The organism is Psychromonas hadalis ATCC BAA-638 (genome assembly GCF_000420245.1).
GTDB lineage: Bacteria > Pseudomonadota > Gammaproteobacteria > Enterobacterales > Psychromonadaceae > Psychromonas > Psychromonas hadalis.
Genome location: NZ_ATUO01000012.1, coordinates 1 through 40,387, shown reverse-complemented (window position 1 = coordinate 40,387; position 40,387 = coordinate 1). Strand labels below are relative to the sequence as shown.

General features: G+C 38.9%; 30 protein-coding genes. 16 read left to right on the top strand and 14 right to left on the bottom strand.

The window, feature by feature from the left end; genetic code table 11:
- Window positions 1-322: 322 nt before the first annotated feature.
- Window positions 323-526 carry a hypothetical protein gene (locus G322_RS19815; RefSeq protein ID WP_022940320.1) on the top strand — a complete coding sequence of 68 codons (204 nt, stop codon included), beginning with the start codon at window positions 323-325 and terminating at the stop codon, window positions 524-526.
- A gap of 266 nt (window positions 527-792) precedes the next feature.
- On the opposite strand, the gene G322_RS0102925 is transcribed toward G322_RS19815, so the two are convergent.
- Complete coding sequence (locus G322_RS0102925; protein ID WP_022940319.1) at window positions 793-2,397, bottom strand: methyl-accepting chemotaxis protein; 1,605 nt, start codon at window positions 2,395-2,397, stop codon at window positions 793-795.
- Window positions 2,398-3,236: 839 nt separating this feature from the next.
- On the opposite strand from G322_RS0102925, the gene G322_RS22135 reads away from it, so the two are divergent.
- On the top strand, window positions 3,237-5,270 hold the full coding sequence (locus G322_RS22135) for a cache domain-containing protein (RefSeq protein ID WP_022940318.1): 2,034 nt from the start codon (window positions 3,237-3,239) through the stop codon (window positions 5,268-5,270).
- A gap of 221 nt (window positions 5,271-5,491) precedes the next feature.
- Here the strand turns inward: G322_RS22135 and G322_RS0102915 are convergent, their stop codons facing one another.
- The 8 genes from G322_RS0102915 to rsmC form a co-directional block, all read right to left on the bottom strand.
- A complete protein-coding gene (locus G322_RS0102915; protein WP_022940317.1) occupies window positions 5,492-5,728 on the bottom strand; it encodes a hypothetical protein in 237 nt (78 codons plus the stop codon).
- A gap of 158 nt (window positions 5,729-5,886) precedes the next feature.
- A complete protein-coding gene (locus G322_RS22130) occupies window positions 5,887-8,373 on the bottom strand; it encodes a diguanylate cyclase (RefSeq protein ID WP_022940316.1) in 2,487 nt (828 codons plus the stop codon).
- Window positions 8,374-8,589, bottom strand: coding sequence for a CZB domain-containing protein (locus G322_RS0102905; RefSeq protein ID WP_022940315.1), 216 nt, complete (start codon window positions 8,587-8,589; stop codon window positions 8,374-8,376). It lies immediately after the preceding gene.
- Between the two features lie 176 nt (window positions 8,590-8,765).
- The gene (locus G322_RS0102900) at window positions 8,766-8,963 is read right to left on the bottom strand and encodes a hypothetical protein (protein WP_022940314.1); all 198 of its coding nucleotides are present in this window, start codon (window positions 8,961-8,963) and stop codon (window positions 8,766-8,768) included.
- A gap of 143 nt (window positions 8,964-9,106) precedes the next feature.
- Window positions 9,107-10,579 (bottom strand): glycogen synthase GlgA, encoded by a 1,473-nt coding sequence (gene glgA, locus G322_RS0102895; protein WP_022940313.1) that lies wholly within the window; start codon window positions 10,577-10,579, stop codon window positions 9,107-9,109.
- Between the two features lie 173 nt (window positions 10,580-10,752).
- Window positions 10,753-11,979 (bottom strand): glucose-1-phosphate adenylyltransferase, encoded by a 1,227-nt coding sequence (gene glgC, locus G322_RS0102890; protein ID WP_022940312.1) that lies wholly within the window; start codon window positions 11,977-11,979, stop codon window positions 10,753-10,755.
- Window positions 11,980-12,108: 129 nt separating this feature from the next.
- Window positions 12,109-13,338 carry a glucose-1-phosphate adenylyltransferase gene (gene glgC, locus G322_RS0102885; protein ID WP_022940311.1) on the bottom strand — a complete coding sequence of 410 codons (1,230 nt, stop codon included), beginning with the start codon at window positions 13,336-13,338 and terminating at the stop codon, window positions 12,109-12,111.
- Between the two features lie 134 nt (window positions 13,339-13,472).
- Window positions 13,473-14,519, bottom strand: coding sequence for a 16S rRNA (guanine(1207)-N(2))-methyltransferase RsmC (gene rsmC / locus G322_RS0102880; RefSeq protein ID WP_022940310.1), 1,047 nt, complete (start codon window positions 14,517-14,519; stop codon window positions 13,473-13,475).
- 83 nt (window positions 14,520-14,602) lie between these two features.
- Between rsmC and G322_RS0102875 the strand changes: the two genes are divergently transcribed.
- Window positions 14,603-16,516: an EAL domain-containing protein gene (locus tag G322_RS0102875; RefSeq protein ID WP_022940309.1), complete on the top strand. Its 1,914-nt coding sequence runs from the start codon at window positions 14,603-14,605 to the stop codon at window positions 16,514-16,516.
- 305 nt (window positions 16,517-16,821) lie between these two features.
- Here the strand turns inward: G322_RS0102875 and G322_RS23215 are convergent, their stop codons facing one another.
- A complete protein-coding gene (locus tag G322_RS23215; protein ID WP_022940308.1) occupies window positions 16,822-16,935 on the bottom strand; it encodes a MetS family NSS transporter small subunit in 114 nt (37 codons plus the stop codon).
- Between the two features lies 1 nt (window position 16,936).
- Complete coding sequence (locus G322_RS0102865) at window positions 16,937-18,421, bottom strand: sodium-dependent transporter (RefSeq protein WP_022940307.1); 1,485 nt, start codon at window positions 18,419-18,421, stop codon at window positions 16,937-16,939.
- Between the two features lie 480 nt (window positions 18,422-18,901).
- Between G322_RS0102865 and G322_RS24490 the strand changes: the two genes are divergently transcribed.
- From G322_RS24490 to G322_RS0102835, 6 genes are all read left to right on the top strand, one after another.
- Window positions 18,902-19,354 carry a prepilin-type N-terminal cleavage/methylation domain-containing protein gene (locus tag G322_RS24490; protein ID WP_022940306.1) on the top strand — a complete coding sequence of 151 codons (453 nt, stop codon included), beginning with the start codon at window positions 18,902-18,904 and terminating at the stop codon, window positions 19,352-19,354.
- Window positions 19,355-19,501: 147 nt separating this feature from the next.
- Window positions 19,502-20,005 carry a pilus assembly FimT family protein gene (locus G322_RS24485; RefSeq protein WP_022940305.1) on the top strand — a complete coding sequence of 168 codons (504 nt, stop codon included), beginning with the start codon at window positions 19,502-19,504 and terminating at the stop codon, window positions 20,003-20,005.
- Window positions 19,995-20,531: a prepilin-type N-terminal cleavage/methylation domain-containing protein gene (locus G322_RS19800; protein ID WP_022940304.1), complete on the top strand. Its 537-nt coding sequence runs from the start codon at window positions 19,995-19,997 to the stop codon at window positions 20,529-20,531. The genes G322_RS24485 and G322_RS19800 overlap by 11 nt, the downstream gene beginning before the upstream one ends.
- On the top strand, window positions 20,531-21,259 hold the full coding sequence (locus G322_RS0102845; RefSeq protein WP_022940303.1) for a PulJ/GspJ family protein: 729 nt from the start codon (window positions 20,531-20,533) through the stop codon (window positions 21,257-21,259). The genes G322_RS19800 and G322_RS0102845 overlap by 1 nt, the downstream gene beginning before the upstream one ends.
- On the top strand, window positions 21,249-21,710 hold the full coding sequence (locus tag G322_RS0102840) for a hypothetical protein (protein WP_028866377.1): 462 nt from the start codon (window positions 21,249-21,251) through the stop codon (window positions 21,708-21,710). The genes G322_RS0102845 and G322_RS0102840 overlap by 11 nt, the downstream gene beginning before the upstream one ends.
- The gene (locus tag G322_RS0102835) at window positions 21,707-25,417 is read left to right on the top strand and encodes a DUF6701 domain-containing protein (RefSeq protein WP_022940301.1); all 3,711 of its coding nucleotides are present in this window, start codon (window positions 21,707-21,709) and stop codon (window positions 25,415-25,417) included. The genes G322_RS0102840 and G322_RS0102835 overlap by 4 nt, the downstream gene beginning before the upstream one ends.
- A gap of 424 nt (window positions 25,418-25,841) precedes the next feature.
- On the opposite strand, the gene G322_RS0102830 is transcribed toward G322_RS0102835, so the two are convergent.
- Window positions 25,842-27,035 (bottom strand): NnrS family protein, encoded by a 1,194-nt coding sequence (locus G322_RS0102830; RefSeq protein WP_022940300.1) that lies wholly within the window; start codon window positions 27,033-27,035, stop codon window positions 25,842-25,844.
- A gap of 32 nt (window positions 27,036-27,067) precedes the next feature.
- Here G322_RS0102830 and frsA point away from each other — a divergent pair, with 32 nt between their 5' ends.
- From frsA to G322_RS0102810, 4 genes are all read left to right on the top strand, one after another.
- Window positions 27,068-28,327, top strand: a complete 1,260-nt coding sequence (gene frsA / locus G322_RS0102825) for an esterase FrsA (protein ID WP_022940299.1) — start codon at window positions 27,068-27,070, stop codon at window positions 28,325-28,327.
- Window positions 28,328-28,371: 44 nt separating this feature from the next.
- The gene (gene crl / locus G322_RS0102820; RefSeq protein WP_022940298.1) at window positions 28,372-28,764 is read left to right on the top strand and encodes a sigma factor-binding protein Crl; all 393 of its coding nucleotides are present in this window, start codon (window positions 28,372-28,374) and stop codon (window positions 28,762-28,764) included.
- Between the two features lie 90 nt (window positions 28,765-28,854).
- Complete coding sequence (gene proB / locus G322_RS0102815; protein ID WP_211217124.1) at window positions 28,855-29,976, top strand: glutamate 5-kinase; 1,122 nt, start codon at window positions 28,855-28,857, stop codon at window positions 29,974-29,976.
- Window positions 29,977-30,010: 34 nt separating this feature from the next.
- Entirely contained in the window at window positions 30,011-31,258 is a 1,248-nt protein-coding gene (locus G322_RS0102810; protein WP_022940296.1) for a glutamate-5-semialdehyde dehydrogenase, read from the top strand.
- Between the two features lie 73 nt (window positions 31,259-31,331).
- On the opposite strand, the gene G322_RS0102805 is transcribed toward G322_RS0102810, so the two are convergent.
- Both G322_RS0102805 and G322_RS0102800 read right to left on the bottom strand, forming a co-directional pair.
- Window positions 31,332-34,517, bottom strand: coding sequence for an efflux RND transporter permease subunit (locus tag G322_RS0102805; RefSeq protein ID WP_022940295.1), 3,186 nt, complete (start codon window positions 34,515-34,517; stop codon window positions 31,332-31,334).
- A complete protein-coding gene (locus G322_RS0102800) occupies window positions 34,517-35,545 on the bottom strand; it encodes an efflux RND transporter periplasmic adaptor subunit (RefSeq protein WP_022940294.1) in 1,029 nt (342 codons plus the stop codon). Before G322_RS0102800 ends, G322_RS0102805 begins: the two co-directional genes overlap by 1 nt.
- Window positions 35,546-35,645: 100 nt before the next feature.
- On the opposite strand from G322_RS0102800, the gene mazG reads away from it, so the two are divergent.
- The 3 genes from mazG to eno all read left to right on the top strand — a co-directional run bounded on the left by mazG (window position 35,646) and on the right by eno (window position 39,774).
- The gene (mazG, locus tag G322_RS0102795; RefSeq protein WP_022940293.1) at window positions 35,646-36,461 is read left to right on the top strand and encodes a nucleoside triphosphate pyrophosphohydrolase; all 816 of its coding nucleotides are present in this window, start codon (window positions 35,646-35,648) and stop codon (window positions 36,459-36,461) included.
- Window positions 36,462-36,663: 202 nt separating this feature from the next.
- Entirely contained in the window at window positions 36,664-38,301 is a 1,638-nt protein-coding gene (locus tag G322_RS0102785) for a CTP synthase (RefSeq protein WP_022940291.1), read from the top strand.
- Window positions 38,302-38,463: 162 nt separating this feature from the next.
- Entirely contained in the window at window positions 38,464-39,774 is a 1,311-nt protein-coding gene (gene eno, locus G322_RS0102780; protein ID WP_022940290.1) for a phosphopyruvate hydratase, read from the top strand.
- Window positions 39,775-40,387 lie beyond the last annotated feature (613 nt).

The following is a 40,387-nucleotide window of genomic DNA, read 5'->3' as shown; positions in this document are numbered from 1 at the left end:
TGGTAGAGACAATAAAAGAGAGGGCGTTTTATGGTTTGGCGAGTAATTACATTGTTTTTAGCTTATTGGGTTGTTCGCTGTGCATTTTTTACGTGATGGTCAGATTGTATTTTTCACTGTGATTTTTTGTTTCCTTTGTTACTCTTTAGTAATACTAATTACAGTAAATAGCTAATCTATTTTACTGGTTAAAATAACTCACTTCTGCGTTGTAAGTTTTGTAAAGGGAACAACCATTTACGTCAACTTACACCTTAAATTTAGCTGTTTTTCCTGCGCAAAATTTAGATCACATACTTAATGTAATCGGTATAAACATAAAATGGCCTTATGCGCATTAAAAATTGGTTTGCTGTTAACTGTTTTTACTGTTTGGTTACCCAGCACTTTTAGCATTGTAGAATATCGCATTATGATAGAGCGTCCTTGGTTGCGCATGCCTGCCATTATGGTTGCTGTCATGATGTTTAACCTCTTTGCAGCATGGTGTGTCTCAGATCTTTTTTTGCGTAGGGAAAAGAGTTAAGAGCAAGACTATTACGATTGAATGCAACGTAGGCGTTTATTATTTTAGTAAGCGCAAGAGCAGATACTTATACAGATTGGTACTGCACTGCTAATGCATAGAATCGTGTCATTATAAAATCAGTAAAAGTATTTTCAATGGATGATGCATAAGGTGCTATTAAATAGTTTTATAATCGAATTTGAGGAGCAGATCGCTCCCCATATTTAAGGGTGTTTACACAGTTTGTTTTATACCCTTCACTTCACGGAATAGGGGCTGTAAAATCAAATCATAAAGTGTTTGGTATCATTATGTAGGCTTTTCCCCATCATTGAAAGTTCCTCTGCAAGCTCTCTATTATTTGCTGCGTTATCACGTGTTATCTGTGATGCATCTGCAATCTGTAAGAGTCTTTGGTTCATATCTTCAGCAACATTACTTTGCTCTTTAGAGGCGGTGGCTATATGTGCATTCATCTCATTAATACTAGAAACTATCTGACTTATTTGTTGTAAAGCGAGATCTGCACTTTGCACATGCTCAACGCCAACTGATGCATGTTCTTGGCTGGTTTGGATTGCTTGTACCGCTTGTTGAGTTTGGTTCTGTAATTTTTCGATCATCTGTTGAATTTCATTCGTTGATTGTGCAGTACGATTCGCTAAAGCACGCACTTCATCTGCTACGACAGCAAAACCGCGGCCAGCTTCTCCTGCTCGCGCAGCCTCAATCGCTGCATTTAATGCTAGAAGGTTAGTTTGATCCGCAATTCCATTGATCACATCTAAGACCAAGCTTATCTCTTTACTCCCAATTGCAAGTGAATCAATCACATCACTGACTGATTTGACCTGGTGCTCCAGATCTTCAATGGTATTAGCTGCCTGTCCCATCACCTGACGTCCATTATTGGCTTCTAATGTTGCTCGCTCAGTATAATTTGATGCATTAAGGCTACTATCGGCGACCTCTTGGGTGGTTGCAGATATCTCATTCATTGCTGTTGCTAGCAATTCAATGTCTTCAGACTGTTGTAGCATGCTGTTTGCATTTTCTGATGCTACATTCCGTAATTGTGAACTGGCAACACTGAGCTTTTCGACTGATTGCAGTACATCACTTAAAACACTCGACATATTCTGTTGAGAAAGGTTGTAATCATCATATAAACTTTCTATTTCTTGGCAACTTGTGTTTTTTGGTAAACGCATTCTTAAGTCACCTGTAGATAGTGTTTTTAATGCCTTGCGTAAAGGTAATAGCGGTAACATTAGGTTGTTATTAATATAAAAAAGAATCAGTATCGAGAGAATAAGTAACAGTAAGACTAAAGAAAGTGAAAGATACATCTCATTTTTCACCGCCTTGTTACTATTTTCTTCCATTAATAATACGACTTTATTTGCTGCGTTAAGAATAAAAGATGAGCTTTTCTGCAGATCCAATAAGTATTGGAGGTGTTTTGGGTTCGCTAAATCAAAAGGGCTGAGTTGTAATATTTGTTCAATATTTATTCGGTACTCTTGCCAAGTATCCTTAACCTTAAGTAGTTGCGTTTTTATTGCTACATCGCTAAATGCATGAATACCTGCACTTTCATCCCCATTGATTAATTTATTCATTGAAGACTCAAACTGAGTAATGGTTTGTTGCACCTGTTGTTTTTCCAGTGAAGAGAATTGAACCAATAATACTTCTTTTGCAATACGTTGTGAGAGCATGCGTTGCTTACCGGCAACATTAATTGTTGTCGCATCAGCCTCCATACTTGAATAAATTATGCTCATCGTACTAATCGCAAATATTGATAACATAGCGCCTAAAAAAAGTAACTGTCCTCTAATACTTGTAATGCCTAATTTTTGAAATAACATCATTATTAACTTCATATGTTTCCTTTGTTTGTTGTTCTCTTTTTTTATAAAAAGAACAACAAATATATCCAATGCACGTTGGTAATACTTTTTCAATTACATGACATTACACATGGTTGCTCTACTTATTACCATCTACTTTTAACGCTTATATATTTAATATATATATAATTCCTGAAAATGCGATGTACTTCTAATTGCAGGCTTGCCTTGTTAACGTGGCGGTAACTTTTTTACAACAAAGAGACTACAGTTGACTGCCTTATATTACTTGTAAAGTGAGGATCTGGGGGAGTTTAAAAAACATCTGTAAAAGGGTAATTACACAGAATTATTTACAGGCCCTTCCGTTTACATTTTTTATTTAAAATATCTCGTACCAATCACTTTCCCTCATAACGTTTTAATCATCTAAAGCTTGAAAATGTGTATGTATGAAATACACTTAACCCTTATTTTAAGTAATATGCTTATGTATCTGACTCATTTTTTTGTAAAAAGCTTAAAGACATTACACAGAGGTACTAAACGCTAGATGAAGAAAAGACTCAAATATCCGTCACACGGTTTTTATGTGTTTCTTCTCACACTCCATGGTTCAGTATTTCAATCCTTTTTAATTTTAGCCTGAGTTATAGCCATCGGATTAAATAGCTGATTAATCTTGCTTGTTCAAATTACTGCTAACTGCGTTTTGAAGTGAGAGCAAATATCAAGGCATTAACGTTTTTTAGTTAACCTCGATAAAAGTGCAACTCACGCTTTGTTAGTGCTCATTTTTCTGCGCAATACTTGATCGCTTCCTGAGATAAGTGCATAAGCATGTAAAGTCATTAATAACGTATGAGCGACCAATGTTACATAAAGATGAAATAAAGATTTTACGTACCGTCAAACTTGCCCCTTTCTTGGTCGTTTTTTTTTCACTTATCTCTATTTTTATTTTATATGAAAATAATCAGAATCGTTTTAATAACGAGATGGATAAGTTAAAAAAAGAGTCAATCCTTGAAAAGGAGACGCTGATTAAAAGTGAGGTACTCAGGGTTTATGACTTTATAAAAGCAGAAAAATCACTGACCACAGAAAAAATAAAAGCTAATATAAAGGAAAGAGTACAAGAAGCACACACCATTGCGATGGCTATTTATCGACACAATCAGCATCATTCTCCTGAGGAGATAAAACAGTTAATTGCGGATACATTAAGAGATATTCGCTTTAATAAAGGACGAGGTTATTTTTTTATTTATGAGAGTGGTGGCACTTCGATTATGCACCCCATTTCACCGCAGTTAGAGACCACTAATCTTTGGAATTTTCAAGATATTAAAGGGCGATATGTCATTCAAGAATTAAGTAATATTGCTAAAAAAGAGGGTGAGGGTTTTTTAACATGGTGGTGGAAAAAACCATCCGATACACAAACAGAGTATGAAAAAATTGGTTATGGTAAATATTTTGCTCCCTTTGATTGGTTTATTGGCACTGGGGATTATATTGTTGATTATGAGCAGGAGTTAAAAAAGGAGTTACTGACGGTTATTAATGATATCCGTTATGGTAAAGAGGGGTATATTTTTGTTATAGATAAAAAAGGGGTCTTTTTAAGCCATGTGGAAAAAAGTTATATTGGCCAAAATAGAATAGACTATCGAGACGCTAATGGTGTTGCTACCACTCAGAAAATTTTAGCGCTAGCAAAGACGGGTCAAGGGTTTCTCTCTTATGTGGATAGCATTAAACCCAGTACAGGGGAAGCATCACATAAACGCTCATTTGTGAAAGGGTTTGATGATTGGCAGTGGTCGCTGGGTTCGGGCGCTTATTTAGATGAGATCGATGAGATCGTGTTACGCAAAAAAGCACGGTTGAATGAGAAAAACAATAAAGAGTTATTGCAAAGTGCGATTGTCACCCTGGTTACCTCGACGGTGTTATTTTTTATTGCCCTGATTTTCTCTAAAGCATTAAAAAAACGCTTTCAAAACTATCAGCAGAAAGTAAATCAAAAAACGAAGGCGCTAAGTGAGCTTAATGCTAATTTAGAGGAGCTTGTGTCTACACGTACGGTTGAGTTAGAGAGCGCCAATAAGGATTTAGAGTCAACACTTTCACATTTAAAATCCGCACAGAAGAAGCTACTTGAATCTGAAAAAATGGCATCGATGGTGGGGCTGGTTTCTGGCGTGGCACATGAACTGAATACACCGTTAGGCGTTATGGTTACTTCAATCAGCCAAGTTGAAAAGGAGGTTGATTGTTTATTTGAAAAATTAAAGTCTCAGCAGTTAACCAGAAAAGATTTACAACGTATTGAGCAATCGTGGCAGCTTGGCTTTAAATTGTTAGATACAAATTTGCAGCGTTCCGTACAGTTAGTGCATAGCTTCAAATCTCTTTCAATACACGAAGGCGATGAGCATCTGCAAATATTTTCAATTAAATCACTGTTGGATTCACTCGCGGATACATTTAAGAATCAGTTCAAACGAGTAAGGGTGGTATTGCTCGTTGAGGTTGAGCGTGAGATTACTCTAAAGAGTTATCAATGGGTATTAAGTGAAGTATTAACACAACTAATAAAAAATTCATTAATGCATGGTTTTGATCAACTTACTGCTCCGAGTATTTGTATCTCTGCGCGGCACTTGGATGAGTGGGTTATTATTGAATATTTTGATAATGGCTGTGGTAGTGAAGATGTCGATAAAATTTTTGAGCCGTTTTATACTACTAAAAGAGGCTCCGATTGCACTGGGTTAGGTTTACCCATTGTTTATAATCAAATCGTGCATAAATTATTAGGCTCGATTGTGTGCTCTGTACCTAAGTCACAAGGGCTATTATTTACTATTAAAATTCCAGCCAATATTGATGTAATTTGATTATTAACGGATGGTAACTTGCCAAATCATGCCAATTTCATTAAGTTTGTGATCTAATATTACGCAGGGAAAATAGATTAGTTCAAGATGTAAGTTGATGTAAATGGTTGTTCTTTTTGCGAAACTTGCAACGATGAAATAATTTATTTTAACCAGTAAGATTGATTCGCTATTTAATTAGATTGGTATTTATATCGGATTAATTTGGCGTTATTTATATTTCATAAATGCTTAAGCATTGTTTGTGTTAATTGTCCAAGTGTGCCTAATTCACCCTGTTTTTCCTTGCAGTAATCATCAAATGCATACAGAGACGCACCCAATAGTAAGCCCATGGAAAGAATGCCGCTGACATTACAACCAAGTAGTTGAAATTGGTCTTTTACAACAAATGAAAGTGCCACAGAAGTCGCTGTTACAAGTAGCATAAGAAAAAATAGTGCATAGCTTAATTTCATGATTTTTGCCTATTAGTTGTGGTGTTTTGTCAAAAACTGTTAATAAAAATCAAGTCAAAAACAGATTGCTGAAATATAGTGATAATGTAATAATTATCAACGTATAGGCTATAAATATTTTACTTTAAACTGGCTGTTTGTTAGGAAGATAATGATTTTCAAAGAGAATTTTTTTTGATTTTTTCTAATTTAACACGGTTACGTCCTGCATTTTTAGCATCATAAAGTGCATTATCTGCACGCTGGAACAATGCTTCTTTATTATCATCACTGCGAGATAATGCGACACCAAAGCTACAGGTTAGCTGAGGGATATTGGTAAACTCAAAGTGTTCAATAAGTTCTCTTATCTTTTCTGCAACGACTTTCGCTTGTTGTAGGTCTGTTTCTGGACAGATAATTAAAAACTCTTCGCCACCCCAACGACCGAGTAGATCTAGTTGGCGAATATTTTGCTTTAGGATGATCGCTATATTTATCAAAATATCATCACCTACCTTGTGTCCGTAGTTATCATTTACCTGCTTAAAGTTGTCAATATCCATCAAGATCAATGAAAAATGGCTGTGGTAACGTTTGCTACGTGCAAATTCGTTGTTAAAGCTCTTGTTGATAAATAAGCGATTAGGGATCTGCGTGAGTGCATCGGTAATGGTTAATTTTTCTAATCGTTTTTTATCACTAATATCTTGTAAAATAGCGGTATAACCGCGTAACTTTCCATTTTTATAATAGATCGGGGTTATGTGGGTGTTTGCCCAGTAACTTGAACCATTTTTATTTAAGTTCAGTATCTCACCACGCCAATCTTGGCCTTGAGTAATGGCCGACCATAACGCTTGATATAAGCTACTCTTTGTTGTTGGATGACGAAAAATATTATGATTTTTTCCAATCAACTCCTCTTTTTTATAACCAGTTAATCGACACAATGCACTGCTCACTTCAGTGATATTGCCATCTACATCAGTGGATGAGGTGAGTACGTTTTTATCTATCACCGCTAAGTAGTGTTTAATGCGCCGATTGTAGGCTGTCATGGTGCGGTAGCGGTATAAAAAGAGCAGTGAGATAATGGCGAGAAACAGCATTATTTCCCCGAAGAGTTGATAGTCAAAACCGCGCTCGTAATTGATGGAGACGTAACGGTTGAATATCTGTTGATGTTTCTGCGCGGGGATCTGCTTGATAAGTTTATTAATGATAGGTAACAATAAAGGTTCATCATTACGTGTGGCAATGCTCATTTTCCAACTGTTTTCAAACTTTCCTGATATTTTTAGCTCTCCCATAAATTTTGTTTGGAACATATATCCTATAGTGGGCAGCGCATCAATGTAACCAAACAACTCCCCATTGACCACTTGTTGTAACCCTTGTTGTGCATCTTTAATATTAACCACCTCTATGTTGGGGTATTTATTGCGAATAATCTCATTAAATGCATAGTTTTCAATGATACCAATTTTTTTGTTTTGGATTACTGCGAGGTCATTAACAAAGGTGATATTAGGTTTAGTTGCTAATACCACTGGGGTTTCAAATAAAATATCTGAAAAATCAAGGTAGCTATTACGTTCTTTGGTAGGCATCGCCAGTGAGATAAGGTCACACTCTCTATTTTTGGCAAAGTTGATGGTTTGTTGCCAATGTTGAGTGGGGACTAACTTAATAGGGATAGGCAATTGCTCACGAAAAAGGTCAAAATAATCTGCACTCATACCAATATGTTTGCTCTTTTTCAACTGTTCAAAGGGCATCCAGTTTGGATCGATACAGAGGGTAAGCTGTTTTTTCTTTTTAAGGTAATGCATCTCAGTGTCGTTAAAAAGTATCAGCTTATTAACATCAGGTGAGAACCATTTGTTCTTTAACTGTAAAAGCTTCTTCTGGCCAATAAACTGCAAGGATTTATTGATGATGGTGATTGCTTCAGGAAAGTCGTTGCGTATGACAAAAACGAGGGCGAGTGGTTTATCTCGCAGAAAAATAGCGGGTTTTAAAAAAGGGTTACCACTTTTGTTAAGCAGGTAAAACATGGCCGCATTACCGAGCATAAAATCTGCTTTCCCCGTTGTTACCCCTTCGATTAATGCCTGCGTGCTATCAAACTTAATAATTTGTGCATTTTTAATTGTCTGTGCAAATGTACGTGCAACAATATTTCCTTTATAAATACCAAATTTTTTGCCTTCAAGATCGTTGCTATTATTTGTTGGATAAGGCAGATCTTTACGGGTAAAGATTATTTTTTCAAGAGACAGGTAACTGTTTGAAAAGTTTGAGTGTAAAGCACGTTGTTTACTTGTGACTGCGGTGCTCAAACCATCAATTTGACGTTTTTCTTGCGCGTTGGTTATCTCTTGCCATTTTCCCAACTGTAAAACAAAATTGGCGCCACTGACTTGGTTAATCAGCGCTAAAACCTCTGCATCATAACCGCTAATGTTACCGTTTTTGTCATCAATAACATAAGGAGCCCAACCACTGTCACTGCCTAAAACGACCGTTGGATGGGCATTTAAAAACTGTAACTCTTGTTCTGTTAAGTTTATTAGCGGGCTTGCACTAACGCTACTTGCAAAGATAACCAGCAATAAGAGGAGATGTTTTTTAATGCCTATTTTGTGGTTATCTTTTTTCATCTATTTCATGGCGTGTTTGGTTTTATCAATCAAACTTACAATTTCCCTTGAAAGTGGATCAATCTGTTGATAAAGCGCTTCTGCTTCGGTTTTGTTCGCGCTCTCATTGACATTAATAATCTGTTTAATTATTTTATGTAACTGTTTATGTGGCGATTCTATCTGTTTGAATGAGGCATTAGCACTGTAACGTTTTTCCCTTCGCCATAATACCACAGGTCAAGTTTACAATCGCGATGTGAGTATGCTTGTTTTTTTGGTGAGTACAGAAGTATCCCCATCTAAATAAGTGCGCACACGGGTTTTCCAGGCCAAATGGGCTTGTTTAGCATCATCTCATTAAGTTTCATTGCGTTACTTTGTAATCTTTCTGCTTCGTCATTAGCCACATTTTATTGATCGTTGATAGAGAGAACATTCTGATTCATCTCTACAGAAACTTGTTGTTGCTCCTCTTTGCTAAACCCGCTTATATCAATAAAATTATCATTGACATACTCAATCGCGCCATTTAAATCGGTTACTGAAACAAGGTTAGACCCCTCTTTGAAATGGCGTTGTTTGTTATTAATGGGGTGGTTATTTTTCATAAAAAAGCCCAGCATGAAAAATAAAAATTAATTACATACAAGCGTAGGATAACTGGCTATTTTTTCTCTAATTAATCCATTAAATGTAATACTGATTTCAATAAAAAAGCCACTCAAAATTTGATTGGCTTTTTTGGGCTTATTTACCAGTTATGATGCTGATAAAGTGCGTTGTAATAGAGGTGTTCATAATGTTTGGCTGCATCTGACCAGTAAAAATGAGATCGCATTGCTTGGGTTTTCAAACGTAACATCTCTTCTGGGTGTTCGATGTACAGCAGTAAAACACGGCGTAGTAAATTAAGGAGTTGATTGGGATTGGTATCGTAAAAAACAAATCCGTTAGCATGTTCAGGATCTTGGTCATAATCAAGTACGGTATCTTTTAAACCTCCTACAGCGCGTACAATAGGCAGTGTGCCATAGGCTAAACTGTAGAGCTGATTTAATCCACAAGGTTCAAAAATAGAGGGCATCATAAAGAAGTCAGCGCCCGCTTCGACCATGTGTGAGAGTTTATTGCTATAGATATCGATAAACTTAAATTTATCAGGGTAGTGCGCCATTATCGCATTAAGTTGTCCAGTAATTGCAGGGTCGCCAGAGCCAACAATCACTAATTGTATATTATGTTTTAAGAGCCTATCTAATATTGGAATGATTAAACCAAAGCCTTTTTGATCTGCTAAGCGGCAGACCATGCCAAAAACAGGATGGTCACTTATTGGCAGGCCGACCTCTTGTTGTAGTGCTGCTTTACAGATAACTTTGCCACTTAAGTCATCTGCGCTGAAATTAGCGGCAATATATTTATCGGTTTCTGGGTTCCAGTCGTTGTAATCACAACCATTTAATATCCCTTCAAAATCATGAATTCGCGCTAAAAAGTGCTGTGACATGCCGTGTGAGCCAAGTGATGTTAATAGTTCACTGGCGTAGTTTGGGCTGACGGTATTAATTTTATCGCTGTAGGTCAGTCCCACTTTAAGATAATTAATATAGTTGTAATTTTCCAAAACACGCTCATCCATACAAGAGCTAACTTCTGGAATCAGGTTAAGCTGAGATTTATCAAATATCCCTTGATAACAGGCATTGTGCGTAGTTAATACCGTTTTAGTATGGGTAAAACGATAATGATCGTGATAACGCGTTTTTAACAGGTAGGGAATAAGCCCAGTATGCCAATCGTTACAGTGAATAATATCGGGCGTAAAATCATCCGCTTCACAGGCTTGTAATGCGGCTAAACAGAAGAAAGCAAAACGTTCGCCATTATCTTGGTAGGCGTGATTATCTTCGCCATATAATCCCGCCCGGTCAAAGTAGTGAGCGTTATCAATGGCTAGTACAGGGATACCATCAAGGCTTAATTCATGTACCTGAAATTGGATATCGGGACGTGCGCAGTCGGTATTAAGGGTTAGGCTAAAGCGATGTTGTGCGTGCTCACGATGATTAATAGTACGGTAAAAAGGGGTGATGATTTTAACTTCGTGACCTAAATTGCGTAACTCAATGGGCAGGGCTTTCGCCACATCGGCAAGGCCACCTGTTTTTGAGAAACCTTCAACTTCTGAAGAGACAAAAAGAATTTTTAATTTGCGATGATCCATTCGATCGATCCTTATTTGGAAAATAAATAAGCCACAGCGAACCGTGGCTTATTAATGGCTAGTATTTGATACTAAGGAATCGTTACACAATAACTTGCGCTAAAGTGTTTTCAAAAAGCCTGAAATGACGGGTTATTTTGAAAACAAAAGCGCAAGTAATTTTGAAGCCGATACTAAAAACCAATTCTAGCGCCTTTAGGGATAACAACAATGCCTTCATCGGAAACGGTAAAGCATTTTCTATCTTGCTCTAAGTTAACACCTATCTGTACATTGTCTGCAATATGTACATCTTTATCAATAATAACTTTAGTTAAGATACAGTTACTGCCAATTTTAATATTACCTAATAAAATTGACTCGTAAACATTGGTATTTGTACCTACTGAACAGTTAAAACCAAGCACTGATTTTTTGATGGTGGCGCCTGAAATATGGCAACCGTCAGAGATCAATGATTTACGAATGGTACAGATAAACTGGTCACTATCGCGGAAACTCGCTGGTGGTAGTGCAGGGTAGTGAGTATGCATTGGCCATTTACGGTTATACAGTGAGATAGCGGGTTCAGACTTTACCAAGTCCATGTTTGCTTCCCAGTACGATTCAAGCGTACCTACATCGCGCCAGTAAGTTTCTCTATTCTCTTCCCCGGCAATGGTATTGGTGGTGAAATCATAAACAAACACTTTACCCTGTGGATAAAGGTGAGGGATGATATCTTTACCAAAGTCATGTGTAGAGTTTTCGTCGGCTGCATCACGGATCAGTTCTGCTTGCAGAGCTTTTGAATCAAATACATAGTTACCCATTGAAGCGAGTACATGATCTGGATCGCCAGGAATTGTTTTTGCATCTTCAACCGAAGGTTTCTCTGCAAAACCGACCATACGACCTTCATCATCCACTTCGATAATACCAAAGTGATAGGCTTGTTCTTTTGGCAGGCGAATAGCAGAAACGGTTAATACTGCTTCTTTCTTTTGATGAAAGGTGATTTTTTGGCGGATATCCATTTTGTAGATATGATCGCTACCAAAAACACACACTAAATCGGCTTCATCTGATTCAATAAATTGTAGGTTCTGATAAATTGCATCGGCCGTACCACTATACCAATGTTTACCCGTACGCATTTGTGCTGGAATCGCGTCAATAAAGGTATCGGTAATACTGTTTAATGCCCATGCTTTATTAAGGTGCTCATTCAGTGATTGAGACTTAAACTGAGTTAATACATAAATGCGCAACAGTGATGAATTAACAAAATTGTTTAATACACAATCGACTAAACGATAACTGCCACCAAACGGTACAGAGGGTTTGGTGCGTGATTGTGTTAAAGGATAAAGTCGAGAGCCTTCGCCACCCGCTAATATCATAGAGAGAACTTTTGCCATATTAAAACCTATATTAAGTAAGGATCGGCTTCAGAATTACTTGTGCTTTTGTTTTCAAAATAACCAGTCGTTTCAGGTTTTTTGAAAATAATTTAGCGCAAGTTATTGTGTAACAATTCCTAGTGGGGGTTAAAAACCAACTTTAGTGCCTTTAGCGATAACCACAACACCGTTATCTGATACGGTAAATTGTTTTTTATCTTCTTCTAAATTCTCACCAATCACGGTACCTGGTGCAATCTCTACCCCTTTATCGAGGATCACTTTCGTGAGTCGTGCGCCCGCGCCTACTTTTGCATTACCTAAGAAAATACAATCTTTAATAACTACGCCTTCACAGAGGTGACTACGGAAACCCAGCACGGAGTTTTCGATTTTAGCGCCATTGATGTAAGAGCCTGCACCAATCATTGATTTTGAAACATCGCTGACGGTATCGCCACTGTCGCGGAATGTTGCTGGTGGTAGTGGCGGATGGTAGGTATGCAGTGGCCAATTTTTGTTGTACAACGAAAACGGTGCATCGTCACCTAACAAGTCCATGTGCGCATCCCAGTACGAATCAAGGGTACCAACATCGCGCCAATAAGCCGTTGCTGGTTCGCCCTCAATGTAGTTATCACTGAGTTTGTAGATAAACACATCACCCTTAGGGTAAAGTTTACCGATGATATCTTTACCAAAGTCGTGGCTAGAATTTTCATCTTGCGCATCAATGTAAAGTTCTTTAAGCAAGACATCTGATTTAAAAATGTAGTTACCCATTGAAGCAAGGACATGATCAGGATCGCCAGGGATTGTTTTAGCATCTTCAACGGCTGGTTTTTCAGCAAAGCCTATCATGCGTCCCTCTTCATCCACTTCAATAATACCAAAGTGATACGCTTGGGATTTTTGCACACGGATAGCGGCTACGGTTAATGAGCCCGCTTTTTGTTTGTGATATTCAACCATTTGTTGCACATCCATCTTGTAGATGTGATCACTACCAAAAATACAGACATGGTCAGGATTGTTTTTTTCAATAAAGCGCGCATTTTGGTAAATGGCATCGGCAGTACCGCTGTACCAACTTTTATTAACACGTTGTTGTGCTGGCACCGCTTCAATAAATCGGCTTGATATGCCAATCCCAGAGAGTCGCCATGCTTTACGCAGATGAATATTCAGAGATTGGGATTTAAATTGTGTTAATACATATATTTTCATTAAATCTGCATTGACAAAATTGTTTAATGCAAAATCAACAAGGCGGTAGTTACCACCAAAAGGTACTGCAGGTTTTGTTCTTGTTGAGGTTAATGGGTAAAGACGTGAGCCTTCACCTCCAGCAAGAATCATAGCAAGAATGCCAGACATAAATGTCTCCAGATTAAAGGGAAATAAGTGTAATAAATAGTGTTTGCAACTTAATCTATGTGAAGCAATATAAGGTTGAAGAGACAGTACCAAAAAAGATAAAAAAATAGAAGTGAAGAACAGTAACTATTTGATTATTTATTGAGGCAGGTCAGCACTTTAAACTTGTTGTTTTGTTGAGAAATAGTGAGATTTGTATAACTTTCTGTTAGTAGTGGCTCATATCGGAGGAATTTATTGGCGACAATTGACAGTGTGCCCCCTCTTTTTAGGTGACTAGGAGACTGATTAATGAATGTTTCTGCCGCAATGTAGTTGGTTTTTTTGCCCGAATGAAAAGGCGGGTTAGAAAGTAGGGTATTATATTTCTTTTCTATCTGTGAAAATACATTAGAAGCAAAAACATTAGCGTTAAGTTTATTCTTTATCAGCGATAATTTTGCGCTGGCTAAAGCATAGGCATTTATATCAACCATATCTATCTCAAGCTCAGGAAAACGTTTTTGAATATAACAGCCCATTACCCCCGCCCCACAGCCAAAATCAAGTAAAGAACCTTTGAGTTTTTGGGGTAAGTTTTGCAATAAAAGCTCAGTGCCTTTGTCTAATTCTCCGTGGCTAAACACACCCGGCAGTGAGCATATTTGTAACTCGATATCATCAACTTTAATCGCGTAAGTTTTAACCCAATCATTCTGTTTAAAAGGGCTAACCGTTTTGTTTAATTGGCAATATAAAAGAGAACAATGGCGTGCTGAATCAATATTGTTAATGTTGTCACTGTATATTTCTAATAACGACCCTGTGCTTTTAATACCACATTTTTTTTCGCCCACTAAAATGATGTCGGCATTTTCTTTAAGGTGTGGAGTAAGGTTTGCGAGTAGATATTGTATTTCTTGCTTTGCTTTGGGAATAAAAATAAGTAACAGATCAAACTGTTGTTCACCTTGGTAATTATCAGTAAATAGTGTCGTTGATGCCGTTAGTTTATTCTCTAGCGCACTAAAATAGCGATAATCACTAAAACAAAAGGTGCTTGAATTTGCCAGAGATTGCAAATGTAATAGATAATCATCCTCCATATTGCCCGCGACTAAAATATTTTTACCTTCAAAGAGGGTTTCATTACGCTGTAATAGCTTACTTGGGTTTGAATATGTTGTATTTGTGACTGACATTGACCATTCCTGTTTTTGACTTTTTCTCGTTCGTGGTAGTGTACACTTTTGTATACAAATTTATTAAGGCACGAAAGGATTAAATGAAATTTACGGATAAATTTACTTTTATCACTACAACGGTGGTATTAACGTGTATCGCACTTATTTTAGTGGGTGGATTATTTAGTTTGCGCTCTCTCTCTTTGAAATTTCATCATCATCGTATTGATGGCGTTGTGCAGGTGATTGAACGGCAGCTTGATAAACATGTTGATAAAGAGGCGTTTGATGTTTGGTTACCCGATCTCTTAGATGCTTCTGGTATTGTGCGTCTACAGGTAAAACGTAAAGATAAAGTGTTGTTTCAAAACTATTATGAAAGTCGTGAGTTTTTTCCCAATGATCTGCTTTTACGTTATCAGTATACACTGGCGCGTTACCCTAATACCTTACTGATTATACATACCCGTCAACCTTATCAAGCGTTGACCTTTTCGATTGGACCACTCTGGGGAGTCGGCTCTGCCATCGTATTTAGTTTACTGTTATTAGCCTTTTCACTTCGTTGGATAAAAAAACAGTTTAGAGGGGCTGAATTATTAGAGTTGCGTGCTAAATATATCCTACAAAATAACCCTACCGCGCGTTTTGCAATGCATGGGGAGTGGCCTAAATCAGCCAGTAAAGCATTAGATATGCTCAGCTTACAGCTTGATGAGAGCAAAAAAGAGCGCAGTTATTTTGATGCACATATCCGCGGTCAGGCATTCTTAGATGAAACCACGGGTATCGCTAATCGTTTGGCGTTTGATAATCAGTTAGACGCGATTGCTGCCGATGCAGTGGTTTTATCAAGTACATTATTGCAGATTAAGTTCTCTGAGTTAGAGGCAGTACAAGAAAGTTTTGGTAAAACTAAGCGTCATGCTTTGTTATTACAGATAACCGAGCTTATCAGCGAATTTTCTACACGTTATCAAGAACCCTTTTATGGGCGTGTTGCAAAATCTGAATTTGTGCTGCTTATTCCACAGATGTCTTATGAGGAGAGTGAGGTTGCCGCTAAACAACTCACAAAATTGCTTTTGCAACTGCAACTTCCTGACACCTTTCCAATTGAAGAGTTTTTTCATATTGGTGTCGTACATTTTTATTACGGTGAAAAAACCTTAGTGATTATGGATGACATGAGCCGTGCGCAGTTGGTTGCCAAACATCAGAAGTTAAGTGGATGGTTTTTAGCTGATCAAGAGACGAAACAAATCAGTTTACTTAAAGGAACGGTCAGGTGGCGTACGCTACTAGAATCGATTTTAGAAAAAGATCGTCTATTACTTTATCGTCAGCGCCTTATGTTACGAGATGGCATGACAGAACTGTATTCAGAACTGTGGCCCCGTATTATTGGTTATGATGATGAAATAATTGCTGCGGGTGTTTTTCTGCCAATGGCGGAGAAGTGTGGTTTACAAGCGCGCTTTGACTTGTTGATGCTGGAGAAAATCTTAGCGTTATTAGTGCTACGTGGTGAAACAAGCACCCCGATTGCGGTGAACTTAAGTAGCGCCATTTTAATGGATAAAGCAAGAATGCAGTGGTTTATCTATGAGTTGATGCAATTATCGCGCACATTGCGTCATAACTTGGTAGTGGAGGTTTCTGAACATTTATTGGTGGAACACTATTTTCCTCTGCGCAATGCGCTCATATCATTACAAAAAGTGGGCTGTAAAATAGCCATTGATAATGTTGGGAAATCAGTGGTTAACACCAGTTATATTCTTGATTTCTCTATCGATTATTTAAAACTTCATCCCGGATTGGTGCGTGATATTAACCTGCGGAAAACCAATCAAACTGCGGTGCAAAGTTTAATGGCAAGCTGCTTAAATAGCTCTGCAAGCGTGATCGCAGTGGGCATTGAAAATAGTGAAGAGTGGAAGTGTTTAGTTAAATTGGGCGTTTTTGCAGGTCAAGGCTCGTTATTTTCAACCGCGCAACCTCTCTCTATTTAACTTCTTATTTTAAGTTTAAAAGCATTTAACCACGAAGGAAGAGGAAGAAAACAATAATCAGTTTTTATTTTTTGGAGGTGCTGCTTTAGCTGCGCCTTTGGTAAATGTAATGACCAAGACCAAAAGCAATTGACCACGAAGAAAAAGGAAGAAAGTAATAATCGTTTTTGATTTTACTTTGTGGTGATGTTTCTTCTGATTTATAAGCTCAATAGAAATTAACCACTATTGCGTTGCTTTTAAATAGATTGTTTATAAGGTGGGGAGAAGATGAGAACCGCCGAGGCTGAACTCATCTTATTTAACTATTTAGCTTTAGTTTTAGCTTCACTCTTCATCGCTTTGCGAATACAGAAGGCAGCGCCTCCCCAAGTGATGCCTAAACCAAGAACCATCATAATAATTGCGCCTGTTGTCATCTTAACTCTCCTGTGAAAAACTGTTTTTACTTGCTTTGTTAATAACAATCGCAACAACAAACATTGCACCAACTAATCCCCAACCTAATAACATCAGGTCAGATTGTGTATAACCACCGTAACCCTCTGTTAGTGTGGTGTAGATATTGGTTCCTAAAATAACCAATAGGAAAAGTGGGCTGATAAAGCGTAAGCAGATTTCAAACCAATTACCAATTGTGAACTCTGAAACTGTATTGACATGTTTATGGATATCAGACAATTTAATGATCCAACCCATGATAAACAATTCAATCAGACAGCTTGTTAATAGCGCAATGTTATTCATAAAGTAATCAACCAGATCCAGTAGTAATAAACCACCGTTAGTTGCAAATGCCATTGAAACCACAAAGCCGATGCCACAAATCCATGAGGCTGCTACTTTACGAGAGAGGTTTAACTTATCAATAAAGGCAGAGGTCACCGCCTCAATAATAGAGATATGCGAGCTAAGGCCTGCAATCACTAATGCAAAGAAGAACACAGGGCCTAAAATATAAGGCGCTGGTAGTAAGTTAATGGCAGAGGGGATAGTCACAAAAGCAAGACCTACACCCGAAGTAACAACCTCCGTTAAAGGTTTCCCTTGTTCATGTGCCATGTTGCCTAAAATAGCAAAAATCATGATACCCGCAACAATCGAAAAACCACAGTTTATCAGTACTGTCATAAACGCGTTATTGGTGATATCTGATTTTTCAGGTAGGTAACTCGAATAAGCCAGCATAATGGCAAAACCCACACTCAATGTGAAGAATATTTGACCGTAAGCTGCCGACCATACTTTCAGATCGGTTATTTTACTAAAATCAGGTTGAAACAGGTAGTTCAATCCATCTAATGCACCGGGTAGCGTAACCATACGTGCAATCAAAGCCAGCACCATGATAAACAGCAGAGGCATCATGATTTTACTGGCGCGCTCAATACCGCCTTTCACACCGGTAAAAATAGCAGCAAAGGTGATGAGCCATGCAATGGCCATTGGAATCGCAATGTGTAACTGAATAGAGCCTAATACAGTGGGACTATTATCACTGCCTAACTGCAGAAATTCATCAAAGAAGAAAGCGTTGGTATCGGTGCCCCAGCTTTGCGTGAAGGACATGCTAAAGTAGGAGATAGCCCAACCGATGACCGCCACATAATAAACGGCAATAATGGCGGCTAACATTACTTGGAACCAACCTAGCCACTCAAATTGACTGTTTAAACGCGCAAATACACGTGGTGCTGAACCTCGGTATTTATGACCCATACCAAATTCCATGATCATAAATGGAATACCCGCTGTTAACATCGCAAACAGGTAAGGAATGAAAAATGCACCTCCACCATTTTCATAAGCCATATAAGGGAAACGCCAAATATTCCCTAACCCAATTGCTGAACCTACAGCAGCAAGGATAAACCCCGCGCGGGATCCCCATTGTTCTCGTTTCATAAATATTCCTTTGTAAAAATCAACTTACCCGTTGATCTTATCGATGATTTTATCTGTATTGTGCTTATGCATTTGCAAAAGCGGACGAGCAGGGTACCTAGTTAGGAATCGTTACACAATAACTTGCACTAAATTGTTTTTAAAAAGCCTGAAATGACGGGTTATTTTGAAAACAAAAGCGCAAGTAATTTTGAAGCCGCTTCTTAATACTATTTAGGCAATAATTTGCCTTGTTTGTTTTGCTTAAAGTGATGTTTTTAGGCTCATAATGTGAGCTGGTTTTGTCAGAGAACTTGATGTAATTTTGATCACGTTCCTTTGTTTTTACTTTAGTTAATGCTAATGTGTCGTAAATTTATACAATTCATAATTTAGATCGCATTTTATTCGCTTAAAATAAAATTTAATTCGCAATGCCCTAAATTTGGTATATGGTCTGCTTATCTATAAAAAATAAGTTTATAAAAAAAGGATTTACACATGAAAAAACAGTCAGGTTTTACATTAATTGAATTAGTTATCGTTATTATCATTTTAGGTATTTTAGCAGCGACTGCTTTGCCAAAATTTGTAGATTTACAAGGTGATGCACGTGCGTCAGCTATTAAAGGGGTCAAAGGAGCATTGGAAGGTGCTGCGACATTGACTTATTCTCGCTCTGCGATAGATGGTACTGAAAAGTTAGATGATGGTACTACAGAAGCTAACGGCGTTATTATTGCCTTTGGTTATCCAGAAGGTTCAGTGACTGCCCTACGTGAAGCAGCGGGACTTTCCACTGAAGATTGGGTCATGTCTGGTACTGGTACTATTATTATTGCAGGTACATCAGCTGGTTTGGCAACTGATGGTACGGGTTGTAATGCGCAATATGTTGAGGCTGCTGATGCTGAAAATCGTCCTGAAATTACATTTGATGAGTCTGGCTGTTAATTTTAACTATTAGCACTTATTAATAATCCCGCTTTAATGCGGGATTTTTTATTTTAACTTCCTAACAAATACTAATAATACTCCTCGAAAAAAAATGAAACATTTCTTATAATTAGTTACTTATCTCTTATTAAAGGAGAGCTTGCAATGCGCTTATTGCATAAACATGCTACGCAAGGTTTTACACTAATTGAGTTAGTGATTGTTATCATTGTACTTGGCGTTTTATCTGCGGTTGCGATTCCTAAGTTTTCTAGTCGCTCTGGATTTGAAGATTACACCGTGCGTGACCAGCTGATCGCCCGTTTACGTTTAGTGCAATTGCAAGGCATGAATGCCGACCCGACTGGCACGGATACCGATAACGCCTGTTATTGGTTAGTGGTGAAAAATAGTTGTTTTTATAATGAACATACCGCTCAAACAGGCGGTAGTTGTCGCGATAGTGCATTGTCTGCGTCAGATGTTTGTATTACAGACAGTTATAATGAGTTTGGACGTGTCAAATTCCCGACAGGTATGCTTGGAGCCGTTAATTACCGTTTCGATCTACAAGGTAAATTAATTGCTGGAAGTAGCCCTATTTCAGTAACAGGTGATAATGATCTCTCTATCAAAATCGAATCAGAGGGTTTTATCCATGCACCTTAATAAACGTGGTTTTACCTTGGTTGAATTAGTGGTGGGCATCGTGGTTTTAGCGATTGCGATGATGATCATGAATACCATGCTGATTTCTCAAAGCAAAGATGCCCTAGAGCCGCTATATCGCTTGCGCGCGTCACAGCTTGGACAAAGTATTATGCAAGATATCCTATCACGCGCTTATGATGAAAACTCTGATCATAATGGTGGGTTATACCGTTGTGGTGAGGTGTGGTTTTCTAATGCCTCCGAAACAGATTGTTCGTCTGGGACTGGGACAGATAGTATTGCAGAAAGGGATGGTGGGCATCAAAACTTCAATGACGTTGATGATTTTATTACCGATGGTTTTGAGTCTGCGGTGAGTTATGGTGATGTCTTAGGGGGTGATTTACCTCCTCAATACAATAACTACGCGGTAAAAATAGAGGTTGTGAGTGTGACTGCCAATATCAGTAAAAAAATAGCCGTCATTATCAAAACCCCAAGTGGTGAGAAAATTCGTTTTAGTGCCTTAAAAGGAAACTATTAATGCGCCTAAAACAGCAAGGGTTTACCCTCATTGAGCTAGTCATTGTCATTATAGTGTTAGCGGCGATTAGCATTGCCACCAGCAGTTATATCGCCACAGGGGTGAGTATCTACACAGATATTAGCGAGCGTGATAAAGAGCTTAACAGCACCCGTTTTGTGATGGAGCGTTTGCGCCGAGATATTTTAAATGCACTACCAAATAGTTTCATCGTTTCCAATAATAACCAATGTTTAACCTTTACCCCGATAAAAGAAAGTACCATTTATGGTTATGACTTTCCGATAGCGCCGCTGAGCAAAAGCAGTGGCACTATTGCAACAATAGAAAATTATACTTTTTCAACGGGTGATAAAGCGGTGGTTTATCTGTTAATGGAGAGTGAATTGAGTTCAACTAAAGCACACTTTATTGATAATGTTACTGGTGAGCAGATAACATTTATAGGCGCTGCGAGTTTCCCTCTTAACTCGCCCAGTAAGCGTCTCTATATTATTAATCGCTCAAAAAGCTACTATTTTAACGCTGCTGACGAACTGAGATTAGCTGATAGTTGTACCTCATCAAGTTCAAGTAGTAGCTTGATGGCAAATAATATCAAAGGCAGTTTTGAAGTGGCAAAGCCAACGCTACAGCGTAATGGTCTCGCTAAAGTAACTTTTATGCTTAACTTTGATGGACAGGATGTACCCATTGAGCAAACATTACATGTTAACAATGTCCCATAACGCAGTGTTTTATAAAGCACCTTTATCAAAACAACAAGGCAGTGCGATTGTATTGGCCATTTTTGTGATCATCATTATCTCATTGATAGGCGCCGCATTAATGTCGCTACAACGTGATAGTGCCAAAGGCACCAGTTATGAAGTCTACGCTGCCCGCGCTTATCTGAGTGCTTATTCTGCGAGTGAGATTGCACTGACAGAGCTTTTCCCACTTATTCCAGCTGGTGCTTCTGCTACCGTTCCAAGTTGTAGCAATGTAGTTGCAAATGCAACATTACCAGCCAATGAGGTTGGTTTTCACGGTTGTAATGCTACTGTTTTATGCTCCACGATCGCACCTATTAATTCCGCCAGTCTACCCACTCGTTACAAAGTAGTCAGCACCGCAGTGTGTGAAAATGCACAAACCATTACCCGTCGTCAAATCAGCATTGAGGCGGTGAGTTTATGAAGCAATTATTTGTTACCTCTTTATTTTTCCTACTTTTTTTTTCAGTCAATGTACAAGCTGTCTGTGAAGCTCCTGCTAATTTAGCTGATTACCAAGTGATTGAGGGGAATTATAATCTCAATGGAAAACCTAATTTTTCTTCGCCAGGTATTTACGTTAAAGGGGATGTTTTTATTCCTTGGTTTTATACTTTTACGGGTAATATTTATGCAACAGGAAATGTTACTCTTGGCTGGTTTAGCTCTGTAGATGGTTCTGTTTATGCGGAAAGCAGTATTTTCTTGGGGTTATTTTCAAGAATATTCGGAGATAGCTGTACATCTGTGATTCCCAGTGCAGAAAACTATTGTGCTAATCCTCCCGATGTAAGCAACTATAAACTGTACGAAGGTAATTTATTTGTTTCAAAAAATAGTATTAAGCCTAATAGTGGACGTGAAGATATATATGTTACAGGACGAGTCTCATTAAATGTAAATGCAAGGTATAACGGTAATATTTATTCGGTTGGAGATGTTTATTTAAATAATAATGCTATTATTAATGGGAATGTGTACAGTCAAAGTGGTGTTATTGAACGAAATCATAACAGTGATGTTGTGGGAAAAACCTGTGAATATGGAGATCCTGTTGCTCCACCCTCTGGTTCTGTGCCAATAGATCTCCCTGTCGATGAGTTGATCGAAGAGTGTAACGATATTTTCCCTGATGCGGTGCAGAGTTTTAACTCGCGTGGAAATATTTACATGCAGAATGATACACAAATATTAAATTCGCTCACAAATCGTTTTTCTTTTTATTCTGAAGAGGGGGAAAGTGGCGGAGACCTTCATAATAATAGTTGTGGGAATGGTGCAAAGTGTCAGATTAAAATACCCTCTTCAAAAATTCTGAGTTCTTTTTTTATACCTAATATTTCGGGGGATAGTATTGCGCTGTGGCAGGGTGAAAGTATTACTATTGGTGGGAGTGGTGAATATAGTCAAACTACGTATAAAGATGTTACAGCTGGTCAGGGATCAACCATTACTTTTTTGAGGAAAAACTTTGCACAGGATGAAATGTATCAAATTGATCGTTTGACTGCTCAAGGTGGGAGCACCATTCGCTTAGAGGAAGGTGTTTATGCAATTCGAGAGCTTACGCTAAATGGAGGTAGTAAGTTAGAGGTGATAGGATCGGGAAATGTAATGTTTTTTATTCAGCAAGGGGCTTATGGGAATCCTCTTAATTTACAAGGTGAAATTGATAGTGGCTCTGGTAAGTTTTATTTTACCGCAAATGGAGAGGCTAGTTTTAACAGTAGAAGTAGTATCAACGCTTCTATCTATATTAATGGAGATCTTACTTTAGATAACAATATTATCATTAATGGTCAAACAGCTTCGAGTAATTTAAAGATTCGAGGAAACTCGAAAGTTTATGATGTACGCATGTGTGGTGCTCCTCCTGTTGACGACAACCAATTTGTTATTATCACCCAGCCTAACGCATTAACCTGTGAGCCTCACCCTGTTACATTAAAAGTATTAAAAAGCAATGGCGATCCTAATCGCGATTATGTGGGGGTTGTTAATCTTACTGCGACTTCTACATTAGCACCTACAGTCGGTGATACCATTGGCGATTGGAGCATGGTCAGTGATAATAAGCGATTAGATAATTTGACTGCTAATGATGGTATTGCAACTTATACATTTGATGGCCGTGAAAAAGGCCAGATAGCGTTACTGTTGGCTATTCGCTCAGCAACAGATGTTTCAGTGCTGATGTCACAGGGTGCGCTAGCTTCAGATCTAAAACCTATCTCTTTTCATACTTCACTGATTAAAACGGAATTAAGCTGTGTTAAAAGGGTTAACGGTTATTGCATCAATACCGCTAACAAACCTTTCTCTTTGACATTAAGCGCCGTAAAAGAGAATGAAGAGACCAGACTTTGTGAGGCTTATAACCCAGAAAAAATCGCATTTTGGTCTCAGTATGTCAATCCTGTTGCTGCAGAGGTTGCGAGTACATCGGTGTACATTGAATCTGCACCACTCCTATTACAACCGATAGGCAAAGCAGATACTAATACAACAGAGATCGCCGTCACTTTTGTTGGTGGTATCGCGAAGGTGAAGGCTAACTACCCTGATGCGGGGGCAATAGAAATTCATGTTAAAGATACAGGAAACAGCGCTATTATTGGTCAAGCTGATCTGATTGTTAACCCCTTAAAACTAGTGATTGATGATATAACAGAGCAGCCACGAAATCTTGAAACGAATAGACCTAAAAGCAGTGGCGCATTTATTCGTGCTAGTGTGCCTGATCGCAACGATCTGCAAGTAGATACTTTTGATTTGACAGCCAAGGCTATTATTGACTGCACAGCTTCAGGTGTTGCAACTAATTGCCCGTCAGTAGCTGATGACGTTTATAAAATCGTACCAAGTTTTAGCCATAATGCCACACTTACTCCCTCGGCGATTAGCGATTATTTACTCGGTACATTAGATTATGAAAACTCTTTAACTGTTTTACTAACCGCAGGTAAATTTACCTATCAAGATCTTGCTTATAGTGAGGTTGGTATGGTTGGTCTACAACTTGAAAATGAGAATTACCTTATTACAGGTAACAATGTTGATGTTGATCCGATTAAAGAGTTAGGTCATTTCTACCCAGATTATCTGACTTATAGTGATTACTCTTATGATGCAGGTTGTACGTCCTCTAACTTTACCTACTTCTATCAAGAACCATCAATCTTAAAACCTGACTTAACCATTAATTATACCTTGCATGCGTTGGCACAAGTTAATGATGGTGAACCCTCATCAAGAACAGAAAACTATGATCACAGTAGAGGATATCCCGTTGCTAATAACAATCAATTTTTGGATAAGTTATTTAGTAAAAAAGGCAGTGATTTGAGCAGTAGATTAACACCGCTGACTTATTACGATGAAGAAAATTGGGCTGATGGTAACTATTTTGTCACTAACTTACAGATGGGATTAATGAAAGCATCATCCATTGATGGGCCATTTTTTGAGGTGATGCCCGATGGTAGCGATAATCAACTAGAGTACTTTATTCACTTAGTGGGTAGCGATGGTGAAAAGTTACAAACAGATGCCGTTACTGTGTGTGGTACTGGAGATGGCTGCCTATTAATTGATCCTGACCCTGACAAATTACAAAGTTTTGGCGATTTTGCTTATGGGCGTTTAAAAGCGGAAAACGGGCACGGCAGTGAATACACTTCACTACGTGCACCCATTAAAGCGACCTATTTTGATGGCAATGGTTTCTCTGTTTTTAAAAGAGATAGCTGTACTCCGCTTAATTTTCCACAAATAGCCACTGATCCAGCGAGGGTTAATAAAAAGATAACTATCTCTAATGCAGGAAAAACGGGCATAACAACTATTTCAATTGCAGGTGACAATACAGTATTACAAGAAGGTCTCGGTTATTTGAACTTTTCTGCGCCAGTAGATGATGATGACAAGAAAAATGGTGTCAGAGGAAAAGCAACCTATTACGTTGAATATCAGTCTATAGCACCTTGGTTATTAGACGAGACAAACAAGGTTAAATGTAAGGGGGCAAATTGCTTAAGCAACAGTGTTGCACATTATATTTCAGGACAAATTCAGTTTGGCTTATTCCGTGGTAACGACAGAATCATCTACCGCAAGCAAACCTTTGATTAAATAGACCGTATAGTGTCTATTTAGCCTGTTTCCCTCTCATAATGGACAATATAGTGTCCATTTTGTTATAAAGAGGCTTTTACTTTGTGATCACTTCCTTCGTGGTTAATTGCTTTGCCTTGTTGCCAGTGGGACTTCAGTCCTGCCTATTTTTAACAGTTCAAAACCAAAAGCGCAGGACTGAAGTCCCGATTCCAAGTGAACGGTAATGGTTAACTTGCACTTACAAACAACTCACCACGAAGCCACTTATCATGATTAGGAAGTGCTGCTTTAGTTGCGCCTGTAGCCGATAGTAAAGGCGAAACTAAAGTTTCACGTCCAAAAAAAAAAAAAATTTAACTTCCTCTTCCTTCGTGCCTTCGTGGTTAATTGCTTTTGGTCTTGCTCATAGCAAAAAACCATCTTAAAACAGTACGACTTGTTAACCCGGTCGTTTATCAAGTCGTGCTGAAAGCAGCATCTTTGCATAAAATAGTACAAACAAACTAAACGCACAACACCAGAAAAGGATGCTTATCCAGTATGCCATTAAGATTAAGTCGGGCATCAAAAAAGGAAAAATCATGCGTACTAAGCCTGAAAGTGCCGTGGCAGCAAAGGCAATACTCATCCATTTTGATGCAATGAGAGGGCGACCTGTGTGGCCTAAAGAGACACGGCTTATCATCGCTAAAATTACCCCGCCAAACCCAGAAATCGCGGTGAGATGAATCATAGTGGTGGCATTAAAGCTGGGTACAAACAGGGCTAAGGCATAAAACAGTAAACCTGTTGAAAGCAGTAGGTAACTTAGATGCAGTGACCAAAGCAGTGGCACAGGCAATGTTAATACGGGTTTCCAGCGGATAACACGTATTAAATTAGCAACCCCAGCAAGCAGAGCTAATAGACCTGAAACAATCGATAAACTTGGAAACCAAGTAAATATAGCCAGCAAAAGAAGCGGTACAAGTGCTAAATACTCTAAGGCTTGAATTGCTTGAACTTTTTCTGTGCCTGTCCCTTTTGAGGTGAAAAATGGGATAACACGTCCACCCATCATGGCAATAATAAAGAACACTAAAAACAGCATGCTCCAAATTGCGTGTTGCGACATGATGTAATCGTAACGTTGAAAACCAATCAAACTAACGGCGTTGAGTAGGGTCATCACTAAGAGTAGTGGCACGAAAAATAGGTTGCGCCATTGCTTGGCGTGAAATACCGCTTGTGCTAAAACGAGGGCTGCCAGTGGCATCCAGCTTAGCTCCAAGATCATGGTTAACCAGAAAATATCCGGTGGTAGCAGAAACATGGCAAAACGCGCGAGTAACCACAAGGTAAAGAGCAGTGCTAATTTTTTACCTTTGAGCCCAGGATAACCTGTCCAGTTTTGCACGGCGGTCAGCAAGAAGCCTAAAATAATGGCGCCCGCAAAGCCAAATAACATTTCATGAGCATGCCATTGTGTGCTTGGGAGTTGTGAAGCTAATGTTATTTTTCCTGAAAGTAACATGCCCCATAAAACCATACTAACAATGGCAAACAGTGCGCCAGCTAAAAAAAATGGACGAAAGCCTAAACGAAACAGTGGCAATAATTGCTGTTCTTGGGCATTGTCGGTAATCTGTATCATCTTTTTCCCTATTTTATTTATGATGAATATTTATGTCTGAAAACTTATCTGAAAAATTATTTTCTCAAAAGCTTAATGTACAAGAGACTTCCACAATTATCGCTAATTCTGGTTCGAAAAAAAACCATAAATTGCATAATGTTATTATGGAGGGCGAATCCCAAGATGGTTGGTATCGCCTGTTAAAGTTTATGTTATGGGCATGGCAAGGGGTGGAACTGCTCGATTGTTATGAGGTGCTTTCGCACATTAGTGCATCAAAAAATAAACGTAGCAATGAAGATATCTTAGATACTGTGATTGGTTTTCGTTCTGGTAACTGGAGTTATGAGTGGACACAAAAGGGGATGAGCTATCAGAAGAAAGGTAATGAATTTTCCAAACAAGGGCTTGATCTGTTAGCAAAAGAGGCCTATTACAGTGCATCGCAACTCTATAGCATCGCTAGCTATCCGCATCTTAAAGGTGATGAATTAAGCATACAAGCGCAGGTACTCGCATTTAGTAATTACCGTGAGGCATTTAAACATAACAGTGATGCCGTGCTTAAAGAGATAAAAGTTCCTTTTAAAGGTAAGCAGATCAGTTGTTACCTGCACCTGCCTCATACCGATTGCATTCATCCGGTGGTGATTGTCAGTGGAGGACTTGATACCTTGCAGTGTGAGTTATTACCGCTGTTTGAAAAAGATCTTGCCCCTGCGGGCATTGCAATGTTAACCGTTGACCTACCGGGTATTGGCCACTCCTCACAAATTCAACTGGAACAAGACTCTTCCAACTTGCATCAAGCGATTATTCATTATCTCAAAGAGGTGCCTTGGGTTGACCATGGTCGTATTGCCTTAATGGGCATGCGTTTCGGGGGGAATATCGCCACCCGCTTAGCTTTTTTAGAGCCAAAAGCAGTGAAATCGGTGGTTGCTGTTGGCGCTGCCGTGGGGACAATATTTGATAAGTTAGACAATTTTAAAAAGTTACCCCCGATGTTATTAGACTGCATGGCGTCACGTATGCAAGTCAGCCACTCTGATACCGATATTCTCTATCAACACTGTGTGCCTTTTTCGCTGATTAAGCAGGGTCTTCTACATCGCAGGCGTATCGAAACGCCATTATTGAGCATCGGACATAAAGATGATGTGATGTGTGATGAATCCGATCTTAAATTAATTGCCCGTGCAAGTTATCAAGGTGAGGCGCGTATTATTGATAAAGCTCCCATTTTTGAATCATACTTAAACTCTTTGAGTTATTCTGCCCAGTGGTTAACAAGACATCTTGCGGAGTGAGTGGTAGATTACATCTTTACTTTCTCTTTTAGGAACAGGTCATTATGACAGCAACGCTACCATTATCTCCATCTCGAGGGCGTCTATTTAAGCTTTTCACCGATTTAGGTCCCTATTTTAGAAAGTTACAATCAACTGAAAGTTCTTTCTTTTTTGACTGTTTAGAAATTTGTCTTGATGCTGAAAAAGAGCCTGAAAACCGTGAGTTTTATGGCTGGTGGTTAGTGGTAACACGTAATGAAAACGGTTTTGATTATGAGCGTTATGATGGTAAATATAACCTTGAAGGTAATTGGGTTGTTTGCAAGATTAAAAAGAAAGATCAAAAGCAACTTGATGATTCTTTCGAGCTTTTTATTGAACGTTTGAAATCACTTATCGAAACGCAAACTGGTTTTTGTCTCGCGCCACTAGAGGTTGCGTTAACAGAAGCTTAAACCTAACTATCAATAATGGTATACTAAAACAGCAACGGCTTTTGCCCTTGCTGTTTTTTTTGCTTTTAAGAAAATGATTCTGCTATGAAAATCAATATTAGAAAAAATACTAAAAGAAAAACCATTGTTGTAAAACTAGGTACAAGTGTACTTACTAGTGGTACGGCAAAACTCGATCGTGCGCATATGGTTGAAATTGTGCGTCAATGTGCAGTATTACATAAGCAAGGGCACAATATTGTGGTGGTGACATCGGGTGCAATTGCCGCCGGAAAAGAGCACCTTAATATGCCCGATATTGCCCCTACGATTGCGAATAAACAGATGTTAGCGGCTGTGGGTCAAGGCAAATTAGTGCGTGTATGGGAAACCCTGTTTAAAATTTATGGCTTATATGTCGGTCAGATGTTATTAACCCGTGCAGATCTTGATGATAAAGTACGTTTTTTAAATGCGCGTGATACGCTAAATACATTGTTACATCATCGTATTATTCCATTAATTAATGAAAATGATGCGGTGGCAACCAGCGAAATAAAAGTGGGAGACAACGACAACCTTTCTGCATTAGTGGGATTATTAGCAGATGCAGATCTTTTGTTGTTATTAACTGATCAAGCGGGTCTATTCACTGAAGATCCACGTAATAACCCTGATGCAAAATTGATCCCAGAAATAGCTGAAATTACCGATGAAATTCATGCGCTTGCTGGCGGTAGTGTCGGCGGTCTTGGCACGGGAGGCATGGCCACTAAAATAGAGTCTGCAACGGTTGCACATCGTGCCGGTATTGAAGTGGTTATCGCTTCTGGGCATAAAAAAAATGTTATTTTAGAAGCGGTTGATAATAAACCCGTGGGCACACGTTTTGTCTCTAAAAATAGCCGTTTGGAAGCGCGTAAAAATTGGATATTTGCGGGCTCTCGTATTGCAGGGAAAATTATTGTTGATCAAGGGGCAGAGCAAGCATTAATCACATCGGGTAGCAGTTTACTTGCAAAAGGGATTATCACCACCGAAGAGACTTTTTTACGGGGTTATGTGGTACTTATCTGCAATCAAGCGGGTAATGAAATTGCGCGCGGTGTGGTGCGCTATAAAAGTATTGATATCGAAAAAATCAAAGGTCAGCATTCAGATCAAATAGAAACTATTTTAGGGTTTGAACATGGCACGGTGGTTATCCATCGTGATGATTTAGTGTTGCTGTAAACAGGTTTATCTATATAAGATTAGAGGGAAAATAATGAGTTTATTAGAAATTGGAAAACAAGCACAAACCGCAAGTTATGAATTAGCCATTGCTGATAGTACAAAAAAAAATGCAGCACTTGAAGCGATTGCGCTGGCACTTGAAGCAAATGAACAACTGATCATTGATGCTAATAAAAAAGACATTGAAGCGGGTAAAAAAGCGGGATTAACAGACGCGCTATTAGATCGATTATTACTCGATAAAAGCCGTTTAGCAGGCATTATTGGCGACCTACGCAGTGTGATTAATTTGAGTGACCCTGTGGGTGAAGAGTTTGATAGCAAACTGTTAGAGAGCGGTTTAAAACTGTGTAAGCGCCGTGTGCCAGTGGGGGTGATTGGTGTTATCTATGAAGCGCGTCCTAATGTAACCATCGATATTGCAGCACTTTGTTTGAAAACAGGTAATGCCAGTATTTTACGTGGTGGTAAAGAAACCATTAATTCTAATCTTGTTTTAGTGAAAGTGATTCAAGATGCCCTTGAAGCTTCTGGTCTGCCAAGAACAGCAGTGCAATACATTGAAAATACCGATCGTGCTTTAGTGGGTGAACTACTAAAAATGGATCAATATGTTGATATGATCATCCCGCGTGGCAACTCTGGCCTACAAAACTTCTGTAAAGAGAACAGTACTATTCCCGTGATCATTGGTGGTATTGGCATCTGTCATCTGTTTGCAGAAAAATCAGTGGATGTTGAGAAAGCATTAGCGATTATCGAAAATGCTAAAGTGCAACGTCCATCGGTGTGTAATTCCTTAGATACACTGTTAGTGCAAGCAGATATTGCAGCTGAATTTTTACCAAAGCTAGCCGCTAAACTATTACCACAAGGCGTGACCTTAGTGGCAGAGCCAAAAGCGAAAGCCATTCTAGGTGACGATGCTACCGTTGCGCAGCAAGGCGATTTTTCCCGTGAGTGGTTATCACTGCACCTTGGCGTGAAAGTCGTTGCAGATTTGGGTGAAGCATTAACGCATATCCGCGCACATAGCTCACAGCACTCGGATGGTATATTAACTAACGATTTCACCGTTGCTAATCAGTTTGTCAATGCAGTGGACTCAGCCGCTGTGTATATCAATGCCAGTACCCGTTTTACCGATGGTAGCCAATTTGGTTTAGGCGCAGAAGTTGCTGTTTCAACACAGAAACTACATGCCCGTGGGCCAATGGGTTTACAAGAGCTTACTACCTATAAATGGATTGGTGTAGGTGATTATTTAGTACGTAGTTAAAAAGAAAAAAAAGTCGGGTCAGATCAAACTTAATTAATCTCACAGTAAGTTTGATCTGACCCGACTTTATTATTTACGTTTCTTTTTCAAAGCGCTTTGCCATAAACGCGTAATACAGTACAGGAATAACCACCAAGGTTAATACGGTTGAGATTAAAATACCGAAGATAAGGCTGATTGCAAGCCCACCAAAAATCGGATCATCCAAGATAAAAAATGCACCTATCATGGCAGCAAGTCCTGTTAAAATAATTGGTTTTGCACGCACTGCGCCAGAGTGAATCACCGCTTGTTTGAAGGGCATTCCCCTCGCTGTTTCATGATTAATAAAATCAACCAGTAAAATAGAGTTACGCACAATGATACCTGCCAATGCGATCATGCCTATCATTGAGGGAGCAGTAAACTGTTGCTCTAATAGTGCATGACCCGGTAATACACCAATAATAGTGAGTGGAATAGGCGCCATTATAATCATTGGTACAATATAAGATTTGAACTGAGCAACCACTAACAGGTAAATCAGGATCATACCAAACGCATAAGCGATACCCATGTCTCGGAATGTTTCATAGGTAATTTTCCACTCTCCATCCCATAACAGTGCAATTTCAGAGGTGCCTTTGGGTTGATTGATAAAGTACTGGTTTAAGACTAATCCTTTATCTGCCATATTTTGCGAGATATCCATCATGCCATACAGGGGGCTATCGAGATCACCAGTCATATCGGCGGTGATCATGATCATCGGTACCATGTTTTTATGCATGATCGGTTTTTTAACCGTGGTTTTTTTGATGCTCACCACTTCTGAAAGTGGTACAAGGTCGCCCGTTAGGCTTTCCAATTTCAAGTTCAGTATCTGCTCTAAATTAACTTTTTCACCCTCTTTTAATTGTAGGCGAATAGGGATGGGGTATTTTTGATTATCACTGTGTAAGATATTGATATCTTTACCCCCTACTGATGTTGCAATGGCATCCACAATGCTTGCATAAGGCAGTGATAAATGAGCAACTTTAGCGCGATCTATCTCAACTAACCATTTTTCATGATCTTCTGGGTGCATGATGTCGCTATCAACCACATCATCGGTATCATTAAAAATAGCTAATAAGTGCTTAGCTGTTTGTTCACGAATTGCTTCATTGGGGCCGTAAACTTCAGCAACAATCGGTGACCAAACTGGCGGTCCGGGTGGCACTTCTACTACTTTTACATTGGCGTTATAGGCTTTGGCAATCGCTTGTAGCTCAAAACGAACACTGCTGGCAATGGCATGGCTATCACGATCACGGAAATTTTTATTCACCAAGTTGACTTGAATATCACCCAGTTCAGCACTGTTGCGCAGATCATAATGGCGAATTAAGCCGTTAAAGTTAATTGGTGCGGCTGTGCCTGCATAAAGTTGAAAATCTTTTAACTCTGGAATCGTTTTTACCACTTCGCTTAATTCAACTAACAAACGTTGTGTTTGTTCAACGGGGCTACCTTCGGGTAAATCAACGGTGATTTGGAACTCTGATTTATTATCAAAAGGTAACATCTTCATGACCACTAACTGATTAAACGGAAGCAGTAATGACAGTATGATCAGCACAACGATTGACGCTAATAATCCGTAGCGATGTAAACGGGCTTTTTCACCGAGAACAAAAGGCCCAATTAAACGAGTAAACAGACGTTGCATAAAGGCATTATCGTCTTTATTTTTATCTATTTTTTTGTCTTGCGTGTGTCTTTTTAAAAATTTCAAGCTTAACCAAGGTGATAGTGTGAACGCAACCGTCAGTGAGATAAGCATGCCCATACTGGCATTAATAGGAATGGGACTCATATAAGGACCCATTAAGCCTGATACAAATGCCATCGGTAAGAGTGCCGCAATAACGGTAAAGGTGGCTAAAATGGTGGGTCCGCCTACTTCATCGACCGCTATCGGAATCAGCTCTTTAAGGGGCTTATCACTCATTTTCATATGTCGATGGATATTCTCTACCACCACAATGGCATCGTCCACCAAAATGCCGATAGAGAAAATAAGTGCAAATAGCGAGATGCGATTAAGGGTAAAACCGTATGCCCATGATGCAAAGAGGGTGATGGTTAACGTGATGGTGATTGCAACCCCCACAATAATGCCTTCACGCCAGCCCATGGTTAAAAACACTAAAAGAATGACACCGCTGGTGGCAAAAATTAGCTTTGTGATTAACATATCAGACTTTGTTTTTGCCGTTTCACCGTAATCACGTGAAATACTCACCTCGATATTGTCAGGAATAAGCACATTTTTAAGCTCATTAATACGCTGTGCTATGGCATTGGTGACATCTACTGCATTTTTACCGGGTTGTTTAGCAATCGCGATAGTCACCGCTGGATAAAGCTTGCCTGCTTCACCATGCATTACGTTTTGGGTGGAAATATCTGCGCCTAAACTGACCTCTGCGACATCTTTTAAATACACTGGGGCATTGTTTTTAATGGCAACAATGAGGTTTTTAACCTGGTTAATATTTTGTAAAAATTGCCCTGTTTTGATTTTAATCAGTTGATTATTTTGTACTAAAGAGACAGAGCGGGAGCTACTGTTATTACTCACTAATATATTATTAATCTGATTGTAGCTGATCCCAAAACTGTTCATTTTAATGGGATCAATACGCACATTTACTGTTAGTCGATGTTCACCAACAGTGAAAATATTACGCGTCCCATCAACCTGTTGTAACTCACTCTCAAGGCCATGTGCTACCTGTGTTAACTGCTCTGGTGTAACGGAACTGTCTTTTGACCATAAGGTTAACGAGGAGACGGGCACATCATCAATGGCGCGTGGTTTTATCAGCGGGTGTCCGACGCCTGCATTTTGTGGCAGTTTGTCCATGTTGGAGTAAATTTGGTTATATAAGCTAACAATGGCATCGTTACGTTGTTTGCCGACGTCAAAAACAACGATGATCATTGCCCCATCATTTTGTGAAAATGAGTAGGTCATATCAATGCCTTTAATCTCTGAAATTACCTGCTCCATCGGAATGGTGATTAAGTTCTCAACCTCTTTGGGGGATGCGCCCGGAAAGGGGATGAAAATATCTGCAAAGGTGACATCTATTTGTGGCTCTTCCTCTTTGGGGGTAATAATAATGGCAAAGATACCCAGTAATAAACCCACAATCGCTAGCAAAGGGGTGATGGCAGAGTGTTGAAATGATTTGGCTATAGTGCCTGAAATACCGAGTTTATCTGACATTATTTAAACTCCAACGTTTGACGTGTTTTATAAGCATCTAGGCTAATTTTATCGCCATCTTGTAAGCCCGCTAACACTTCAATATAACCATTTTGTGTTTTACCTAAACGAATTTGTGTTAATACCGCTTTGCCTTTTACATCACGGTAAACCGCGGTTAATTCATTGTTGGTTAATACTGCGCTCGTGGGGATGGTGATTGTTTGACGAGTGCCATTAATAAATGCGACTTTTACCCACATGCCAGGTAATAACAATTTATCGTTGTTTGGCAGATCAATACGCACTTTAAAAGTATGTGTTTGTTGGTCTGCATAACTAAATAGGGTGATTTGATCAGAAAATAACTGACTACCGTCACTGAGGGTAATAGTAAATTCAGGATTTTCACGCAGTGCCATCAGGTAGCGTTGCGGTATTGCGGTAACCGCGCGTAAGTTATCTAACGACAACCCTGAAAATAGAGGCTCTCCGGGATTAATTGTTTCACCTACTTCAACATGTCGCTCAGTCACTACACCAGAAAAAGGCGCGCGCACGATGGTGTAATTTAATGACTCTTTGGCTTGAATCAGATTCGCTTCTGCCGCTTTAATTTGCTGTTGGTTACTTTTTGCGGCCGCTTCCGCTTGGTCAAGGTCGCCCTGAGAAATTGCCCCTTTAGGAAATAACTTTTTATAACGTTCGTAGGTTAAACGTGCTTCTTTGTAAGCCACTTTTGCGCGTAAAATGTCAGCCTCACTGGCTGCTAATTTTGCACCTTGCTCTTTATTGGTTATCTCAAGTAATACCTCGCCCTCGTTTACGTAATCATTACTGTCAAAGTTAATTTTAACAATACGCCCACTGGTTTGCGCAGAGAGTGTCGCTTTGTTAATCGCTTCAAGGGTGGCATCAAGTTGGATCACCTGCTCTTTTTGACTGTTTTTAACCGTAAATAGCGCATCGGCTAAAAGCTGATTGCTATAAAAGAGAGAAAACAATAGGCTGATAAAAACAGAAAGTGGCTGATTATATTTAGTGAGCATGATAGTTCCTTTTTAAGGTTTAACTTTATTAGTTTATTCTAATAAAGTATTTCCTAATTATCAAGTCTATTGATATATTAACTACAAAAAAGAGAGAATAATGACAAAAGATAATCATTTAGATACATTATTAAATATTATGCACCGTTTACGTGATCCCGAGTCAGGCTGTCCGTGGGACAAAAAACAAACCTTTGCTTCCGTTGTGCCACATACCATTGAAGAGGTTTATGAGTTGGCAGATGCCATTGAGTTGCAAGATTTTTCTGATCTCAAAGGGGAGTTGGGGGACCTGCTTTTTCAAGTGGTGTTTTACGCACAAATTGCCAAAGAGCAGGGACTCTTTGAGTTTTCTGATATTTTAGCAACGCTCAATGAAAAGTTAGTGCGTCGTCATCCACATGTCTTTGCGCAAACAGAATTTGAAAACGAGCAAGCAATACATGCTAATTGGGAGAAAGAGAAGCAAAAAGAGCGTCTTTTAAAAGCCAATTTAATGAAGCAACCTGACAGTGTACTCGATAATATTCCACTGGCATTACCTGCCCTAAACCGTGCTTATAAAATTCAAAAACGTTGTGCCAATGTGGGTTTTGATTGGGCGGAACTTGAGCCTGTGGTGGCTAAAATCCACGAAGAGATAGATGAGGTTTTAGTCGAAGTGAAACGTACCGATTTAACCGATCAGCAAAAACAAGCGCGTATTGAAGATGAGTTGGGTGATCTGCTGTTTGCGAATGTAAACCTTGTTCGTCATTTAAACGCTGATCCCGAAACCGTGTTACGTCAAGCGAATAGGAAATTTGAAAAACGTTTTAGGCTGGTGGAGCTTGAAGTGTTAAAACAGGGTAAAAAGATTAATGCGTGTAGTTTGGCTGAACTTGAAAATATTTGGAATTGGGTTAAAAAATTATAAACTTAAAAAACTGCAACATCTTTTTAAAAAGATTGTCCAAAATGAGAGGTTTTGCTATACTGCATTCCCATCTAAATGCTCTATTTTCTTCCTGTTTTAAAATTGTCATGAAATCATCACTTATCTTATATAAGCTGATGTTGTTTGTGTTTTTGAACGATTAAATGGCGCTTCTTTTGTATCTTACATTTTCAGGGTTACTATGACGACAAAATATATTTTCGTAACGGGTGGTGTTGTTTCATCACTGGGTAAAGGTATTGCAGCGGGTTCGCTGGCTGCTATTTTAGAAGCGCGTGGCCTTGATGTAACGATTTTAAAACTTGACCCATATATTAATGTTGACCCCGGCACAATGAGCCCAACGCAGCATGGTGAAGTTTTTGTTACCGATGATGGCGCAGAGACGGATCTTGATTTAGGCCACTACGAGCGTTTTATTCGCACCAAGATGACCAAACGTAATAACTTTACAACAGGACGTGTTTATTCTGAAGTATTAGCCAAAGAGCGTCGTGGTGATTACCTTGGTGCAACGATTCAGGTGATTCCGCATATCACTAACGAAATTCAAGAGCGTATTGTTGCCGGTGGTGAAGGTCATCAAGTGGCAATTGTGGAACTCGGTGGCACGGTAGGTGATATCGAATCACAGCCTTTCCTCGAAGCAATTCGTCAGCTCTGGTTAAAAGTAGGTCGTGAAAATGCCATGTTTATACATTTAACCTTGTTGCCTTATCTGAAAACTGCTGGTGAAGTGAAAACCAAGCCCACACAACACTCAGTAAAAGAGTTACGTAGTTTAGGGATTCAACCTGATATTCTTATCTGTCGTAGTGAAGTGGCTGTTCCTGCTAATGAGCGCGCTAAAATCGCCCTATTTTGTAATGTTCAAGATAAAGCTGTAATTTCATTACGTGATGTAGATTCTATCTATAAAATTCCTGCACTGCTAAAAGCGCAAGGATTAGATGAAATTTGTGTGCAACGCTTTGGTCTTGATTGCCCAGAAGCAGATCTCAAAGAGTGGGAGCAAGTTGTTTCTGAGGAAGCAAATACTTCCAGTGAAGTGGTTATCGGCATGGTGGGTAAATATATTGAACTACCCGATGCTTATAAATCAGTCAATGAAGCGCTTAAACACGCGGGTCTTAAAAACTCAGCAAAAGTAACCATAAAATATATCGATTCACAAGATGTTGAAGTGAAAGGCGATGATATTTTGAAAGATCTTGATGCTATTTTAGTCCCAGGTGGATTTGGTATTCGTGGTGTTGAAGGTAAAATTTTAGCCGCTAAATATGCACGTGAACACAAGGTGCCTTATTTAGGCATCTGTTTAGGCATGCAAGTGGCATTAATTGAGTTTGCACGTAATGTAGCTGGGCTCAAAAATGCACACTCAACAGAGTTTGAACCTCAATGTGAGCAACCTGTTATTGGTTTAATCACTGAGTGGATTGATAAATCTGGTGAAGTTGAACAACGTACTGAAAACTCTGACTTAGGTGGTACAATGCGTGTCGGCGCTCAGAAATGTCATCTAAAAGCGGGCTCTAAAGTTTTTGAAATGTACGGTGAAAAAGAAATTTTTGAGCGTCATCGTCATCGTTATGAAGTCAATAATAACCTTTTACCGATACTTGAAAAAGCGGGATTAGCCATTACGGGTTTATCAGAAGATAAAAAACTGGTGGAAATTGTTGAACTGCCTGATCACCCTTGGTTTGTGGCTGTGCAGTTCCATCCGGAATTTACCTCAACACCGCGTGATGGGCATCCTTTATTTAAAGGCTTTGTAAAATCTGCGATAGATCATCAACAAGGACGATTTAAATAGTTTTTGTTGACAGAACATCGTTTTTTGTTAGAAACTTACCAAATAAGATGTTATTAAGTTACAGGCAGTGTCTCGATAATTTTTGTCTGTATCTGCTAAAAAATGTAAGTAAATGTAATAGAAAAATTGAAAACTTATTTTTAAAATACTAAAGGAAACATTATGTCTAATATCGTAAAAGTACTTGGTCGTGAAATCATGGATTCACGTGGTAACCCAACTGTAGAAGCTGAAGTTCATTTAGCAGACGGTTCTATCGGTATGGCTGCTGCACCATCAGGTGCTTCTACTGGTTCACGTGAAGCATTAGAATTACGTGACGGTGACAAAACTCGTTACTTAGGTAAAGGTGTACTTAAAGCAGTTGCCGCTATCAATGGCCCAATCGCTGACGCACTTGCAGGTAAAGATGCACTTGCACAAGCAGAGCTTGATCAAATCATGATCGACCTTGACGGTACTGAAAACAAAGCTACATTTGGCGCAAACGCAATTCTAGCTGTTTCTCTAGCAGCGGCTAAAGCGGCTGCAAACTCTAAGAAAGTACCTCTATATGCTCACATTGCTGACTTAAATGGTACTCCTGGTGTTTACTCTATGCCTCTTCCAATGATGAACATCATCAATGGTGGTGAGCATGCTGATAACTCTGTTGATATCCAAGAGTTCATGATCCAACCTGTTGGCGCTAAAAACTTCCGTGAAGGTTTACGCATGGGTGCTGAAATCTTCCATAGTCTTGCTAAAGTACTTAAAGCAGACGGTCACTCAACGGCTGTTGGTGATGAAGGTGGTTTCGCGCCAAACCTTGAGTCTAACGCTGCTGCACTTGCTGCCATTAAAGTTGCTGTTGCAAACGCAGGTTACGAATTAGGTAAAGACGTAACATTAGCGATGGATTGTGCTGCTTCTGAGTTTTACAACAAAGAAACAGGTAACTATGAGCTTAAAGGTGAAGGTAAAACATTCACAGCTAAAGAGTTCAACTACTTTCTTGAAGGTCTTGTTAAAGATTATCCTGCTATCGTTTCTATCGAAGATGGTCTTGACGAGTCTGATTGGGCTGGTTTCAAGCACCAAACTGAACTGCTTGGTGATAAAATTCAATTAGTGGGTGATGATCTATTCGTTACAAACCCTAAGATCTTTAAGCGTGGTATTGATGAAGGTATTACTAACTCTATCTTAATCAAACTTAACCAAATCGGTACACTAACAGAAACATTAGCAACCATAAAAATGGCAAAAGCCGCTGGTTTCACTGCTGTTATCTCTCATCGTTCTGGTGAAACTGAAGATACAACTATTGCTGATCTAGCGGTTGGTACTGCTGCTGGCCAAATCAAAACGGGTTCTTTAAGCCGTTCTGACCGTGTTGCTAAGTACAACCAACTTCTACGTATTGAAGAAGCGTTAGGTGATAAAGCACCGTATAACGGTCTTGCTGAAGTTAAAGGTACTTTTAACTTTTAATCTAAACTAACTTATTAGTTAAGATTATTGTTGAAACGAAATCCTCACTTATGTGGGGATTTTTTTTGCCTGTAGATTTAGTTAAGTTGTGCTTGATGATAAAGCACCTTCGTTTAATTCAGTCTTGCTGAAGTTAAAGGTACATTTAACTTCTAAATTTAAACTGACTTAGTTTAAATACAAATCCTCACTCCGGTGGGGATTTTTTTTGCCCAAAAAACATCACCACGAAGTCGCTATGCGATGCAGAGAACACGAAGAAAATAAAAAACAAAAAATAGGTTTAGGTTTTAACTTCCTTTTTCTTTGTGCCTTCGTGGTTAAATGCTGTTGAACTTGCACTTACAAACTATTCACCACGAAGTCGTTGCGCTACACAGAGGACACGAATAACCCCAAAACTTAGGTTTTAACTTCCTTTTTCTTTGTGCCTTCGTGGTTAAATGCTTTTGAACTTAATGTTTCGTCCTCATATTAGAATTATTAACCGTTTTCATTTATATTAATAACTCTGTGCTTTATGTTTGCTCTTTAAGGAGGCTGACTTGATTGATAAATTAGGTATTTATGGTAATGCAAAACAAATTTGTTCCCCCTATTTCAATGAACGACC

Bases quoted from the DNA above. Each gene is read 5' to 3' on its own strand.
- eno (WP_022940290.1), top strand. From the start codon at position 38,464: ATGTCTAATATCGTAAAAGTACTTGGTCGTGAAATCATGGATTCACGT.
- G322_RS22135 (WP_022940318.1), top strand. From the start codon at position 3,237: ATGTTACATAAAGATGAAATAAAGATTTTACGTACCGTCAAACTTGCC.
- glgC (WP_022940311.1), bottom strand. From the start codon at position 13,338: ATGTCTGGCATTCTTGCTATGATTCTTGCTGGAGGTGAAGGCTCACGT.
- G322_RS0102785 (WP_022940291.1), top strand. From the start codon at position 36,664: ATGACGACAAAATATATTTTCGTAACGGGTGGTGTTGTTTCATCACTG.
- G322_RS0102835 (WP_022940301.1), top strand. From the start codon at position 21,707: ATGAAGCAATTATTTGTTACCTCTTTATTTTTCCTACTTTTTTTTTCA.
- G322_RS0102840 (WP_028866377.1), top strand. From the start codon at position 21,249: ATGTCCCATAACGCAGTGTTTTATAAAGCACCTTTATCAAAACAACAA.
- G322_RS0102810 (WP_022940296.1), top strand. From the start codon at position 30,011: ATGAGTTTATTAGAAATTGGAAAACAAGCACAAACCGCAAGTTATGAA.
- frsA (WP_022940299.1), top strand. From the start codon at position 27,068: ATGTCTGAAAACTTATCTGAAAAATTATTTTCTCAAAAGCTTAATGTA.
- crl (WP_022940298.1), top strand. From the start codon at position 28,372: ATGACAGCAACGCTACCATTATCTCCATCTCGAGGGCGTCTATTTAAG.
- G322_RS19815 (WP_022940320.1), top strand. From the start codon at position 323: ATGGCCTTATGCGCATTAAAAATTGGTTTGCTGTTAACTGTTTTTACT.
- G322_RS0102875 (WP_022940309.1), top strand. From the start codon at position 14,603: ATGAAATTTACGGATAAATTTACTTTTATCACTACAACGGTGGTATTA.
- G322_RS23215 (WP_022940308.1), bottom strand. From the start codon at position 16,935: ATGACAACAGGCGCAATTATTATGATGGTTCTTGGTTTAGGCATCACT.
- G322_RS24485 (WP_022940305.1), top strand. From the start codon at position 19,502: ATGCGCTTATTGCATAAACATGCTACGCAAGGTTTTACACTAATTGAG.
- glgA (WP_022940313.1), bottom strand. From the start codon at position 10,579: ATGGATCATCGCAAATTAAAAATTCTTTTTGTCTCTTCAGAAGTTGAA.
- mazG (WP_022940293.1), top strand. From the start codon at position 35,646: ATGACAAAAGATAATCATTTAGATACATTATTAAATATTATGCACCGT.
- G322_RS0102845 (WP_022940303.1), top strand. From the start codon at position 20,531: ATGCGCCTAAAACAGCAAGGGTTTACCCTCATTGAGCTAGTCATTGTC.
- G322_RS0102925 (WP_022940319.1), bottom strand. From the start codon at position 2,397: ATGAAGTTAATAATGATGTTATTTCAAAAATTAGGCATTACAAGTATT.
- G322_RS0102800 (WP_022940294.1), bottom strand. From the start codon at position 35,545: ATGCTCACTAAATATAATCAGCCACTTTCTGTTTTTATCAGCCTATTG.
- G322_RS0102865 (WP_022940307.1), bottom strand. From the start codon at position 18,421: ATGAAACGAGAACAATGGGGATCCCGCGCGGGGTTTATCCTTGCTGCT.
- G322_RS19800 (WP_022940304.1), top strand. From the start codon at position 19,995: ATGCACCTTAATAAACGTGGTTTTACCTTGGTTGAATTAGTGGTGGGC.
- G322_RS0102900 (WP_022940314.1), bottom strand. From the start codon at position 8,963: ATGAAAAATAACCACCCCATTAATAACAAACAACGCCATTTCAAAGAG.
- G322_RS22130 (WP_022940316.1), bottom strand. From the start codon at position 8,373: ATGAAAAAAGATAACCACAAAATAGGCATTAAAAAACATCTCCTCTTA.
- rsmC (WP_022940310.1), bottom strand. From the start codon at position 14,519: ATGTCAGTCACAAATACAACATATTCAAACCCAAGTAAGCTATTACAG.
- G322_RS24490 (WP_022940306.1), top strand. From the start codon at position 18,902: ATGAAAAAACAGTCAGGTTTTACATTAATTGAATTAGTTATCGTTATT.
- glgC (WP_022940312.1), bottom strand. From the start codon at position 11,979: ATGGCAAAAGTTCTCTCTATGATATTAGCGGGTGGCGAAGGCTCTCGA.
- G322_RS0102805 (WP_022940295.1), bottom strand. From the start codon at position 34,517: ATGTCAGATAAACTCGGTATTTCAGGCACTATAGCCAAATCATTTCAA.
- G322_RS0102830 (WP_022940300.1), bottom strand. From the start codon at position 27,035: ATGATACAGATTACCGACAATGCCCAAGAACAGCAATTATTGCCACTG.
- G322_RS0102915 (WP_022940317.1), bottom strand. From the start codon at position 5,728: ATGAAATTAAGCTATGCACTATTTTTTCTTATGCTACTTGTAACAGCG.